The following is a 56,681-nucleotide window of genomic DNA, read 5'->3' on the forward strand; positions in this document are numbered from 1 at the left end:
GTGACCGGCACCGCGCTCGGTGAGCCCGCCGCTGTCGGCTCGCCCGCCCCCACGGCCTTCCTGGAAGTACGTGACCTCAAGGTCCACTTCCCGACCGACGACGGTCTGGTCAAGTCCGTCGACGGCCTCAGCTTCCAGCTGGAGAAGGGCAAGACCCTCGGTATCGTCGGCGAGTCCGGCTCCGGAAAGTCCGTCACCTCGCTCGGCATCATGGGCCTGCACACCGCGGGTCAGTACGGCCGCCGCAAGGCGCAGATCTCCGGCGAGGTCTGGCTCGACGGCCGGGAACTGCTCGGCGCCGACCCGGACGAGGTGCGCAAGCTGCGCGGCCGCCAGATGGCGATGATCTTCCAGGACCCGCTGTCCGCGCTGCACCCGTACTACACGATCGGCCGCCAGATCGTGGAGGCCTACCGCGTCCACAACGACGTCGACAAGAAGGTCGCTCGCAAGCGGGCGATCGAACTGCTCGACCGGGTCGGCATCCCGCAGCCCGACAAGCGCGTCGACAACTACCCGCACGAGTTCTCCGGCGGTATGCGCCAGCGCGCGATGATCGCCATGTCGCTCGTGAACAACCCCGAACTGCTGATCGCCGACGAGCCGACGACGGCGCTGGACGTGACCGTCCAGGCGCAGATCCTCGACCTCATCCGGGATCTGCAGAAGGAGTTCGGCTCGGCGGTCATCATCATCACCCACGACCTGGGCGTCGTCGCCGAGCTGGCGGACGACATCCTGGTGATGTACGGCGGCCGGTGCATCGAGCGCGGTCCGGCCGACAAGGTCTTCTACGAGCCGCAGCACCCCTACACCTGGGGCCTGCTGGGCTCGATGCCGCGGATCGACCGGGACCAGACCGAGCGCCTGATCCCGGTCAAGGGCTCCCCGCCCAGCCTGATCAACATCCCCGACGGCTGTGCCTTCAACCCGCGGTGCCCGTACGCGGATGTCCCCAAGGACAACCTGACGCGCACCGTCCGCCCCGAACTCCGCGAGGTCGGCAGCCGGCACTTCTCCGCCTGCCACATGTCGCAGGACGAGCGGACGCGGATCTGGACCGAAGAGATTGCGCCCAAGCTGTGAGCGAGAACGAAGTGAAGATCCCCGAGCAGTCGACCGGCGAGCCCGGGGCGCTGCTGAAGGTCGAGGGCCTGGTCAAGCACTTCCCCATCAGGAAGGGCCTGCTGCGGCGGCATGCCGGGGCCGTGCAGGCGGTCGACGGGCTGACCTTCGACGTCCGCCCGGGCGAGACGCTGGGCGTGGTGGGCGAGTCCGGCTGCGGCAAGTCGACGATGGGCCGGCTGATCACCCGGCTGCTCGAACCGACCGGCGGGAAGATCGAGTTCGAGGGCCACGACATCACGCACCTGGGCGTCGGCAAGATGCGCCCGCTGCGTCGTGACGTCCAGATGATCTTCCAGGATCCCTACTCCTCGCTGAACCCGCGGCACACGATCGGCACGATCGTCTCCGCGCCGTTCAAGCTGCAGGGAGTGCGGCCCGAGGGCGGCATCAAGAAGGAGGTCCAGCGCCTCCTCGAGCTGGTGGGCCTCAACCCCGAGCACTACAACCGCTATCCGCACGAGTTCTCCGGCGGCCAGCGCCAGCGCATCGGCATCGCGCGTGCGCTCGCGCTGAAGCCGAAGCTGGTCGTGGCGGACGAGCCGGTCTCCGCGCTGGACGTGTCGATCCAGGCGCAGGTGGTGAACCTGCTGGACGACCTCCAGGACGAGCTGGGCCTGACGTATGTGATCATCGCGCACGACCTTTCGGTGATCCGGCATGTGTCGGACCGGATCGCGGTGATGTACCTCGGCAAGATCGTGGAGCTTGCGGACCGCAAGTCGCTGTACGAGTCGCCGATGCACCCGTACACCAAGGCGCTGCTGTCGGCGGTACCGGTGCCTGACCCGCGCAGGCGGGGCGGCAAGAGCGACCGGATCCTGCTGAAGGGCGATGTGCCGTCGCCGATCTCGCCGCCGACGGGGTGCCGGTTCCATACCCGGTGCTGGAAGGCGACGGAGATCTGCAAGACGCAGGAACCGCCGCTGATCGCGCTGCGCCCGGGCCAGCAGGTGGCCTGCCACCACCCGGAGAACGCGGAGGACCGGGCGCCGGAGGATGTGGCGCTGCCGTCGGCGCGGGAGGCGATCGACATCGTGGCGGCGACACCGAAGTCCGAGGAATCGGCGTACGCCGCGTCCGATGTGGCCGCGGATGCGGCGAAGGCGGACCTTGCGAAGGTCGACGCCGACGCGGACGGGGACGATCGGGGCTAGGCCGTGTGGATCGGTGCGCGTTGTCTGGCACCACCTTTCCCGAAGCGCTACGGGGGAGGTAGTGCCAGACACGCGAGCCCCGACCCGGGGCGGGCCGAGGCAACGTGCTGGTGCCGGCTCCGCTCCGTAGAACCGGCACAATCGTCCGGTGCTCCTTGAACTGTTCACGCCCTCCGTCCAGCACGCGCTCGACCTCGCCGGGATCTTCGTATTCGCGATCTCCGGCGCACTGCTCGCCGTCCGCAAGAACTTCGACGTCTTCGGAATCGCCGTGCTCGCCGAGGTCACCGCGCTCGGCGGAGGGCTGCTGCGTGACCTGATCATCGGGGCCGTCCCCCCGGCCGCCTTCACCGATCTCGGGTACTTCCTCATGCCCCTTGTGGCGGCCGCCCTTGTCTTCTTCCTGCACCCGCAGGTCGAGCGCATCCAGAACGGCGTCAATGTCTTCGACGCCGCCGGCCTCGGGCTGTTCTGCGTCACCGGCACCACCAAGGCGTACGAGTACGGGCTCGGCCTCACGTCGTCCGCCGTCCTCGGCCTCGCCACCGCCGTCGGCGGTGGTGTGCTGCGGGACGTGCTCGCCAACGAGGTGCCCTCGCTGCTGCGCTGGGACCGCGACCTCTACGCCGTCCCCGCCATGGTCGGCGCCACCATGGTCGTCCTCAGCATCCGCTTCGACGCGCTGAACACGGCCACCAGCGGACTCGCCGTGGTGACCGCGTTCGTCCTGCGTCTGTTCGCCATGCGCTTCCACTGGCGCGCGCCCCGCGCCTGGAACCGCCGCTCCTCCGCCGCTGAGGAGGCGTAGGGAACGGGACCGGGCGCCCGCGCTGCCGAAGCCGCTCGTATGCCGATCCGCTTCCGCACCAACCCAAAAAGCTACCGCTCAGTAATTTTCTGTTGTACCGTGCCGCCATGGCACAGGCAGTACAGGCATCCATCGGGGACAGCGAGTTCGACCGCGACACCGCTGTCACCCTGCGCGCACCGGGCGTCTACGACGCGGAGCTCTCGGCGGGCTGGACGATCATCCACGCCGTCAACGGCGGCTATCTGCTGGCCCTGCTCGGCCGGGCGCTGGGCGACGCACTGCCGCACGCCGACCCGTTCACGGTCTCGGCGCACTATCTGACGGCGTCCCAGCCGGGCCCCGCGGTGATCCGCACCGAGGTCGTACGCACCGGCCGCACCCTGTCCACCGGACAGGCCTCGCTCATTCAGCACGCGGAAGACGGCACCGAGGTCGAGCGCATCCGCGTCCTCGCGACCTACGGAGACCTGGACGCGCTCCCCGGCGACGTGCGCACCACGGCGAAGCCGCCCGCGATGCCGGCCATCCAGGACTGCCTCGGGCCGAGCGACGGGCCCGCGCCGAAGATCCCCGGCAGCTCGGCGATCACGGACCGCCTGAACATCAAGCTCGACCCGGCCACCGTCGGCTGGGCGGTCGGCGCGCCCTCCGGCAAGGGGGAGATGCGCGGCTGGTTCTCCCTGGCGGACGGCCGGGACGCGGACCCCTTCTCGCTGCTGCTCACGGTCGACGCGCTGCCGCCGACCTCGTTCGAGCTGGGTCTGAAGGGCTGGACGCCGACGGTCGAACTCACCACCCACATCCGCTGCCGCCCGGCGCCGGGCCCGCTGCGGGTCTCGATCACGACGCGGAATCTGGCGGGCGGGTTTCTGGAGGAGGACGCGGAGGTCTGGGACAGCGAGGACCGGCTGGTGGCGCAGTCGCGACAGCTGGCGAAGGCGCCGCGCGACTGAGGTGCATGCCCTTGCGGGCCGCTTCGAACGCCAGCTGGTACGCCCCGTGGAGACGGTCTGGTCCGAACTGACCACGGGCACACGAGCACACAGTCGTTGGCCCCGGGCCGGCGGCGAGGTCCGCTGGCAACTCACGAAGGGCACGGGCCACGGCCCACGCCTGATCCTGACCCAGACGCTCCCGCGACCGTCGGACGCGGAGGCCACGCTGGTTGCGTGGCAAGCACGCATCGACGAACCGGCGGCGACGCTGCGGAAGAGACAGGTGGCGCGGGCGCGAAGCCGCCGGGCGAGCCCGGGGTCCGTGGGTCAGACCTCGCGGCCCAGCCACGCCGCCAGGCGCGCGTACGCATCCGCGCCCGGTCCCGCCTCCCGCACCGCCCCGAACGGCACATCCTCCCCCCGGCCGTCCGCCGGCAGGACCTGCCGGGCGATCGGCAGGATCACTTCCGCCAACTCCTCGTCCAGGGCCAGCGGATGCCCCAGCGCCTGAGACAGATCCCAGGTATGCGTCACCGTCTCCATCACATACCCCCCGACCGCCCCCGCCCCCGGCACCGTCCCCCACGGCACCGCCACCGGCCCGCCCAGCTTCGCGTCCTGCGCCCACGCCGCCGTGAAGCGGGCCCTCGCCTCCTCGTACGCCGCGCTCCAGTCGTCGTCGGCGACGCCGTCCATCCGGGCCGGGACCGACAGCCACTCGCCGCCCTCGCCGATGTGCGCGATCCGGTGCGTGGCGCCGACGACATGGGACACCAGCGCCCGTACGTCGTACTCCGTACACGGCGTCGGATCGCCCAGCCGCTCCGGCGTCACCGTCTTCAGCAGGCCCGCGAACTGGTCGGCCGCGCGCTCAAACAGGGGGCGGGGGTCCTTCATGGTGTCCGTGGCGTTCATGGTGTCCGTCTCCTCATGTCCCGGTCTCGCTGACGGCACGCACTCTGCACGGATAACCTGACACCCACCGTCAAGTTTTCCGGAGACCCTCACACCCGTGAAATCAGACCGGCTGCTCTCGATCCTGCTGCTGCTCCAGACCCGCGGTCTCGTCCCCGCCGCCGAGCTCGCCGAACGGCTCGAAGTCTCCGTGCGCACCATCTACCGGGACATCGAGTCGCTCTCCGCCTCCGGCGTGCCCGTCTACGCCGAACGCGGGCGGCACGGCGGTATCGCGCTGCTGCCCGGATTCCGTACCGACGTCACGGGACTGACCGCCGACGAGTCCCGCGCCCTGTTCGTGCTCGCGGCCTAGGGCGCGCACTCCGCGCTCGGCCTCGATCAGGCGCTCGGCTCGGCACTGCGCAAGGTCATGGCGGCGCTGCCCGAACCGCACCGGCCCGCCGCCGAGTTGACGAGCCGGCGGATCCTGGTGGATCCGGCCCGCTGGATGCGCGTACCGCAGCCTGCCGTGGATCTGGACGTGCTGAACTCCGCGGTCTTCACCGACCGGCGGCTGCGGCTGCGCTATCGCCACAGCGGGACGACCGAGCCGCGGACGTACACGCTCGATCCGTACGGACTCGTCGTCAAGGCGGGCGTCTGGTACCTGGTCGCCGACCACCGGGCCGCGCCCCGGCTGTTCCGGGCCGACCGGGTGCTCGCCGCGACCCTGACCGACGCCCCGGTGCGCCGACGGGCCGGGCAGGAGCTGGCGGATGTCTGGGAGGTGCTGCGCCGTCAGGTCGAGGACCGGCCCGCGGACGTACGGGTGACGGCGCGGGTGCGGGCGGACCGGCTCGACCTGTTCCTGCGCATCCAGGCGAGTCATCTCGCCGCGGAGCCGGTGCCGGCGGGGGAGTGGACGCACGTGGAGCTCGCCCTCCCGTCGGCGATGGCGGCTCGTGCGCTGCTGGCGTTCGGTGAGAGCGTGGAGGTGCTTTCGCCGCCCGAGGCCCGCGAGGAGCTGGCTCAGGCCGCGGCCGCGGTCGTCGAGTTGTACGGCGACCGGGCGCCCGATCCGGCCAATGTCGCCCGGGCGCCCAATCCGGCCAATGTCGGTGCCCGCGTGCCCGGTCCGGCCGGCGGAGGCGACGGCGGCCGCGCCGTCAGTCCAGCCAGTGGCGGCGGCCGAGGCTGATCAGCCGCAGTTGACGTCTCGCCAGCGAACCCACCGGCTCCTCGCCCTCCGGACCCGCCTCCAGGAACGTGTACGCGGTCACCACCATGTGGTCCACATACAGCCCCGCCAGCATCATCAGATCCGCCTCGCTCCACCCCGCCGCCTCCGGCTCCCGGGCGAACGCCGCCGCCACCTCCTCGGCGAACCGCCGCAGTTGGGCGCCGATGGCCTCCCGTACGGGCTGCACACCGCCGTACCGCTCGCGTGCGATGAAGCGGACGTGTGCGGGGGAGGTCCGTACCAGTTCGGCGATGAGCGCGACGGTCCGGTCGATGCGTACGTCGTCGCCGTTCTCGGCGAGCGCCTCGCCGATCGTGGCGTGCAGACTGCCGAGCGCCTCCTCGACGAGTGCGACGCCGAGGTCCGCCGTGTCCCGGAAGTGCCGGTAGAACGCCGTCGGGGCCACACCCACGGCCCGGGTCACCTCACGCAGTCCCAGGCTGCTCAGACTCTGCTCCTCGAGCAGCTGCAGCGCGGCGTCCAGGAGGGCCTGACGGGTCTTCTGTTTCTGGGCCTGACGTATCCCGAGGGTGTGACTCATAACATTCAGTAAACAACCGTTCTCTCAAAAAAGGAAGTGTAGACTCGGGAGTCAGTGAACAGTCGTACTCTCAAGTGTTCACCGAGAATTCGAAAGGAAGACGATGATCGCCCTCGTCGCAGCACTTCTCCTGCTGGGAATTCTGCTGGGCGCCGTGGCCCAACTCCCCGTCTCCGTAACCATCGTGGCGTGCTCCGTCATCGGTGCATGGCTGCTCGTCTTCGCCGTGCGCGAGCGTCGCGCACGCCACCACTGACCCGGAAGGAGCAGAACCACCATGCAACTCACCGCTATCGCACGCGCCACGCGCACCACACGCACGGAGAGCACCCTCGGGGACGCCGCCGTCCGGGGCGTCGACCGTGACACCGACCGTGACGCGGACCGGTCCAAGACCGAGCCCGAGACCCGGCGCGCGTTGCGCCGGGACGCCGACGGCATGGCCGTCGCCGCGTTCGTCCTCGGCCTCGTCGGTCTGCTGGTGATGAACATCCTGCTCGGCCCGATCGCCGTCGTGCTGGCGGGACTCGCCCTCTGGCGCGGCACCGCACGCCGCGGCCGTGCCCTGCTCGGCCTCACCCTGGGCCTCGCCGACCTGGTCGTCCTCGCCGTGCTGATCAGCGCGAACGGAACCGTCGTCTGGGGCCTCGGCGACTGACACCACAGCCGGGGGACGCCTCAGGGCGTCACGGAAGGCCGGGGAAAGCCGGGAAAAGCCCTGGGGAAAACGGCGCCCGCACGCCCGTGCCCCTCTGCGCCGAGTCCGCGCCCCCGCGAGGCCTCGTAGAATCGTGGCCACCATGGCATACCTCGACCACGCTGCGACCACTCCGATGCTGCCGGAGGCCGTCGAGGCGATGACCGCGCAGCTCACCGTCACCGGCAACGCCTCCGCGCTGCACGCGGCCGGGCGCCGGGCCCGCCGCGCCGTCGAGGAGGCCCGCGAGACCCTTGCGGACGCGCTCGGCGCGCGGCCCAGCGAGGTGGTCTTCACCTCCGGCGGCACCGAGGCCGACAACCTCGCCGTGAAGGGCCTGTACTGGCAGCGGCGCGACGCCGACCCGGCCAGGACCCGGGTCCTGGCCAGCCCCGTCGAGCATCACGCCGTCCTCGACGCCGTCCACTGGCTCGGCGAGCACGAGGGCGCGACGATCGAGTATCTGCCGGTCGACGCGTACGGACGGGTGCACCCCGAGGCCCTGCGCGAAGCCATCGGGCGCAACCCCGGCGATGTCGCGCTCGCCACCGTGATGTGGGCCAACAATGAGATCGGCACCGTCATGCCGGTGGCCGAACTGTCCGCCGTGGCAAAGGAGTTCGGCGTCCCGCTGCACGCCGACGCGGTCCAGGCCTTCGGCCAGCTCGACGTCGACTTCGCCGCGTCGGGACTGGCGGCGATGACCGTGTCCGGGCACAAGATCGGCGGCCCGTACGGCATCGGCGCGTTGCTGCTCGGACGCGAGTACACCCCGGTCCCCGTCCTGCACGGCGGCGGCCAGGAGCGCCACGTCCGCTCCGGCACCCTGGACGCCCCCGCGATCGCCTCCTTCGCCGTGGCCGGCCGCATAGCCGCGGAGCGCCGCGAGGAGTTCGCCCGCGAGATCGGCGCACTGCGAGACGAACTCGTCCAGGCAGTGCGTACGGCGGTCCCGGACGCGATCCTCGGCGGTGACCCGGACGACCGCCTCCCCGCCAACGCCCACTTCACCTTCCCCGGCTGCGAGGGCGACTCGCTGCTGCTCCTCCTGGACGCACAGGGCATCGAGTGCTCCACCGGCTCCGCGTGCACCGCCGGAGTCGCCCAGCCCAGCCATGTCCTCCTGGCCACCGGCACCGACCCTGACCTGGCGCGCGGCACGCTGCGCTTCAGCCTCGGGCACACCTCCACGAAGGCGGATGTGGAGGCGGTCGCCGAGGCCATCGGCCCGGTGGTGGAGCGGGCCCGTACGGCGGGACTCAGCTAGGGCGTGTTTTAGAAGTCCCTCCCCCAGAGCTTCGCCTGGGAGGTGCCCCCACCCCGCGATGCCTGGCACGCACACTCGCGATGTTGTCGAAGTCGCCCAAGTACGTCCAGTACGAGGGCGATCACCCCCAGACTTCGTCCGGGGGTGCCCCCACCGCCTTGCGATTGCACGCACCAGACGCCGCGGGGCCCGCCCTGCGGGCGGACGGCGCTACTTCTAAAACACGCCCTAGCCGGCGCGCGCCGGCTAGCGCGCCTTGCGCACCAGCGTCAGATACCGGTTCCAGTCCCAGTGCGGACCGGGATCCGTGTGGTCCGTCCCCGGCACCTCCACATGCCCGAGGATGTGCTCCCGATCCACCGGGATGTCGTACCGCGCACAGATCCGTGCCGTGAGCTGCGCCGACGAGCTGTACATCGCGTCCGTGAAGTCGGCAGGCCGGTCCACGAAGCCCTCGTGCTCTATGCCGATGCTGCGTTCGTTGAACGAGCGGTTCCCCGAGTGGAAGGCCACATCCAGCTCGCGGATCATCTGCGCCACATGCCCGTCCTTGCGTACGACATAGTGCGCCGCTGCCCCGTGCCCCGGGTCCTTGAAGACCTTCAGCGCCGAGAGATAGCTGCCCTGGACGACATGGATGATCACGCGGTCGATGAGATAGTCGGCGGGCCGGTCCGCGAGCCGCCAGTTCGCCCGGGAGGCCGCTGTCCACTCGGCGCCCGGGTAGTCGAGCTCACCCTCCTTGCGCGGCTTCGTCATCCCCGGCAGCCGCCACCAGGCACGTCTCAGCTCGTCCTGCAGCAGCGCACCGGTCCCGAGCACCACGGCCCCGCCGCCGATCAGCACGGCACGCCTGCTGACCCTCCGCCCGCCCCCACGCTTCGAATCGCTCCCCATGCGATCCACAACGCATACTCACGAGCTTTCGGTTCCCCGGGCCCCTTACCCTGGTAGAGCTATGACTCCTCAGACTCCTCAGACTCCCCAGCGCCCCCTCCGCGTACTCGCCGCCATGTCGGGCGGCGTGGACTCCGCCGTCGCCGCCGCCCGGGCCGCCGAGGCCGGCCACGATGTCACCGGTGTGCACCTCGCGCTCTCCGCGAACCCGCAGTCGTTCCGTACGGGCGCGCGCGGTTGCTGCACCATCGAGGACTCGCGCGACGCCCGTCGCGCGGCGGACGTCATCGGCATCCCGTTTTATGTGTGGGATCTCGCCGAGCGTTTCCGCGAGGACGTGGTCGAGGACTTCATTGCGGAGTACGAGGCGGGCCGCACGCCCAATCCCTGTCTGCGCTGCAACGAGAAGATCAAGTTCGCCGCGCTCCTGGACAAGGCGCTCGCGCTGGGCTTCGACGCCGTGTGCACCGGTCACTACGCGACGGTGATCGTCCGCGAGGACGGCTCGCGCGAGCTGCACCGGGCGTCCGACATGGCCAAGGACCAGTCGTATGTCCTCGGCGTGCTCGACGAGCGGCAGCTGGCGCACGCCATGTTCCCGCTCGGCGACACCCTCACCACCAAGGACGAGATCCGGGCGGAGGCCGAGCGCAGGGGCCTCGCGGTCGCGAAGAAGCCGGACAGCCACGACATCTGCTTCATCGCGGACGGCGACACCCAGGGCTTCCTGGCGAGCCGCCTGGGGACGGCGGAGGGCGACATCGTCGACGAGTCGGGCACGAAGCTGGGCACGCACGAAGGGGCCTTCGGCTTCACCATCGGACAGCGCAAGGGTCTGCGCATCGGCCATCCCGCCGCCGACGGCAAGCCGCGCTACGTCCTGGACATCTCGCCGGTGAACAACACGGTGACGGTCGGCCCGGTCGAGGCGCTGGACGTCACGGCCCTGACGGCGATCAAGCCCCGCTGGTGCGGGACGGCTCCGGCCGACCCGGGTACGTACACCGCACAGCTGCGCGCCCACGGCGGCGAGACGCCGGTGACCGCCGAGCTGGTCGACGGCACCCTCGAGGTCAGCTTCACGGAGCCGGTCCGCGGCGTCGCCCCCGGTCAGGCGATCGTCCTGTACGACGGCACGCGCGTGGTGGGTTCGGCGACGATCGCGACGACCGAGCGTGCGGCGATGTCTGCCGCCTAGGCCCTGTCCGGCCGATCTTGCCGGGCTCGCGGGCCCCGGCACGCACTCCCCCGTAGCCCTTCGGGCACGGGAGGTGCGCCCACCGCGTGGGCTCTCCCCTGCCGTCGGCGGGGGGACCCTCATCCTCCGCCTGCATCTGCACGCGCCAGAGCCCGCTCACTGATCCGGCCCTATCGACCGGACAGGACCTAGCACCCACCAGCCTCGCCGCTATGCGGTGAAGAACTCGGTCAGCAGCGGGGCCAGCACCTGCGGCGCCACCTCGTGCGTCTGGCCGGCGAGCGTCTGATGCCGGCCGCGCGGCAGGCACTCCGACACCGCGCGGGCCGTGTCCCGCAGCCAGTCAGGGCTCGCGCCGCCGTCCACGACCATCACGCGCTGGGCGATCGTACGCAGCTGCTCGACCGGCACCCGGCCGTTGCCCATCACCTCGTGGTCGTAGGGGAGGGTGTGGGACGCCGCTTCCAGCCCGGCCCACATCGGCGTCTGCCGCATCCCTTCGACCGCCTCCGGCGGCATCCCGGTCTCCGCCAGGAAGAGCGGCGAGCGCATCGCCGGGCCGCCCCTGCTCCACCAGCTCACGCAGCCGCGCGGTCCGGGCGGCGCGTTCCTCATGGGCCGCCGGGTCGGTCGTGAAGGGCGGCTCGTACGCCGAGACCTGGATGATCGGCAGCCCGGCGGCGGCCGCCTTCAGGGCCAGCGCCGCGCCCGACGACATACCGTGCACCGAGGCACTGCCGCCGGCCGCGGCGGTGACGGCGGCGAGGTCATCGATCTCGCGACCGCCGCTCGGCGCGGAACTCATCGCCCGGGCGCGAGAATCCTCCCGTCAGTCCTCGACGACCTCGGTGTCGTAGAAGCAGAAGTGCCCCTTGATCTCGGCAACATCGTCGATCGGCTCGAGGTAGGCCCAGACCAGATCGGGTACGTCCGGCAGGGACCAGTAGGAGGCGTCGCCCTTGAAGGGGCAGTGGGTGTGGTGCTCGGAAGGGGTGAGCAGTTCGGTGCGTACGTCCTCGGGCGGGAGGTAGTACCGGACCGGCAGGCCCGTTTCGCGCAGCAGCAGCGGTCGCCTGCTGTCCGCCAGCACCTGTCCGTCGCGCACGACGCGCACATGGGTCGTGCCCGGCTCCACCGTGATGCGATGTCCACCGCGTGTCTGTGTCATGGCAGTCACAGCGTCGGCGGGCGCGTGTGTTGTTCCCGGTCCGCCGCTCCGTACTCGCTGTGCCGTACGCGGACTGCACGGTGGCCTCATGAAACGCTTTCTGCCGCTGCCACTGACTGCCCTGGTGTTCTTCGGTCAGGAGGGTGTCCCGGCGCTCGCCCACCTGGAGGAGAGCGCAGGAGTGCGGTAGTGCGAGCATGTCCCGTATGGCCACACATCTGATCACCGGGGCAGGCTCCGGCATCGGCGCCGCCGTCGCGCGCCGCCTGCACGAGCGCGGCGACGAGCTGATCCTGCTGGCGCGCGACGCCGGCCGCGCGAAGGAACTCGCCGCCCAGTACGAGGGCGCCCGTACCCTCGTCGCCGACCTCTCCGACCCCGACCGCATCTCCAGGTCGCTCGGCATGCAGCCGATGCCCGACCACCTGGACTCCCTGCTGCACATCGCGGGCATCGTCGACCTCGGCCCGATCGCCGAGCTGCGGCCGAAGACCTGGCACCAGCAGCTCAACGCCAACCTGATTTCGCCCGCCGAACTGACCCGGCTCTTCCTGCCCCAACTGCGGGCCTCCCAGGGCCATGTGCTGTTCGTCAACTCGGGCGCGGGCCTCAAGGCCCATGCGGAATGGGGCGCTTACGCCGCCTCCAAGCACGGCCTCAAGGCGCTCGCCGACTCGCTGCGCGAGGAGGAGCACGCAGGCGGCGTGCGCGTGACCTCGGTGTACCCGGGCCGCACCGCCGGCCCGATGCAGGCCAAGGTGCACTCCCAGGAGGGCAAGGAGTACGACGCCTCCCGCTGGATCAGCCCGGAGTCGGTGGCCACGACGATCCTGACGGCGCTGGACCTGCCCCGGGATGCCGAGATCAACGACCTGACGGTGCGGCCGGGACGATGAACGCATTCCCCTGGGGCACCGCCACCGGCGTCGGGTCCATGCCCGGCGGTGACGCCCGCGAGGCCGCCAAGACCGTCGCCGGTTCCGTCGAGGACTTCCCCCACCTGCCCGAGCTCCCCGCCCGTGGGCCCGGTGCCGACATGATCGGGCGGAGCATCGGGCTGCTCGTCGAGATGTACGCGCATGTCGAGCCCAGCGCCTGGCGGGTCAGCGACCGGCCGGGGCGCGACACCCGGCGCGCCCACTCCTGGCTCGGCGAGGACCTCGACGCGCTGGAGGAGTTCACCCAGGGGTACGCGGGCGCGCTGAAGGTGCAGGCGGTGGGGCCCTGGACGCTCGCCGCCGCGCTGGAGCTGCGGGGCGGCGAGGCCGCGCTGGGCGACCCCGGCGCCGTACGGGATCTCGCGGGCTCGCTCGTGGAGGGGCTGCGGTCACATCTGGCGGACGTACGCCGCCGGGTGCCCGGAGCCCGCGTTGTGCTGCAGCTCGACGAGCCGTCGCTCACCGCCGTACTGCGCGGACAGATCAGGACCGCCAGCGGGTATCGCACGCACCGCGCGGTGGACCGCCAGATCGTCGAAGCAACGCTGCGGGACGTGATCGGGGTGAGCGACGATCCGGTGATCGTCCACTCCTGCGCGCCGGACGTGCCCTTCGCCCTCCTGCGCCGGGCAGGCGTCGCGGGCGTCTCGTTCGATGTCGGATTGCTCACCGAGCGTGATGACGAGGAGATCGGTGAGGCGGTGGAGGGCGGTACCAAGCTGTTCGCGGGCGTCGTGCCGTCCACCGACGCTCCATTGTCAGACCCTGCCGGTAGCGTCAGGGGTGTCAGGACGCTGTGGCGCAGGTTGGGGCTGAATCCGGGGACTCTCGCCGAGTCCGTCGTGATCACCCCGGCGTGCGGCCTCGCGGGTGCCTCGCCTGCGTACGCACGCGCGGCGCTCGCCCACTGCGTCCGGGCCGCGAGATCGCTCGCAGACAACCCTGAGTAACGGGAGGACGAGACGGTGGCTGTCGAACAGCAAGGGTCTGTGCCCGCCGAGGCACGGGAGAAGCATGCCCAGCTGGCCGAGCAGGTCGAAGAGCACCGCTTCCGGTACTACGTGAACGCCCAACCGGTCATCAGCGACGCCGAGTTCGACAAGCTGCTGCGCGAGCTGGAGGCGCTGGAGGACACGTATCCGGAGCTGCGTACGCCCGACTCGCCGACCCAGAAGGTCGCGGGGCAGTACGAGACGGAGTTCGGCGCGGTCGAGCACCGTGAGCGGATGCTCTCCCTCGACAACGCCTTCGACGAGGCGGAGCTCACCGCCTGGGCCGAGCGCATCGCGCGCGACCTCGGCTCGCAGGAATACCACTTCCTGTGCGAGCTCAAGGTCGACGGCCTCGCCGTGAACCTGACGTACGAGAAGGGCCGGCTGACCCGCGCGGCGACCCGGGGCGACGGCCGCGTGGGCGAGGACATCACCCCCAATGTCCGTACGATCTCCGACATTCCTGACAGATTGCAGGGCGACCGCATCCCGGATCTCGTGGAGATCCGCGGCGAGGTCTACTTCCCGATGGAGAAGTTCGAGGAGCTCAACGCCCGCCTGGTCGAGGCCGGTGACAAGCCCTTCGCCAACCCGCGCAACGCCGCGGCGGGTTCACTGCGCCAGAAGGACCCCAGGGTCACGGCGACCCGCCCGCTGCGCATGGTCGTGCACGGCATCGGCGCGCGCGAGGGATTCGACATCGAGCGCCTGTCGGGGGCCTACGACCTGCTGCGCGAGTGGGGCCTGCCCACCGCCCGGCACAACAAGGTCGTGGACTCGCTGGAGGATGTACGGGAGTTCATCGCCTACTTCGGCGAGCACCGCCACTCGGTGGAGCACGAGATCGACGGTGTGGTCGCCAAGCTCGACGAGATCCCGCTCCAGGGGCGGCTCGGCTCCACCTCGCGCGCGCCGCGCTGGGCGATCGCGTGGAAGTACGCCCCGGAGGAGGTCAACACCAAGCTGGTCAACATCCGCGTGGGCGTCGGCCGCACCGGGCGCGTCACGCCGTATGCGCAGGTCGAGCCGGTCACGGTCGCGGGCTCCGAGGTCGAGTTCGCCACCTTGCACAACCAGGACGTGGTCAAGGCCAAGGGCGTGTTGATCGGCGACACGGTGGTGCTGCGCAAGGCCGGCGACGTCATTCCGGAAATCCTCGGTCCGGTCGTGGATCTGCGGGACGGCAGCGAGCAGGAGTTCGTGATGCCGTCCGAGTGCCCCGAGTGCGGGACGGCACTGCGCCCGATGAAGGAGGCCGACGTCGATCTGCGCTGCCCCAACGCCCGCTCCTGCCCGGCCCAGTTGCGTGAACGTCTCTTCTATCTGGCCGGCCGCAAGTCGCTGGACATCGAGAACTTCGGCTACGTGGCGGCGGCCGCGCTCACCAAGCCGCTGGAGCCGCCGACTCCGCCGCTGACCGACGAGGGCGATCTGTTCGACCTCACCATCGAGCAGTTGTTGCCCATCAGGGCCTATGCCCTGGACCAGGACAGCGGACTGCCCAAGCGCGACCCGAAGACCGGGGAGGAGAAGAAGGCCAGGGTCTTCGCCAACCAGGAGGGCGAGCCGAGGAAGAACGCCCTGGCGATGCTGGAGAACATCGCGGCGGCCAAGGAGCGACCGCTGGCCCGGATCATCACGGGCCTGTCCATCCGTCATGTCGGCCCGGTCGCGGCCGAGGCGCTGGCCCGGGAGTTCCGGTCGATCGAGCGGATCGAGCAGGCCACCGAGGAGGAGCTGGCGGCGGTCGACGGCGTGGGCGACATCATCGCGGCCTCGGTCAAGCAGTGGTTCGCGGAGGACTGGCACCGCGAGATCCTGCGCAAGTGGCGGGCTGCGGGCGTCCGTATGGAGGAAGAGGGCGCGGGCGAGGACGAGGGGCCGCGGCCACTGGAAGGACTCACCGTCGTCGTCACCGGAACCCTGGAGAACTACACCAGGGATGGCGCAAAAGAAGCCCTCCAGAGCCTCGGAGCGAAAGTGGCCGGTTCCGTTTCGAAGAAAACGGCCTTCGTCGTGGTCGGGGACAACCCGGGTTCCAAGTACGACAAGGCGATGCAGTTGAAGGTGCCGGTCCTGGACGAGGAGGGCTTCGTCGTACTCCTCGAACAGGGCCCGGATGCGGCACGTGAGGCCGCTGTGCCTGCAGAGGCGTGACGGAGGGGGCGTGCGCGGGGCTTGGGAGGGGCTCGTACGGGGAGCCGGAGGGGGCGCACGGGACCGGAATCGGACGCCGGTTTCGGGCCTCGAACGACCGGTACAGGTCACCCGTTCAGCGCATACCAGATGGATAAGGGTGGCCGGGTCGCATTCGGGCAAGAGCTGTAGAGCGCTGCCCGTCCGAGCCCCCTGCGGCCTACTGTTGAGATGTGCGCCTGTCGTGCACGGCTGCGTGGTGGGATTTCAGTCGTGGTGGCATGACAACGGGAGCCATCGCGAGGCATCGGCACCGCCGGCTGTGAGAGGGACGGGAATGAAACCGACCGAGAGCACCGCCACGGTCTCACGGCCGCGTGGATTCGCGGCCCTTGCCGGTCTGACGCCGGGCCTGCCCGTCGCCGGCGTCGTATGTGCCGCCGTTCTGCTCACCCTTGGCGTCGTCAGCACCCTCAGGGAAGGCCGGGCGCTGTTTCCCGGCGCCACGGTGGGCTGGTCGCTCGCCGTCCTCACCGGGATCATCGTCGGGCATCTGGTCGCGCTCGGCCGGGACCGCTGGTGGGGCGGCACCGGCTCCGGCGCCGCCCTCACGCTCGCCGTCCTGCTGCTCTTCGGCTGGGTGCCGGCCGGACTGGTCAGCCTGGCCGTCGTGGCCCTGGTCGGCGCGGCCCGCAGACACCGCTGGCGCCAGGGCGTGTTGCACGGCTCCGTGGACATCATCGGCATCGGCGCCGCCGCCCTCGTCCTCGCCGTCTTCTCGGTGGAGCCGACCGTCGAAGAGCCATGGTCGCCACTCGAATGGAGTATCGCGACCGCGCCGGGCGTCGTCCTGGCGGCCACCGCCTATCTCGCGGTGACCCGGCTGCTCCTGTGGTATGTGCTGGCGCCGCAGGGCGGGGGCCTGCCCACCGTCGCCCGTACAGCCCTGCTCAGGCAAGGTCTCGTCGCCGTCGCTCTGCTCGGTATCGCCCCGCTGATCTGTGTGGTCGCGGTCGCCCTGCCGCTGATGCTGCCGCTGTTCGCCGTGCCGCTGATCGCCCTGGACTCCACGCTGTGGATCGCCCGGGCCAGAGCCGAGGAGCAGCTGCGCGACCCGCTGACCGGGCTGCCGAACCGGCAGTGGCTTCTTGAGCGGACCTGGTCGGCTCTGGAGGACGCGGAGGGCAGCGGTGCGCGTTCCGCTCTCGTACTGATCGACCTCGACCGCTTCCGTTCCGTCAATGACACGCTCGGCCATCTCGCGGGCGACCGGCTGCTGTTGCAGATAGCCGACCGGCTGCGACTCGCGCTGCCGCGCGGCGCGGAGGCGGCCAGGCTCGGTGGCGACGAGTTCGCCGTACTGCTCCCGACCGCGGACTCCACCACCAGCGCCCAGCGCGTCGCCCGGCATCTGGTGGCCGAGCTCTCCTCGCCGCTCGACCTCGACGGGCTCACGCTCGTCCTGGAAGCGAGTGCCGGCGTCGCCGTCTTCCCCGAGCACGCGCTGGACGCCGAGGGGCTGCTGCGGCGCGCGGACGTCGCGATGTACCAGGCGAAGCGGGACCGTACGGGCGTGGAGGTGTACGAGTCCAAGCGGGACAGCAACACCCCCGACCGGCTCGGCCTGCTGGGCGATCTGCGCCGGGCTCTGGACGCCGGCGACGTGGAGCTCCATTACCAGCCCAAGGTGCGCTTCGACGGTCATGTCGCGGGACTGGAGGCACTGGTCCGCTGGGTCCACCCGGAACGCGGCCGGGTCTCCCCGGACGAGTTCATCGCCATCGCCGAATCCTCCGGCCTGATGCCCCACCTGACGGAGTACGTGCTCGACACGGCCCTCGCCCAGGTGGCGAAGTGGCGCGCGCAGGGCCTGAACGTCCCGGTCGCCGTCAATGTCTCGCCGCGCGACGTCCACACCCCCGGCTTTGCCGGATCCGTCGCCGCCCGCCTCGCCCGGCACGGTGTCCCGGCGGGCTCCCTCCAGCTGGAGATAACGGAACACGTGCTGCTCGAGGACCCGCAGCGGGCCGCCGACACCCTCGCCGGGCTGACCGATCACGGCGTGAAGATGTCGCTGGACGACTTCGGCACCGGGTACTCCTCGCTGGTGCATCTGCGCCGTCTCCCCGTCAGCGAGCTCAAGATCGACCGCTCCTTCGTGGCCCGGCTCGCCGTCGACACCGAGGACGCGGAGATCGTCCGCTGCACCGTCGACCTGGCACACTCGCTCGGCCTGATGGTGGTCGCCGAGGGCGTCGAGGACGACGAGACCTGGGAGCGGCTGCGCGATCTGGGCTGCGACGCCGTACAGGGCTGGCTGGTCGCGGCCGCGATGCCGCCGCAGGAGACCACGGCATGGCTGCGGGCCAGGGGCGAGCGCGGCTGGCACCGCCCGGCGGAGCTGCCCGCCGAGTCGGATGCGGACGAGCCGTCCGGCCAGGTCGTTCCCTGACGCCGCGGGCCACGGCGGAAGCCGGGAGACGCCGAGGCCGCAGGGCAGGCGGGGCAATGGACGGGCGGTCCCCGGTCACCGTCCCCGCGGCCGGGAGAGGGCCCGGTCCGATGCCGGTGCAGGGCCGGGTTTGATGCCGGTGCAGGGCCCGGTCTCATAACCGTTTCGTGGGCAGGGGCCCGCGCCCCATAGGATTGGGGCCAAACACACCACTCACCCCTGAGGATCGCTGCATGCCTGGCATTACGCGCGAGGAGGTCGCCCACCTCGCCCGGCTGGCGCGTCTGGAGTTGTCCGGCGACGAGCTCGACCACTTCGCCGGACAGCTCGACGACATCATCGGCGCGGTCGCCCGCGTATCCGAGGTCGCCGACCAAGACGTACCCCCGACCTCGCACCCGCTGCCGCTGACCAATGTCATGCGCGCGGACGAGGTCCGTCCGTCGCTCACCCCCGAGCAGGCGCTCTCCTGCGCCCCGGCCCAGGAGCAGCAGCGTTTCAAGGTGCCGCAGATCCTGGGGGAGGACTAATCACCATGACGGACATCATCAAGCTCACCGCGGGCGAGATCGCGGCGAAGATCGCCGCCGGCGAGCTCACCGCCGTCGAGGTCACCGAGGCCCATCTGGCCCGGATCGAGGCCGTCGACGAGAAGGTGCACGCCTTCTTGCACATCGACCGTGCGGGCGCGCTCGCGCAGGCCCGCGCCGTCGACGCCAAGCGCGAGGCGGGCGAGAAGCTGGGCCCGCTGGCCGGCGTTCCGCTCGCGCTCAAGGACATCTTCACCACCGAGGGCATCCCGACCACGGTCGGTTCCAAGATCCTTGAGGGCTGGATCCCGCCGTACGACGCGACCCTGACGCGCAAGCTGAAGGAAGCCGACGTCGTCATCCTCGGCAAGACCAACATGGACGAGTTCGCCATGGGGTCCTCGACCGAGAACAGCGCGTACGGGCCGACCGGCAACCCCTGGGACCTGACCCGGATCCCCGGCGGCTCCGGTGGCGGATCCAGCGCCGCCCTCGCTTCGTACCAGGCCCCGCTCGCCATCGGCACGGACACCGGCGGCTCGATCCGCCAGCCCGCCGCCGTCACCGGCACGGTCGGCGTCAAGCCCACCTACGGCGGGGTGTCCCGGTACGGCATGGTCGCCTTCTCGTCCTCCCTCGACCAGGGCGGCCCCTGCGCCCGTACGGTCCTGGACGCGGCCCTGCTGCACGAGGTCATCGCCGGTCACGACCCGCTCGACTCGACGTCCATCGATGCCCCGGTCCCGCCGGTCGTCGAGGCCGCGAAGAACGGTTCCGTCGCCGGCATGCGCGTCGGTGTCGTCAAGCAGTTCCGCGGCGAGGGCTACCAGGCCGGTGTCGTGCAGCGCTTCGACGAGTCCGTCGCGTTGCTGCGCGGGCTGGGCGCCGAGATCGTCGAGCTGGACTGTCCGTCCTTCGACCTGGCGCTCTCCGCGTACTACCTGATCGCGCCGTCCGAGTGCTCCTCCAACCTGGCCCGCTTCGACGCCATGCGCTACGGCCTGCGGGTCGGCGACGACGGCACGAAGTCCGCCGAGGAGGTCACCGCGCTGACCCGTGAGGCGGGTTTCGGCGACGAGGTCAAGCGCCGCATCATGCTCGGCACATACGCGCTCAGCTCCGGTTACTACGACGCGTACTACGGCTCCGCGCAGAAGGTGCGCACGCTCATCACCAGGGACTTCGAGAAGGCCTTCGAGCAGGTCGACGTGATCGTCTCGCCGACCACGCCGACCACCGCCTTCCCGATCGGCGAGCGCGCCGACGACCCGATGGCGATGTACCTCGCGGACCTGTGCACCATCCCGACCAACCTGGCCGGCAACGCCGCGATGTCGCTGCCCTGCGGCCTCGCGCCGGAGGACGGACTGCCGGTCGGACTGCAGATCATCGCCCCCGCCATGAAGGACGACCGGCTGTACAAGGTCGGCGCGGCCGTCGAGGCTGCCTTCGTGGAAAAGTGGGGCCACCCGCTGCTCGAGGAGGCTCCGTCGCTGTGAGTAAGGCACTGACCAAGGCCAAGGGCTTCAAGAAGTCCAAGACCGGCACGTATCTGTCGATCGGCACCACCGCCTTCGGCGCGATCAACGTCGCCAAGCAGGCCAAGAAGGCCCGCAACGAGGGCGACACGCTCCGGCTGATCGACGCCGCCGTATCCGCTGCCGCCATCGTCACCGGCCTGGCCCTGCTCTACCGCGAGCTGAAGCGCCTGGGCGACGACGACGTCCTGCTGGGCTGAGAGGGAAAGTTTCACCGTGACCGTCACTGAACTGGTGTCGTACGAGGACGCCCTCGCTGCCTACGACCCCGTCATGGGCCTCGAGGTCCATGTCGAACTCGGCACCAAGACCAAGATGTTCTGCGGCTGCTCGACCGAGCTGGGCGCCGAGCCCAACTCGCAGACCTGCCCGACCTGCCTCGGCATGCCCGGCTCGCTCCCGGTCGTCAACGCGATCGGCGTCGAGTCGGCCGTCAAGATCGGCCTCGCGCTCAACTGCGAGATCGCCGAGTGGTGCCGCTTCGCCCGGAAGAACTACTTCTATCCGGACATGCCGAAGAACTTCCAGACCTCGCAGTACGACGAGCCGATCGCCTTCAACGGCTATCTGGACGTCCAGCTGGAGGACGGCGAGGTCTTCCGCGTGCAGATCGAGCGCGCGCACATGGAGGAGGACACCGGCAAGTCGACCCACGTCGGTGGTGCCACCGGCCGAATCCACGGCGCGTCCCACTCGCTGCTGGACTACAACCGCGCAGGCATCCCGCTGATCGAGATCGTCACCAAGCCGATCGAGGGCGCGGGAGAGCGTGCGCCGGAGGTCGCCAAGGCGTACGTGGCCGAGCTGCGCGAGCTCATCAAGGCGCTCGGTGTCTCCGAGGCGCGCATGGAGCAGGGCCAGATGCGGTGCGACGTGAACCTGTCGCTGCGCCCGCACGGCGTCGAGAAGTTCGGCACGCGCTCCGAGACGAAGAACGTCAACTCGCTTCGCAGCGTGGAGCGTGCGGCCCGGTTCGAGATCCAGCGGCACGCCGCGGTGCTCTCGTCCGGCGGCACGATCATTCAGGAGACCCGTCACTTCCACGAGGAGGACGGCTCCACGACGTCCGGCCGGGTGAAGGAAGAGGCCGAGGACTACCGGTACTTCCCGGAGCCCGACCTGGTGCCGATCGCGCCGCCGCGCGAGTGGGTCGAGGAGCTGCGGGCGACCCTGCCCGAGCTGCCGCGGGTCCGCCGGAACCGGCTGCGCGAGGAGTGGGGCGTCTCCGAGCACGACATGCAGTCGATCCTCAACGCGGGCGCGGTCGACCTGATCGTCGCCACGATCGAGGCGGGCGCGGACGCGGCGTCCGCGCGCAAGTGGTGGATGGGTGAGCTGGCCCGCCGCTCCAACGAGGACGGCGTCGAGCTCGCCTCGCTCCCGATCACGCCGGCGCAAGTGGCCCGGGTGGCCGCGCTGGTCGCTGCCGGCGACCTCAACGACAAGCTGGCCCGCCAGGTCATCGAGGGCGTCCTCGCGGGCGAGGGCGACCCGGACACCGTGGTCGAGAAGCGCGGCCTGAAGGTCGTCTCGGACGAGGGCGCGCTCGGCGCGGCCGTCGACGAGGCGATCGCGGGCAACGCGGCCATCGCCGACAAGATCCGCGGCGGCAAGGTCGCGGCGGTCGGCGCGCTGGTGGGCGCGGTCATGAAGACGACCCGCGGCCAGGCGGACGCGGCGCGGGTGAAGGAACTGATCCTGCAGAAGCTGGGCGTCGAGGGCTGACGCGAGGCGCTTGAGAGCAGACGGAGGCGGCTTTCACCGGAAGGTGCGGGCCGCCTCTGCTGTGGGCGGCGGGGCAAGGGTTCTGGGGGTGGCCGGTCCCGGCTCCGTCGAGCGCCGCGCCCACCAGTACGCCCGGCGCTCTGCTCGCGCTGCGTACGGCACCCGCCAGCCGGGCCCCGGGGTCCGCGGTCCGGCTCCGCCGGGGGCACGCGGTCGGCGGCGCGCGTTCGCACAATGCCGCGCTTACGCATCCGGACTGCGGGGCGACCGGTCCGTGCGCACATCGGCACCGCGGCCCGCTCAGTGGCGTATGCCCAAGCCCGGGAGCCACAGCTCGCCGCGGTCCTTGCAGCTCGCGTCCCTCGCGCGCAGTTCGTCCGGCTCCTTCGTGCCGCGGGCCCGCAGTTCCGTGATGGCCAGGTGGGCCACCGCGGAGGCCTCCTGGCGGTCCGGCTCCGGGAAGTCCGTCTGCCACCAGCCGCGGTCGCGGGACTGCCAGCCGCGTGAGTGCATCAGCTGAGCGCGCTCCGGGCTGTCCTCGCCGTCGCGGTCGTCGACCGAGATGTGCAGCCCGTCCTCCAGGGCGTACGAGATGAGCAGCTGCCGGCCACGGTCCGCCGAGCTGTACACGCTGAAGCTCGCCCAGTCGTCGCCGACCTGCACCGCCAGTTGCTCCACCCACGCCGCCAGGAGCAACTCCAGCGCGCTCTGGAAGTGCTCGAGACTGGACGCCAGCCGGCCGCCGGGCAGCTCGATGGGGCGCTCGCCCGGACCGCTGCGGTCCAACTGCCACGTGTACGGCAGCAGGTCGAAGTCGTGCGGCTCGCTCGCCGACCACGCCCCGCCCCACTCGAACGACCGCCGCTCATCGCCTTCCAGGGCGTCCGTGTGGTGGACCGACAGCTGGGTCCGGTGATAGGAGCTCGCGAGCAGGACCACTCTTCTGCCGTCCCGCCAGCGGACGTTGGGGCCCTCCGCCGAGCCGCCGTACAGCGTCGGCTCCCCGATCCGCGCCACTATCGCGCCGTACACCTGACGAAACGCCTCCCGCCGCTCGCGCAGCGAGGCCCCCGGCTCGTACGCGAGCACCTGAACAGGCTCGCTGCCGAAGTAGAGATCGGGCGCGTCATGGAACGCCTGGGCGAACTCCGCGGCGTCGCCAAGCGAAAGGATCGGTTGGTTGGTCCCCGTGTTTTCCATGTCACTCATCGTGCCAGCCGACAACGACAACGCCTGCCGCTCTCTTGGGGATTTACGCCTCCGGAACCTGTAGGGGCGAGTTCAGGACAGATTGAGGACGGATTCCGGACAGCGGCGCACCGCGTCGCGGACATCGTTGTCGCCCAACGGCCGCCGTACCAAGGTCCGCACCGGTTGGACTCCTTGTACGGGCTCTTGGACGTTCACCAGCGCGCCGTCCACGGGCCTTCCCGAGGCCATCCGGCCTGACTACATCCCGGGCAGCAACAGCGGAATCAGGAGGTTCACTTGGCCACGGACATGTCACGGCGGCGTCTGTTCGCACTCGGTACAGGCGCGATCGGCGCGGCGGCGGCCGGGTCGCTGATGCCGCCGTCCCTGCGGGCCGCGCTCGCCGCCGAGCCCGCATCGGGCGAGCGGGCACGCTGCCCGAGGTGTCGTATCTGGTGCCGTCCGCGGTCGACTCCGAGCACCCGAGCGTGTCCTCGCCGATCCACAGCAGGACGATTGCGTACAAGGTGCTCGACGCGATCGGCTCGCATCCCGACGTGTGGCGGCACACCGTCGTCCTGATCAACTACGACGAGAACGACGGCTTCTTCGACCACGTCCCGCCGCCCGTGCCGCCCGCCCACAACAAGGACGAGCGCTGGCAGGCGCTGCCGGCCGGGCTCGGCATCAGGGTGCCGATGCTGGTCCTCTCGCCCTGGTCGGTCGGCGGCCATGTCTGCTCCGAGGTCTTCGACCACTCCTCGGTGATCCGGCTGCTGGAGAAGTGGACGGGCGTCGAGGAACCGAACATCACCCCCTGGCGGCGCGCCGTCACCGGCGATCTCACCTCGGCCTTCGACTTCCGTCGCGGCAGGCCGCAGCCCGAGGTGGACCAGCCGGGCGCGATACCGCCGTTCACCGGCGCTGGCGGCCTGTGCCGCCGAAGGTGCGGCACATGCCCGTACAGGGGCAGGGGGTCCGTCCCGCGCGGCCGCTGCCGTACCAGCCCGACGCGCACGGCAGGGTCACGGGCGACGTCCTCACCGTCGAGCTCAGCAACAGCGGGCGCGCGAGCGCGCACTTCGCGCTGTATCCGTACGCCGGTGAGTTCCCCGTTCCGCAGCACAAGGACGTAAGGGGCAGGGCGCAGTGGTCGGTGCCTCTTACCGGGGCCACCGGGCCCGCCGGAGCCGCCAGGGACGGCTACCGCTTCACGATCACCGGACCCAACGGCTTCCGCCGCGAGTTCGCGGGCAGCGCGAGTGGTCCGGCGGAGGTCGCCACCTCCGTCGACCACCATCACCGCGATCTGCACCTCAGGCTTCGCAACGAGGGCAGCAACCCGGTCACGTTCACCATCCGCCCGCTGGCCTACGTCGACGAGGCCGACCTCCACGACTGGACCCGCACCATCACGGTCAAGGCGGGCCGCAGCCGCACCGTCGTGCACTCGGCGGCCGACGCGCACGGCTGGTACGACATCGAGGTGACCGCCGACCGGGACGAGCGCTTCCGGCGCCGTCTAATGGGTCACATCGAGAACGGGCGAGCGTGTCGGGCTGAGCCCCGGACGGAAAGAAGCGCAGCTGGCGAACGGTGTGCCGGGGTCCCCAGTCCATGTCCCGGGCTCTGGCGCATCGCTGTGAGTAAACCCACGAAACGGGCAAAGGATCACTATTGCCGGCCAGAGTGTCTCTTTCCAGGTCATGAGTTCTTTGCGGGCTGTTCCCGATCAAAGATCCACGAACCACCCAGGGAGCACGCACGTTGGCAGCCATCGCCCGGTGGTGCATCAAGCACCGCCTTGTCGTCGTCGTGCTCTGGCTCTTCGCTCTCGGCGGCGTGGCGACCGCGGCGGGCGTCGCGGGTTCGGCCTACTCCAACGACTACGGGGTCCCGGGCACCGAATCCGGCCGCGCCGCGGCCCTCCTGGAGGAGGGCTTCCACGGCCAGGGCGGCGACAGCGACACCATCGTGTGGCACACGGACACCGGCAGCGTCCGCGCCGGCGGCATCCACCAGCGGATGTCCGCGATGCTCCACGAGGTCGCCAGGCTCGACGGGGTCGCCTCCGTCGTCAGCCCGTACGGCAACGAGGGCGCCGGCCGGACCAGCCCCGACGGGCACACCGCCTACGCCACCGTCATCTTCGACCAGCAGGCCGACAACATTCCCAAGGCGCAGGCCGAGGCGGTCGTCGCCACCGCGAAAGCGGCCGAGACCGACGGGCTCCAGGTCGAGCTGGGCGGCAGCGCCATCGCGCTGACCGAGGGGTCGAGCGCACATGTGGCCGAGATCGTCGGCGTGGTCGTCGCCGCCGTCGTCCTCTTCCTCGCCTTCGGCTCGCTCGCCGCCAGCCTGCTCCCCATCGCCACCGCCCTCGTGTCGGTCGGCACAGCCTTCGCGGGCATCGTGCTCCTCGGGCATGTGATGACCGTCGCCGACTTCGCCCCCATGCTCGGCATGCTGGTCGGGCTCGGCGTCGGCATCGACTACGCGCTGTTCATCGTGACCAGACACCGCAAGGGCCTGCGGCGCGGACTGCCGGTGGCCCAAGCGGCCAGGGACGCCGTCGCCACCACCGGCCGCGCCGTCGTCTTCGCCGGCGCCACCGTCTGCATCGCGCTGCTCGGCATGCTCATCCTGCGGCTCAGCTTCCTCAACGGGGTCGCGATCGCGGCCTCTCTGACCGTCGTCCTCACCGTGGCTGCCTCGGTGACCCTGCTGCCCGCGCTGCTGTCCTTCATCGGCATGCGGGCGCTCAGCAAGCGTGAACGGCGTCGGCTCATCGAGCGCGGTCCGCAGCCCGAGCTGCCGACCGGCTTCGCCGCCCGCTGGTCCGCCTTCGTCGAACGCCATCCGAAGCTGCTCGGGGCCGTCGCCGCGGTGGTCATGCTGGTGCTTGCCCTGCCGACGTTCTCGCTCCACCTCGGCACCTCGGACCAGGGCAACGGCCCCTCCGCGGCGACCACCCGTCAGGCGTACGACCTGCTTGCGGACGGCTTCGGCCCGGGCGTCAACGGCCCGCTCACCCTCGTCGCCCATCTCGACGGCGCCGACGACCGGCTGGCCATGGACAAGGTGCCCGACGCCCTTCGGGGCGCCGGCGGCATCACATCCGTCGGCCCGGTCACGTACAACGGCAGCGGCGATACGGCGTTGCTCACCGCCGTACCGGACTCGGCACCCCAGTCGAACGCGACCAGTGAGCTCGTCGACCATCTGCGCGACGACGTCCTGCCCGCGGCGTCGGACGGCACCTCCCTCCAGGTGCACGTCGGCGGGGTGACGGCGAGCTACGACGACTTCGCCGGGATCATCGTCGGCAAGCTGCCGCTCTTCGTCGGCGTCGTCATCGCGCTCGGCTGTCTGCTTCTGCTGCTGGCCTTCCGCTCCATAGGCATCCCGCTGAAGGCCGCATTGATGAATGTGGCCGCCGTCGCCTCCTCCTTCGGGATCGTCGTCGCCGTCTTCCAGTGGGGGTGGGGCAGCGAGCTTCTCGGTCTCGGGCGGGCGGGCCCGATCGAGCCCTTCCTCCCGGTGATCATGGTCTCGGTGCTCTTCGGGCTCTCCATGGACTACCAGGTCTTCCTGGTCAGCCGGATGTACGAGGAGTGGCTGGAGACGGGCGACAACCGGCGGGCGGTACGGGTCGGCCTCGCCGAGACCAGCCGTGTGATCAACTCCGCGGCCGTGATCATGATTTCGGTCTTCCTCGCCTTCGTCCTCAGCGGCGATCGGGTCATCGCGATGTTCGGCATCGCACTGGCGGCGGCGGTCGCCCTGGACGCCTTTGTCCTGCGTACGCTCCTGGTGCCCGCCCTGATGCACATGCTGGGCGGCGCGAACTGGTGGCTGCCGCGCTGGCTGGACCGGCGGCTGCCGCGGATCAGCATCGAACCGCCCGAGTGCCGGGTGCATGCGAAGATCCCTGGGCAGCGCGCGAGCGAGGAGGGACAGCTCGTGCCGTAAACGGGCCGAAGGAGAACGATGTTCGCGATATCCCTGGGCGACGACGGAGCGGAACTGCGCCCTCTTGAGCCGTGGCAGGCCGAGGAGTTCCTCGCCCATGTGGACCGCGGGCGGGAGTTCATCGGCGAGTACATCGCCTTTGCGGCGGCTGCCGCGGATCTCGAATCGGCGCGTGCCCTCCTCCAGTCGTACGCGGACAAGCAGGCCGCGGACGGCGGTCGGATCTACGGGATCTGGCTGGACGGGACCCTCGTCGGCGGTGTGCTCTTCCGGATCTTCGAAGCCGCTCCGGGCAACTGCGAGGCGGGCTGCTGGCTGGAGCCGTCCGCTGCCGGGCGCGGGCTGGTCACACGGGCGGTACGGGTGCTGATCGACTGGGCCGTGGAGCAGCGCGGGATGTACCGGGTCGAGTGGGTGGCCGCCTCGGCGAACACGGCGAGCGTCAACGTCGCCAAGCGGCTGGGGATGACGCGGGAGGGCGTGCTGCGGGAGAACTATCCGTACCGGGGCGTGCGGCACGACATGGAGGTGTGGTCGGTGCTGGCGCCCGAGTGGCGGGAGCTGCGGTCGCAGGCCGGTCGTTAAGAGGACTCTCAGACAGGCCACCTAGCGTGCGGCGCATGAATCCCACCGACACCAAAGACACCACCGACACGACCGCACCCACCGAGGCGGCGGAGGCGACCGACACGACTGCCGGGCCGACGACTGCCGAGCCCACAGCCGACGGGCACGACGGGGAAGCCACCGGCACCGAGGAGACGCCACGCGCCTCATCGGGCCTCGGATCCGCCGCCGCGGGCGTCGTCGCGGCCGGTCTGGGCGTCGTGGCGCTCAGCGGCAGCTGGGTCGGGAGGGTCGCCGCCGAGCGGCAGACGCTGATCGGCCAGATCAAGACCTCGCAGGGCGGCACCCCGGCCCAGCAGATCTCGGCGGTCTACGGCGACGCCTGGCACACCACCGCCCTGGTCAACGGCGTCTTCGCGCTCCTCGCCCTGATCGTCGGCGCCACCGTGCTCGCCCTGCCGCAGAAGGCCGGCTGGGTGAGGGCATGCGCCGTGGCCGGCGTCGTGCTCGGCGCCCTGGGGATGATCGTCTCCGCCGGGATGTACTTCGACTTCTTCCTGGCACTGCCCAGTACCGGCTCCTGAGCCGCACGACTTCGGCGCACGGGTGCGGGCAGCCGGCCGCGGGCTTCACGGACACCATGAACACCGCACGCGCCACAGGCACCGCAGACCGGCGGCCAGGCAGTAGCCTTCCTCGGCCTCGCCACCTGCCTCATCACCCACCGACACGTCCAACACCTTGATCAGGACCTCTAAGGTCCCTCGGCAGGGGCCTTAGGCCGTAGGCGCAGGGACGCCCGGGCGTCTAAGGACCCCGCGCCCGCGAAGATGCGGAAGGCTCCCGATGTGGCAGACCCCCCTGGGGGACGAAAGTTGAGGCATCGCAAGACGCCAAGACGATCCACCACCAGGGAGTACGAGATGTTCCAGCACGAGATCCACAAGTTCCGCCAGGCCGAGCTCATCCGTCAGGCCGAGGCGGAGCGGCTCGCGCGGCAGGTGCGCAGGGCCCGCCGTGCTGCCAGACGAGCGGCCAAGGAATCAGGAGGGGGCCGGGTGAGTCCCGACAACTCCGGCTACGCACGCGCCGCATAAGCCGGCGGGACCTCGCGTGATGACTGTCATCCCGATCACCGGTGCCGCGTTGTCAGAGGGCTGTGCGATGCTCGGCGACGTGGAGACCACGTCAGTAAGCCCGGTGTTCGTCGGCCGCGCAGGCGAACTGGCCGCGCTCACCGGTGCGCTCGGCCGCGCCGCAGCGGGCGAGCCGCAGCCGTTGCTCGTCGGCGGTGAGGCCGGAGTCGGCAAGACCCGGCTCGTCGAGGAGCTGCTCGCCGAGGCGTGCCGCCGCGAGGCCGTCGTCGCGATCGGCAGCTGTGTCGAGATCGGCGCGGACGGGCTGCCGTTCGCACCCATCTCGACCGCGCTGCGCGCGCTCCACCGTCAACTGCCCCGGGAGCTCGCCGCGGCCGCCGCCGGTCAGGAGGACGAACTGGCGCGGCTGCTGCCCGAGCTGGGGGAGACCCCGCGCGGGGATCGCGGCCGGCATGACGAGGAGGGCACGGCCCGCCTCTTCGAGCTGACCGCGCGGCTCCTTGAGCGCGTCGCCGCGGACCGCACGGTCGTCCTGGTCCTCGAGGACATGCACTGGTCCGACGCGTCCACGCGCCACCTGCTCGCGTATCTCTTCCGCACGCTGCGCCGCGGCCGGCTGGTCGTGATCGCGACGTACCGCTCGGACGATGTCCACCGGCGCCATCCGCTGCGGCCGTTCCTGGCCGAGCTCGACCGGATGCGCACCGTCCAGCGCATCGAGCTGACCCGCTTCAACCGCGCCGAGGTCCACCGTCAGATGGCCGGCATCCTGGCCGTCGAGCCCGAACAGGCCATGGTGGACCGGGTCTTCCAGCGCTCGGACGGCAATGCCTTCTTCGTCGAGGAGCTGGCCTGCAGCATCACCGAGGACGGCTGCTCCAAGGGCCTGCCGGACACGCTGCGCGACATCCTTCTCGTCCGCGTCGAGGCGCTGCCGGAGGACGCCCAGCGGGTGGCTCGCATAGTCGCGGAGGGCGGCTCGACCGTGGAGTACGGTCTGCTGTTCGCCGTCGCCCGGCTCGGTGAGGACGACCTCATCGAGGCTCTGCGGGCCGCGGTCGGGGCGAACATCCTGTTGGCCACGCCCGACGGAGGCGGCTACCGCTTCCGGCACTCCCTCGCACGCGAGGCCGTCAGCGACGATCTGCTGCCCGGTGAGCGCTCCCGGCTCAACCGGCGGTATGCGCAGTCGCTGGAGGCCGACCCGTCGCTCGTCCGGTACGAAGAGCGGGCGATGCGGCTTGCGACGTACTGGTACCACGCGCATGACGCCGCAAAGGCGCTGCCCGCCGTGCTGAGCGCCTCCGTCGAGGCGCGCCGACGCCACGCGTACTCCGAGCAACTGCGGCTGCTGGAGCGGGCGATGGAACTGTGGGACGACGCGCCCGATGACGTGCGGGGCGAGCTGCGGCCCGTCGACTACGCGGAGGCGTACCCCCCGTGCGCCTGCGGCAGCTGCGATCCCGCCACCACGCCGCTGAGCTTCCTCGACCTGATGGCGGAGGCGGCAGTCGCGGGCCGACTCAGCGGTGAGCGGGAACGCGCACTGAAGATCACCAAGCGCGGGCAGCGGCTGGCGGAGGCGGACGACGACGCGCTGCGCGCCGCCTGGTTCTCCGTCCAGCGCTCCAGGCTGGTCTCGTCGCTGGGCCGCGGCGACGGCTGGGCGGAGCTCGCGGCCGCACAGGAGCTGGTGCGCGGACTGCCGCCGTCCGCCGTCCATGCGGACGTGCTCGCGGAGGCGGCGAGCTGGGGGATGGTGCACGATCCCGGACCGGGGAGCCTGGCGACCGCCGAGCTCGCCGTCGAGTACGCGCGCATGGTCGGCAAGGAGGACAACGAACTGCGTGCGCGCCTCACCCTCGGCAGCCTGATGGTCGACGCGGGCCATGTCGAGGAGGGGCTCGCGGAGATGTACGCGGTCAAGGAGCGGGTGGTCTCCCTCTCCCTCGAGCTGCCCTCACTCGTGGGGCGCACCCATGTGAATCTGCCGTCCGTGCTGGAGGGGGTCGGCCGCTCGCTGGAGTCCGTGGAGGTCCTCACCGAGGGGCTCGAACTCTCCCGCCACTACGGCCTGTTGGACACCGAGGCGTGGGTCCTGAACAACCTGTCCGAGTCGTACCACTCGCTCGGGCGCTGGGACGAGTCGGCCGAGGCGGCGGCCCGGGCGGGGCGGATAGCGCTGAGCCCCAAGCCCCGCGGGTACGCCGCGATCCGGTGCGCCGGACATGCCCTGGACCGGGGCGATGTGGCCAAGGCGTCGGAGCATCTGAACGCGGCGCGCGAGCACTTCGGCCCCCATGACCCGATGCCGCAGAGCAACCTCCCGCTGAACACGCTCGCGCTGAGCATCGCGGCGGCACAGGGGCGTGTGCTGGACGCGCGGGCGGAGTTCGAGCGGGCGGCGACCGGGGGCTTCCCGGCGGGCACCCAGCGGTACGCGTGGCCGCTGCTGCGGGCCGCGGCCACGCTGGAGGCGGACACACGCGGCCTGCCCGCAGCGGAGACGGGCCGCGCCGAGGCGCTCGAACGCATCCGCAAGGCGGCGAGAGGGCTTGTCACCGCGGTGCCGGTGTGGGTGGCCCACGAACGCTGGGTCCGCGCCGAACTGCTGCGCGCGGACGGCAAGGACACGGCCGCCGACTGGGCGGAGGCGGGCGCTGCCTTCGAGGCGGTGGACCGCCCCTACGACCTGGCGAGGGTCCGCCACCGCTGGGCGGAGGCGCTTCTCCAGTCGGACCGCGCGCTGGCGGGGGATTTGCTGCGCCAAGCGGCCGCGACGGCCCAGCAGTTGGGTGCGCGTCCCCTGTCCGAGGACATCGCCCTGCTGGCCCAGCGCGCCCGCATCTCCCTGATGGACGCCCCCACCCCGCCGACCGCCGCCCCGGCACCGGGCCCGGTGCTCGGCCTGACCCGCCGCGAGGAGGATGTGCTGCGCCTGGTGGCGGCGGGTCGCAGCAACCGCCAGATCGCGGAGGAGTTGTTCATCTCCCCGAAGACCGCGAGCGTCCACGTCTCCAACATCCTGTCCAAACTGGGCGTCTCGGGCCGGGGCGAGGCGGCAGCGATGGCCCACCGGCTGCGCCTGTTCCCGCCCTCGGGAGACCCGACCCCCCACCCCGCGGCCTCGGCCTGACGACGCGCCGGGACCGCGTCCGCGCCAGACCGCGGCGCCGGTCGTCAGGACGTGTCCTCGTCCTTCGGAGGGCGAATCGTGACCTTGCCGGAGGCCAGGTCTATCGGGCCGCGGCTCGGGTCGTTGTCGCCAATGTCGACCCTCGTCAGGGCCAGGCGGTTGTGCTCATCGTCGGTGTGTTTGCGGCCCGGTGCGAACAATTCCTCGAAGGCGTTGAACACAAGCCGTTCACCCCCTACTTCACCTCCAGCTGGAGGATCTTGTCGTCCCCCGGCTCGGGTGTACCCCGGGTGTCGGTCTCACTCGTGACGAGCCAGACCTTGGCGCCGCCCGCCGACAGGACCGTGCGCAGGCGGCCGTACGTCCCCTTCAGAAACGCCTGGGGCGGCGCCGAAGGTTCCGTGCCCGCCAGCGGGATGCGCCAGAGCCGCTCACCCTTCAGCGACGCCATCCAGATCGAGCCCTCGGCGTATGCGATGCCGCTCGGCGACGCGTCCGCCGTCTTCCACTGGGCAACGGGGTCGACGAAGCCCGGCTTGCCGCCCTTGCCCTCCACCTCTGGCCAGCCGTAGTTCTTGCCCGGTTCGATCAGATTGAGCTCGTCCCAGGTGTCCTGGCCGAACTCGGCGGCCCACAGGCGTTTGTCGGAGTCCCAGGCCAGCCCCTGCACATTGCGGTGGCCCCATGAGTAGACGACCGAGTCCGCCTCCGGATTGCCGTGCACCGGCCGGCCGTCGGGGGTCATCCGCAGGATCTTGCCGCCGAGCGACTTCTTGTCCTGCGCGAGCTCCCTGTCACCAGTCTCACCCGTGCCCGCGTAGAGCATCTTGTCCGGGCCGAAGGCGATCCGCCCGCCGTTGTGGACGGCCCCCTTGGGGATGCCCCTCAGGATCGTGTCCGGTGCGCCCAGTTGCTGGCCGGCCGGCTTCTGCTCGTCGTAGAGCATGCGGGCGATGCGGTTGTCCGACTCCGTCGTGAAGTACGCGTACACCTGGTGGTCGGAGGCGAAGGACGGGGAGACGGCCAGGCCGAGGAGTCCGCCCTCGCCGCCCGGGGAGACGCCGGGCACGGAGCCGATCTGGGTCTGCTTGCCGGTCTCCGTGTCGACCCGGGTGATCGTCCCCTCGTCACGCGAGGCGACCAGCAGATCACCGTCGGGCAGCGCGGCGACGCCCCACGGCGACTTCAGGTCCTCGGTCAGCGTGGACGCGACCTTCACCGACCCCTTCGCGGGAGGGCCCGTGGGACTCGGTGAGCCGCCCGGGCCGGATGCGGAAGGGCTCCGGGTGGCCGATGCAGCTCCCTGACCGACCGGTGCCTTGTCGCCGCCGGACGAGCACCCGGCCGCGAGCAGAAGCACGGCGGCGGCCAACACGGCTGTCACAGCAGGACGTTGCACAGTTCTGATCCCTTCGACGGCTTCATGATCTGCCCGACTACTGTTCTTACACCGCTCACGGCTCCGGGGTTCCCGATCTCAGGTTCCCGATCCCGCCCGCGATCTCAGTCCCAGGATCCCCGCGCCCGCGGCAGCCCCGCCACTTCAGCCACGTCCCGCGCCGTCAGCCCGAGCCCCGCCGCGGCCGCGTTCTCCGCCGCCCACTCCTCGTGCTTCGTCCCCGGCACGGCCACCACATGCCGCCCCTGCGCCAGCACCCACGCCAGCGCCACCTGCCCCGGCGTCACACTCGGGCCGTGCTGCCCGGCGATCCTCCGGAGCCCCGCCACCACCGGCTGGTTCGCGGCCATCATCTCCGCCGTGAACCGCGGGTGGCGCGCCCGCACATCGTCCGGCTCGAAGCCCTGCCCGGGCGTCAGCTTCCCCGTGAGAAAGCCGTTCCCGAGCGGCATCGCCGCCAGATACCCCACGCCACGCGCCTCGCACCACGGCACCAGTCGCTCCAGCGCCTCCGGCGACCACACCGACAGCTCCGCCTGCACCGCGCTCACCGGAAAGACCTGTTGCACCCGCTCCAGCTGCCGGATCGTTCCGTCGTGCAGATGCGCCCCCGCGCGAGCCCCCGAACCCCCCGAAGCCCCGGCGCGAGCCCCCCACGCCCCCGGAGCCCCCGCACGAGCTCCCGCAACCCTCAAAGCCTCCGCACGAGCTCCCGACGCCCCCGAAGTCCCGGCACGTGCTCCCGACGCCCCCGCCGTACCCGCACGTGCCCCCGAGCGCGCCCCCGGGCGCCGGGACGCACGCGCCTCCACCGCGCAGAACCCCAGCGCTCGCACCTTCCCGGCCGTCACCAGCTCCGCCATCGCGCCCCAGGTCTCCTCGACCGGTACCTCAGGGTCCGCGCGGTGCAGCTGATAGAGGTCGATCACATCGGTCCCCAGCCGCCGCAGCGAGGCGTCACAGGCCCGCTTCACATACCCCGGCCGCCCATTGGCGACCACATGCTGATCGCCGACGAGCAGCCCGACCTTCGTCGATACGAAGGCATCCCGGCGCCGCTCCTTCAGCACCCGCCCGATCAGCAGCTCATTGGTGAAAGGCCCGTACATATCGGCCGTGTCCAGCAGGCTGGAGCCGGCATCCAGCGCGGCGTGCACCGTACGCAGCGACCGGTCGCTGCGCTGCTGGGAGCTGCTGTACGCCCAGCTCATCGGCATACAGCCGAGCCCGATCGCGCCCACTTCGAGGGCCGCCGCACCGATTGTCCTGCGCTCCAACTGCCCGTACTCCTCCCTTGGCCGCTGACCAAACTAACCAATGCGGACCGCCGGGATGCGCCCAGCCTCGTGAGGATTAGCCTCCTGACCATGACTGCAGACGTGTGGCTCCCGATTCCGGCCGACGAGATCGAGGGGCTTCCCACCCCCTCCGACACGGGCCTCACCTACCTCTTCTGGGACGGTGATCCGGACTTTCCCGGTGACCCCGCCGACTGTGTCTTCTACGCCGTCCCCTACATGAAGGGCATGGAGACCGCGGTCCGCCCGCTGGCCGCCATGACGTCCGTACGCGTCGTCCAGACGCTCTCCGCCGGAATCGACCACGTCGAACCCGGGCTCGGCTCGCTTCCCGCCGGCGTACGCCTGTGCAACGCCAAGGGAGTCCACGAAGCCTCCACCGCGGAGCTCACGCTCGCCCTGATCCTCGCCTCGCTGCGCGGCTTTCCCGGCTTCGTACACGGCCAGGACAAGGAGGAATGGCGCGCCGGCTTCTATCCGGCGCTCGCCGACAAGTCGGTGCTCATCGTCGGATACGGATCGATCGGCGCCGCGATCGAGGACCGGCTCGCACCGTTTGAATGCGCGCGGGTGGCGCGCGTCGCGCGCTCTGCCCGCGCCACGGAGCGCGGCGAAGTGCGCGCACTCACCGATCTGCCCGCCCTGCTTCCGGATGCGGATGTGGTGATCCTTTCGACCCCGCTCACCGAGCAGACGAAGGGCCTGGCGAACGCCGGATTCCTGGCCCGGATGAAGGACGGCGCACTTCTGGTGAACGTCGCGCGCGGTCCCGTCGTGGACACCAAGGCCCTGCTCGCCGAGGTGGAGAGCGGACGTCTGACCGCCGCGCTCGATGTCACCGACCCCGAGCCACTGCCGGCGGGACACCCGCTCTGGCACGCCCCGGGCGTCCTCATCAGCCCCCATGTGGGCGGCTCCACCTCCGCGTTCATGCCGCGCGCCAAGCGGCTGCTGGCCGGACAAATCACCCGGTTCGCCGCAGGAGAGCCGGTGCGCAACGTGGTGTTCACGACGGAATAGCCACGCGACCCACCCCTCTTCCGGCACTCTGTGAAGTCACCCGGATGCACCGCGTGCCGACATTGGTATTCATCGTCACGGAGAGTAGAGGAGCTATGTCCCTGAGTGACCGTTCTGGTGTATCGTCCCGAACTGGGGGCTGCCCCTGGCAAGGGGCGGTGCAGTAGCGAGACCTGACTGCCGATCAGACTTCGAGGGGGGCGACGGGCGATGTACGGCCTATGGACGAACCATCCGACGCGGCGGGGCCACCGACGGCGACCCTCGTACGCTCCGAAGCGCAGACCTCATCCGATGTCTCACCCATCGGTGGCGGTGCTCCCCGGGGCGGCCCGGTGAGCGCCCAGGGGGCGATCATGGCCCGGCAGCCCGTGCCCCGTGGCAGCACGGGCCCGTTCTCCCAGCTCCTCCTGGTCGGAGTCTGCGGCGGTTACGGCATCGGCTCCGCCTTCGGCTGGGGCTCTCACGAAGTCGCACTGATCATGGGCGACTTCGGCCTCAGCGCTGCCGCCCTGATCGCGGCCGTGTCCTGCTTGCTCTACGCCCGCGCGAGTCAGAGCCGCTTTCGGCTCGCATGGCTGCTGTTCGCGGTCTCCTCCGGGATGGCCGCGGCGGGCAACGCGGTATGGGGCTGGTACGAGGTGGTGCTGGACCTCGAGGTCCCGAGCCCCTGCATCGCCGACCTGTTCTTCCTCTGCTTCGCGCCGCCCGCCATCGTGGGCCTTCTCGTTCTCGCCAAGCGCCCGGTCACCAGGGCGGGTTGGGTCTGCCTCGCGCTGGACGCCTGGCTGATCGGCGGCTCGCTGCTCACGCTCTCCTGGAGCCTCGCGCTCGCCCACAGCGCGCAGGTGCAGGGCGAGAGCGTGGCTCCCGCGGCACTCTCCCTCGCCTATCCGCTGCTCGACATCGTGCTGGTCAGCATGCTGCTCGCGCTGCACTTCCGCCGCTCCGCCACCAACCGCTCCGCCGTCAACACGGCCATCGCGGCCCTCGCCCTGACCGTCCTGTGCGACGCGCTGTTCACCTCGCCGCTGCTGCGCGAGAACTACCGATCCGGCCAGCTCCTCGACGCCGGCTGGTTCGCCGGTTCGCTGCTGCTCGCGTACGCCCCCTGGGGTGCACGCCGCACGGCCGAGCCGGCGCGGCCCCCGCGTGGACCTCGCCACCTCAGCCGACCCGTCGCGGGCTCGCTGGCCGCCCTCACGCCGTATCTCGCCGCCGCCGTCTGCACCCTCGGCATCCTGCACAACGTCATCGAGGGCCGCCGGGTGGACCGGGTCGTCGTCCTCACGGGCTGCACGGTCGTCCTCGCCCTGGTCGTCCGGCAGGGCATCATGCTCCTCGACAACATCGCCCTGACTCATGAACTGGCGCAGAAGGAGAACCACTTCCGCTCCCTGGTGCAGGGGTCGAGCGACGTCATCATGATCGCCGCCCCGAGCGGGATACTGCGCTATGTCAGCCCCGCCGCCGCCGGTGTGTACGGCCGTGAGGCAGAGGAGCTGGTCGGCTCCGAGCTGGCCTCGATCATCCACCCCGAGGACCTGGGCCGGGTGGTCCACGAGGTGCGCCGGTTTCTGGCCGCTCCTCCCGCGGAGGAGCCCACCACCCGGATCGAGTGCCGCTTCAAGTCGGGCAGCGGTGAATGGCTCAATGTGGAGTCCACGGTCAACCGCCACCAGGGCGGCCTGATCTTCAACAGCCGCGATGTCACCGAACGGGTCCGGCTCCAGGCCCAGCTGCAGCACAACGCCGAGCACGACCCGCTCACCGACCTGCCAAACCGCGCCCTGTTCACCGAGCGCGTCCGCCAGGCACTCACCGGCCGCCGCGCGGGCGACTCCGGCACCGCGGTCCTCTTCATCGACCTCGACGGCTTCAAGGGGGTCAACGACCGCCTGGGCCACCAGGCCGGCGACGAGCTGCTGATCCAGGCGGCCCGCCGCCTCCAGGATTCGGTACGGACCGGGGACACCGCCGCCCGTCTCGGCGGGGACGAGTTCGCGGCCCTGATCGTCGGCGACGGCGGCCGGGACCGGGCCGCCCGCGAGTACCAGGTCCAGGAGATCGCCGACCGGCTGCGTCTCACTCTCTCCCAGCCGTACCGCATCGACGGCAACGAAGTGCGGGTGGCGGCCTCCATCGGGGTGGCTTTCGCCGAGCCGGCCATTACCCCCACCGATCTGATGCGCAACGCCGACCTCGCCATGTACCGCGCCAAGGCGGCGGGCAAGGACCGTGTCGAGCTGTACGCGCCACAGATGCAGGACGAGGTGGTCCGCCGCTCCGAACTGCCCGCGCGCCTGCGCAGCGCCCTGCACGAGGGCGAATTCGCGCTGCTCCACCAGCCCGTGGTGAACCTCGCCACCGGTCGTATCGCCGCAGTCGCCGCCCAGGCCCGCTGGCGCTCCGCCCAGGGCATCCTGTTCACCCCGGCCGAATTCCTGCGGGTCGCCGACGACGGCGACCGCAGCGCCGAGATCGGCCACTTGCTGCTCGAGGAGGCCGTGGAGCAGGCCGCCGAGCGCGGCAGACTGGGCCATCTGGTGCCTGTCTCGGTCCGGATGTCGGCCCGCAGGCTGCTGGACAAGTCCCTGCCGCTCGGCTCGGTCGAGGTCCTCCTCACCCGGCACGGACTGCCGTCCGGGGCGCTGATCATCGAGCTCGCCGACAGCGATCCGCGGATTTCCTTCGACGATCTGGAGCAGCGTCTCGCCTCGCTGCGCAGACTCGGCGTACGGATCGCCCTGGACGGCTTCGGCAGCGGATACGCCGCGATCAACGCACTGCGCAGGCTCCCCGTGGACGTACTGAAACTGGACAGAGGTCTGGTCGAGGGCGTTGTCGAGTCCGCCCGGCTGCACAAGATCACAAGTGGTCTGCTCCGCATCGCCTGCGACCTCGGCATGCAGTCCGTGGCGGACGGGGTCGATGTGCCCGAGCAGGTGATCGCCCTGCGCGCCATGGGGTGCACGCACGGCCAGGGCATGGCCTTCTCGGGGCCGCTGGACGAGTACCGGCTGCGCCGCTCGCTGGTTCGCGAGGACTTCCCCGTGCCCGGCGGGATCGCCTTGCCCGTTCTGACGGGTGGCGCGTTCAACACCCGCAACGGCTCAAATAATGAGACTCGCGTCCCACCCACTTGACAGTCATGGCGCGCCGGGGGGAGGGTCAGTGCCATGCGCACCCGAATTCTCGTACTTGGAAAGCGCGTCGGCTGAGCAGGGTCCCCGAAGACCCTGCGGACCCATCCCGACGCGCTCCCCTCGCTTGCCTCACGGCACGAGGGGTTTTTTGTTGCACTGGAACACCCCAAACCCTCGCAAAAACCCTCAGCTTCGAGAAGAGAATGCCGATGACCGAGCAGGCCACCGGGGCCCACCATCCGCAGCCGCGGGCCCGTAACGGCGGACACCACACCGCTGCAGTTGAGCACGTCACGGGCGCGCAGTCCCTCATCCGTTCTCTCGAGGAAGTAGGGGCCGACACGGTCTTCGGGATCCCTGGCGGTGCCATCCTCCCCGCGTACGACCCGATGATGGACTCCACCAAGGTCCGTCACGTCCTGGTCCGCCACGAGCAGGGCGCCGGCCACGCGGCCACCGGCTACGCGCAGGCCACCGGCAAGGTCGGCGTCTGCATGGCCACCTCGGGCCCCGGCGCCACCAACCTGGTCACCCCGATCGCCGACGCGCACATGGACTCGGTGCCGCTGGTCGCGATCACCGGCCAGGTGGCCTCCAAGGCCATCGGCACCGACGCCTTCCAGGAGGCGGACATCTGCGGCATCACGATGCCGATCACCAAGCACAACTTCCTGGTCACCAAGGCCGACGACATCCCGCGCACCATCGCCGAGGCCTTCCACATCGCCTCGACCGGCCGCCCGGGACCGGTCCTGGTCGACATCGCCAAGGACGCACTCCAGGCGCAGACCACCTTCAGCTGGCCGCCGCAGCAGGACCTGCCCGGATACCGCCCGGTGACCAAGCCGCACGCCAAGCAGATCCGCGAGGCCGCCAAGCTGATCGTCCAGGCCCGGCGCCCCGTCCTGTACGTCGGCGGCGGCGTCCTCAAGGCCGGTGCCACCGCCGAGCTGAAGGTCCTCGCAGAACTCACCGGAGCGCCCGTCACCACCACCCTGATGGCGCTCGGCGCATTCCCCGACAGCCACCCGCTGCACGTGGGAATGCCGGGCATGCACGGTTCGGTCACCGCCGTCACCGCGCTGCAGAAGGCCGACCTGATCGTCGCCCTCGGAGCCCGCTTCGACGACCGTGTCACCGGCAAGCTGGACAGCTTCGCGCCGTTCGCCAAGATCGTCCACGCCGACATCGACCCGGCCGAGATCGGCAAGAACCGCACCGCGGACGTCCCGATCGTCGGTGACGCCCGCGAAGTCATCGCCGACCTGGTGCAGGCCGTCCAGGCCGAGCACAGCGACGGACACGCCGGCGACTACAGCACCTGGTGGAAGGACCTCAACCGCTGGCGCGAGACCTACCCGCTCGGCTACGACCAGCCGAACGACGGCAGTCTCTCGCCGCAGCAGGTCATCCAGCGCATCGGCGAGCTCGCCCCCGAGGGCACCATCTACACCGCGGGCGTCGGCCAGCACCAGATGTGGGCCGCGCACTTCATCCAGTACGAGAAGCCCGCGACCTGGCTGAACTCCGGCGGCGCCGGAACGATGGGATACGCGATCCCGGCCGCGATGGGTGCCAAGGCCGGCAAGCCGGACCACACGGTCTGGGCGATCGACGGCGACGGCTGTTTCCAGATGACAAATCAGGAGCTCACCACCTGCGCCCTGAACAACATCCCGATCAAGGTCGCGATCATCAACAACGGCGCGCTGGGGATGGTCCGCCAGTGGCAGACCCTCTTCTACAACCAGCGCTACTCCAGCACCGTCCTGCACGCCGACGACACGGGTCACCACGTGGCGGGCTCCCAGGTCGGCGCGAGCACCTCGGCGCGCCAGGGCACCCGGGTCCCGGACTTCGTCAAGCTGTCGGAGGCCATGGGCTGCCACGCGATCCGCTGTGAGTCCCCGGACGACCTCGACAAGGTCATCGCCGAGGCCAACGCGATCAACGACCGCCCGGTCGTGATCGACTTCATCGTCCACGAGGACGCCCAGGTCTGGCCGATGGTCGCCGCAGGAACCTCCAACGACGAGGTCATGGCGGCGCGCGGCGTCCGCCCCGACTTCGGCGACAACGAAGACGACTGAGAGCAGTAGGAAGAGGTACGACGCACCATGTCCAAGCACACGCTCTCCGTCCTGGTCGAGAACACGCCGGGCATCCTCGCCAGGATCGCCGCACTGTTTTCCCGTCGCGGCTTCAACATCGACTCGCTCGCCGTCGGTGTGACCGAGCACCCCGACATCTCCCGCATCACGATCGTGGTCAATGTCGAGGACCTGCCGCTGGAGCAGGTGACCAAGCAGCTCAACAAGCTGGTCAACGTTCTGAAGATCGTCGAGCTCGAGCCCGGCGGCGCGATCCAGCGCGAACTGGTGCTGGTGAAGGTCCGCGCGGACAACGAGACCCGCTCCCAGATCGTCGAGATCGTTCAGCTGTTCCGCGCCAAGACCGTGGACGTCTCGCCCGAGGCGGTCACCATCGAGGCCACCGGTTCGAGTGACAAGCTGGAGGCGATGCTCAAGATGCTGGAGCAGTTCGGCATCAAGGAGCTCGTCCAGTCCGGCACGATCGCCATAGGGCGCGGCGCCCGGTCCATCACGGACCGGTCCCTGCGGGCCCTGGACCGTTCCGCATAGCCGGAGCGTTTCGCCTGGCGAGACCCCGAAACGTCCCCGTCCCTCCCCGCCGTACGGTGGGACGTAACACCAGCACTCCAAGGAGATATCCCAGTGGCCGAGCTGTTCTACGACGACGACGCCGACCTGTCCATCATCCAGAACCGCAAGGTCGCGGTCATCGGCTACGGCAGCCAGGGCCACGCCCACGCGCTGTCGCTCCGTGACTCGGGTGTCGACGTCCGCGTCGGTCTGCACGAGGGCTCCAAGTCCAAGGCCAAGGCCGAGGAGCAGGGCCTGCGCGTGGTGACCCCCGCCGAGGCCGCGGCCGAGGCCGACGTCATCATGATCCTCATCCCGGACCCGATCCAGGCCCAGGTCTACGAGGAGTCCATCAAGGGCAATCTGAAGGACGGCGACGCGCTGTTCTTCGCCCATGGCTTCAACGTCCGCTTCGGCTTCATCAAGGCGCCGGCCGGTGTCGACGTGGCCCTGGTCGCCCCGAAGGGCCCCGGCCACCTGGTCCGCCGCCAGTACGAGGAGGGCCGCGGCGTCCCCGCGATCGCCGCCGTCGAGCAGGACGCGACCGGCAGTGCCTTCGCGCTGGCGCTCTCGTACGCCAAGGCCATCGGCGGCACCCGGGCGGGCGTCATCAAGACGACCTTCACCGAGGAGACCGAGACCGACCTCTTCGGCGAGCAGGCCGTCCTCTGTGGTGGTACGTCCGCGCTGGTCAAGGCGGGCTTCGAGACGCTGGTCGAGGCCGGCTACCAGCCGGAGATCGCGTACTTCGAGTGCCTCCACGAGCTGAAGCTGATCGTGGACCTCATGTACGAGGGCGGCCTGGAGAAGATGCGCTGGTCGGTCTCCGAGACCGCCGAGTGGGGCGACTACGTCACCGGCCCCCGCATCATCACGGACCAGACCAAGGCCGAGATGAAGAAGGTCCTCGCCGAGATCCAGGACGGCACGTTCGCCAAGAACTGGATGGACGAGTACCACGGCGGTCTGAAGAAGTACAACGAGTACAAGACGCAGGACGAGAACCACCTGCTCGAGACCACCGGCAAGGAGCTCCGCAAGCTCATGAGCTGGGTGGACAACGAGGAGGCGTAAGCCCGCAGGGGGCCGGGACAACAGCGTCCCGGCCCCCCGCCAGCTGTTCTCGCCGCGCTCCAGCGCTTCTCCACTCTGTCCAGCCACGGACGGGTGATCCTGCCTCGGAGGCGCAAGACGCATCCCACGGCACCACTACACTGCTCAACACATACGCGTCAGGCCCACAGTGTCGTGCGTCTTCCACGCGGCTAGCCCCCTCCACCGCCTGCGGCCGTCGGGACGGCCGTCCGCACTGGACTAGTGAGGACTCACGTGAGCTCGAAACCTGTCGTACTCATCGCTGAAGAGCTGTCGCCCGCCACCGTCGACGCGCTGGGCCCGGACTTCGAGATCCGGCACTGCAACGGCGCCGACCGCGCGGAGCTGCTCCCCGCCATCGCCGATGTCGACGCGATCCTCGTACGCTCCGCCACCAAGGTCGACGCCGAGGCCATCGCCGCGGCGAAGAAGCTGCGTGTCGTCGCCCGCGCGGGAGTCGGTCTGGACAACGTCGACGTCTCCGCCGCCACCAAGGCCGGCGTGATGGTCGTCAACGCCCCCACGTCGAACATCGTCACCGCCGCCGAGCTCGCGTGCGGTCTGCTCGTTGCCACCGCGCGCAACATCCCGCAGGCCAACACCGCCCTGAAGAACGGCGAGTGGAAGCGCTCCAAGTACACCGGCGTCGAGCTGAGCGAGAAGACCCTCGGCGTCGTCGGCCTCGGCCGGATCGGTGTCCTGGTCGCCCAGCGGATGTCCGCCTTCGGGATGAAGATCGTCGCGTACGACCCCTACGTCCAGCCCGCGCGCGCCGCGCAGATGGGCGTCAAGCTGCTCTCGCTCGACGAGCTGCTCGAGGTCTCCGACTTCATCACCGTCCATCTGCCGAAGACCCCCGAGACGCTCGGCCTCATCGGCGACGAGGCGCTGCACAAGGTCAAGCCGACCGTCCGCATCGTCAACGCCGCGCGCGGCGGGATCGTCGACGAGGAGGCGCTGTTCTCGGCGCTCAAGGAGGGCCGGGTCGCGGGCGCGGGCCTCGATGTGTACGCGAAGGAGCCGTGCACGGACTCCGCATTGTTCGAGCTTGACCAGGTCGTCTGCACCCCGCACCTCGGCGCGTCCACGGACGAGGCGCAGGAGAAGGCGGGCATCGCCGTCGCGCGTTCCGTGCGTCTCGCGCTCGCCGGTGAGCTGGTGCCGGACGCGGTCAATGTCCAGGGCGGCGTCATCGCCGAGGACGTACGACCCGGTCTGCCGCTCGCCGAGAAGCTCGGCCGGATCTTCACCGCGCTGGCGGGCGAGGTCGCGGTCAGGCTCGATGTCGAGGTGTACGGCGAGATCACCCAGCACGACGTCAAGGTGCTCGAACTGTCCGCGCTCAAGGGCGTGTTCGAGGATGTCGTCGACGAGACCGTGTCGTACGTCAACGCCCCGCTGTTCGCGCAGGAGCGCGGTGTCGAGGTGCGGCTGACGACGAGCTCGGAGTCGCCGGACCACCGCAATGTCGTCACGGTCCGCGGCACGCTCTCGGGCGGCGAGGAGGTCGCGGTCTCCGGCACGCTGGCCGGCCCCAAGCACCTCCAGAAGATCGTCGCGATCGGCGACTACGACATCGACCTGGCGCTCGCCGACCACATGGTCGTGCTGCGCTACGAGGACCGCCCCGGCGTCGTCGGCACGGTCGGCCGGATCCTCGGCGAGGCCGGACTGAACATCGCGGGCATGCAGGTCTCGCGTTCGGAGGAGGGCGGCGAGGCGGTTGTCGTGCTGACCGTGGACGACACGGTGCCGCCGCAGGTGCTGTCGGAGATCGCGGACGAGATCGGCGCCGCGTCGGCCCGTACGGTGAACCTGACGGACTGATCCGTACATCTCGAAGGGCCCGGCTCACTGTGGGTGAGCCGGGCCCTTTCGCGTTGCCGGGGTCCGTGGCGCGATTCTCGAGAGCCAGGCCTGACGCGTCGGCCTGACAAGTCCGGCCTGACCGCGGGTTGATCGGACGCGGCGGCTACAGCCGCGCCGCCTTCAGCGCCATGTGCAGCAGCAGCCTGTCCTCGCCCTCCGCGAGATCGAGGCCGGTGAGCTGCTCCACCCGCGAGAGGCGGTAGTAGAGCGTCTGCCGGTGGATGCCGAGCGCCGCAGCCGTGCGGCTCGCCTGGCCCGCGCAGTCGAGGAACACCTCTGCGGTACGGGCCAGTTCGGCATGCGAGAGGTCCAGCAGCTCGCGAACGACAGGGTCGTGCGCGGTGTCCTCGGGCAGCGCGGTCAGCATGCGGTACGGACCGATGTCCGCCCACTGGGCGACCGGGCCGAGCTTGGGCTGGGCCTGGGCGGCCCGCGCGGCTGAAGTCGCCTCCAGCCAGGCGGTGTTGAGCTCGGCGAGACCGCGGCGGGGGACGGCGACCCCGGCTGCCGCCCGGCCCGCGGCCGCGGAGTCGCGGAGCCGGTCCGCGGCGGTGAGGACGGGGGAGAGGGCATCGGCCGACCGGAGCCGGACGAGTACGGCAAGCGCGTAGGTGTCCGGTGCGCCGTCCGCGGCGGGGGTGATGCTCGCCGCGCCCCTCGGACCGCCGCCAGGCTGTCCGGCCCGAGTGCCGTCGCCTGCCGGGCCGTTCGCCCGGGTGCCCGAAGCGGTCCCGGCGCCTTCGGACTCGCCAGCCCGGGCTGCATCGGCGGCCGTACCGGCGACGGGGTGCATGCCCGCTCCCAGCCGCACCGTGCACAGCGCCGCCGTACCCGGCAGGGAGCGGGACGACGGTGCGTCCGCCTCCGTCCACGGTGTCACGCACACCACCGCGTGCAGGCCGTCCGCCTCCCCGCCCCCCAGTGCGGCCCGCAGCGCCGACACCGCCATGTCGTACTGCCAGCCGCCCTCCGCCGTCAGCACCGCGCGGAACTCACGGGACAGGTCCGCCCCCGCCCGTTCCTCGTCCGCCAGCAGCGTGCCGATCCTCGCCGTCACCTCCATCGCCGCCGCGAGCTGTTCCTCCGTGGGACCCGGCGTCGCGTCGAGCAGCCATACGTAACCGAGCACGATGCCCCGGTGGCGTACGGGAAGACAGATCCGGTCCCGGAAGACCCCCGCGTCCGGGGCCGCCGGGATGCGGACCGGGCCGGTCGCGCGCGCGATGCCGAAGCCCTCGAACCAGGCGCGGACCGCGGGCGTGGACTTCCGGGTCAGGATCGATCGCGTCCTGACCGGGTCCAGGGTGGTTTCGTCGAATTCGCTGCCGCTGTCGTGCGCGAAGGCGATCAGGCCGAAGTCGCGGTTCTCCAGCGTCGCGGGGACGGCAAGCAGCGCGGAGATTTCGTCGACCAGTTCCTGGTAATCGCCCTTCATCCGGACATTCTCGCACCCTCTTCAGACATATGTCTGAGATCCGGACCACGGATGCGTGACAGCTGTCGATGGCCCAGGATCAAAGCGATCCTTAGGTTTCACGGTGGTTCTTCGCGCCGTTCCCGATTCGTTCGGGTGCGGCCTCCCTCAACCCCTGTTTCCGTGGAGGTGCCCGTGCTGGGTCCCGTGATCCTCGCCGCGTCGCGCAGCGACAAGATGCGCCGCTTTGTCTCGGCAGCCCCGGGGACCAAGCAGGTCGTCGCCCGGTTCATCGCCGGTGAGACGGTCGAGCAGGTCATCCCGATCGTCGAGGAGACCGTGGGCAAGGGCCTCGAGGTCACCCTGGACGTGGTGGGCGAGGACATCACGACGCCCGAGCAGGCCGGCGCCGCGCGCGACGCCTACCTTCAGCTGATCGACCACCTCAAGGATCTGGGCCTCGGCACCAAGGCCGAGATGTCCGTCAAGCTGTCGATGTTCGGCCAGTCCCTGGACGGCGGCCACGAACTGGCGCTCGCCAACGTCCGTCCCGTCGTCGAGGCGGCCGCCGCGATCGGCACCACCGTCACGCTGGACGCGGAGGACCACACCACCCTCGACTCGATGTTCGCCATCCACGAGGAGCTGCGGCAGGACTTCCCACAGACAGGCTGTGTGATCCAGGCGTATCTCTTCCGCACCCAGGACGACGCACGCCGCCTCGCCGCGGCCGGCAGCCGCGTACGCATCGTGAAGGGCGCGTACAAGGAGCCCGCCACCGTCGCGTACCAGGACAAGGCGGAGATCGACAAGGCCTACGTCCGCATCCTGAAGATCCTGATGGAGGGCGACGGCTACCCGATGATCGGGTCCCACGACCCGCGCCTCATCTCCATCACTCAGGAGCTCGCCCGCCGCGCCGGGCGCAAACTGGATGAGTACGAGTTCCAGATGCTGTACGGGATCCGCGGCGACGAGCATGTCCGGCTCGCGGCCGAGGGTCACCGGATGCGCGTCTACACCGCTTATGGCACCGACTGGTACGGCTACTTCATGCGCCGTCTCGCCGAGAAGCCCGCGAACCTGCTGTTCTTCGTCCGGTCGATGATCACCAAGGGCTGAGCCCCACCCCTCACAAAGGAGTTACGGAACTCATGGACGCTGTGACCCAGGTCCCCGCCCCGGTCAACGAGCCGGTGCACGGCTACGCCCCCGGTTCGCCCGAGCGCGCCCGCCTGGAGGCCAAGCTCAAGGAGCTGGCCGACAACCCGATCGAGCTGCCGATGACGATCGGCGGTGTGAAGCGGATGGGCGGCGGCGAGCGCGTCGCCGTCGTACAGCCGCACAACCACAAGGCCGTGATCGGCACCTTCGCCGGAGCGACCCAGCAGGACGCGCAGGACGCGATCGACGCCGCGCTGGCCGCCGCGCCCGCATGGCGCGCGATGTCCTTCGACGACCGCGCCGCGATCATCCTGCGCGCGGCCGAACTGCTGGCCGGCCCGTGGCGCGAGACGCTCGCCGCCTCCACCATGCTCGGTCAGTCGAAGACCGTGCAGCAGGCCGAGATCGACACCCCCTGCGAGCTTGTCGACTTCTGGCGCTTCAACGTCAAGTACGCCCGCGACCTGCTCGCCGAGCAGCCGGTCGCCAACTCGCCGGGTGTGTGGAACCGTCTGGACCACCGCCCGCTCGAGGGCTTCGTCTACGCGATCACGCCGTTCAACTTCACCGCGATCGCCGGCAACCTGCCGACGGCTCCCGCCCTGATGGGCAATGTCGTCGTGTGGAAGCCGTCCCCGACGCAGACGCACGCCGCCGTGCTGCTGATGCAGCTCCTGGAGGAGGCGGGCCTGCCCAAGGGCGTCATCAACCTGGTGACGGGCGACGGCATCGCCGTCTCCGAGGTGGCGCTGAACCACCCCGACCTGGCCGGCATCCACTTCACCGGCTCGACCAAGACCTTCCAGCACCTGTGGAAGACGGTCGGCAACAACATCGAGAAGTACCGGTCCTACCCGCGCATCGTCGGTGAGACGGGCGGCAAGGACTTCGTCGTCGCCCACCCGAGCGCCGACCGCGCCGTGCTGAAGACCGCGCTGACCCGTGGCTCCTTCGAGTACCAGGGCCAGAAGTGTTCGGCCTCCTCGCGTGCGTACATCCCCGCCTCGATCTGGAACTCCGGCTTCAAGGAGGAGTTCGCGGCCGAGGTCGACGGGATCAAGATGGGCGACGTCACGGACCTGTCGAACTTCATCGGCGCCGTGATCGACGAGCGTGCCTTCGCCAAGAACAAGGCCGCGATCGACCGTGCGAAGCAGGACCCGACCTGCACGATCGTCGCGGGCGGAAGCTACGACGACTCGGTCGGCTACTTCGTCCGCCCGACCGTCGTCGAGTGCGCGGACCCGGCCAACGAGGTCTTCACGACCGAGTACTTCGGCCCGTTCCTCGCGATCCACGTTTACGAGGACGACCAGTACGACGCCATGCTGGAGCAGATGGAGTCGGCGTCGGCGTACGCCCTGACCGGCGCGGTCATCGCGAACGACCGTGCGGCGGCGGCGTACACGATGGAGAAGCTGCGGTACGCCGCGGGCAACTTCTACATCAACGACAAGTCGACCGGCGCGGTGGTCGGCCAGCAGCCGTTCGGCGGCGGCCGCGCCTCCGGTACGAACGACAAGGCGGGCGCCCCGCAGAACCTGATGCGCTGGACGCTGACCCGCGCGATCAAGGAGACGCTGGTTCCGCCGACGGACTACGGCTACCCGCACATGGGCTGACGCTTCGGCCCCCACAGACTCCGCCCCCGTCCGGCCCCCAAGCCGGACGGGGGCGGACTCCATTCGGCGGGTCTACGCTGCAAAGAGGGATGCCGAAAGGAGATCGTGATGCCTGGTTCCACGACGATCGGCGGCGGGCACGGGGTCGACGCGATCGAGCACACCGACGCCGTCCGACTGGCGGGTGTCTTGCAGGAGATGAGCGGACTGCTGACGGTGGACGGGCCGAATCGGCTCACCGATGCGCAGGTCAGCGCCTTGTGCGGGGGGCAGGTGCATCATCGGCAGGAGTTCGGCGAGTGGATTGCGCGGGTGGCGCGAGAGCTGCAACAGAGGGTGTCGGCGTAACCCTGCCTGCAGATCCGGCCCCCTGCCTAGCCGTCGGTGTCGCTGTCGTCCGGCTCGGCCTCGGCGAGGCTCTTGATCGCCGCGAGCCTGGTGTCCCACTCCGACGCGACCCGTTCCATCCACCGCGCGGTGACGCCGAGGCGCGCGGGCAGCACCCTGTAGCGCGCCTCGCGGCCCTCCCTGTGACCGGCCACAAGGCCTGCCCGGGTGAGGACCGCGAGGTGCTTGACGATTGCCTGCCGGCTGACCGGCAGCTCTGTGGCCAGGACCGTCGCTGTTGCCTCGCCGTGCGCGGCGAGGGCGTCGAGCAGCCGGCGGCGGGTCGGGTCCGCGAGCGCGGACAGGACCTCCGTCACGGCCTCCTGGTCTGCGTCCGCCGTCATGCCGCCAGCTGCTCCGCGTACTTCCGGAAGTTGCCGACCACCTCGGTCCAGCCGGCCGAGTGGCTGTCGTACCCGGCGGTGTCGATCCTGTCCTCGGGGATGGCGAGTGCGGCGAAGCCGGTCTCCACCACGCGCAGGTGCGTGCCGTCGCCGTCCGGGGTGAGGGTGAATTCCACCAGGGTGGAATTGCCCTCGACCGCCTGCTCCCCGGGGAAGGCGCTTGCCCAGCGGTACGAGAAGTGGTGCGGCGGGTCGACCTTCACGATCGTGGTGGGGAACTGGCCGTACTGGCCGTGATCCAGCTCCATGGTCCCGCCCGGGCGCAGGTCGACCGGCGTCGGCCTGCCCTGTCCGAACCAGGAGCCGACGTGCTCCGGCTCGGTGAGCACCGCCCAGACGCGCTCCACTGGCGCGGCGATGGTGATTTCCCGTTCGATGCGGTCCTTGCTCATGAGGGTGAGCCTCCTGTTCGACGAGGAAGTGCAACGTGCTACTCAATGGTTGCACGTCCCGGCCGAAATGTGCAACCACTCGGTTGCGCCAGCGGCCGCGGGTCGTCCGGCGGGAGTGCCGTGCCGGTACGGCGGCACGGCACCCCGGTTCGGTCAGCAGCAGCGACTGCTCGGGTTGGCCTCGCGGTGCCGGGTGCGCATGTGCTCGTACTCCCGGCGGGTCGGGACAGGGGCGTGCGGATGGTGGCGGCGGTGCCGTTCGCAGTAGCGGTCGTACGCCGCCTCGCCGGTGAACTCCCGTACGTACAGGCGCAGTCCGGTCAGCAGGTGACGGAGCGTCATTCGCTGGCCCCAGCCAGCGCCTTACGGGGTTCTGGCACCAGTACGTCGATCTGCGAGGCGACGTACGGCGCTTCCGTCGTCGGCAGCGGGGCCGGCGAGCGCAGAGCGCGGGAGCACACCACGGCCGCGTTGGCGATCACGGTCACGACCAGCAGGAGGAAGACGACGATGAGAACGCCGTCGACGGTGGAGTTGGTGACCACGGTATGCATGTCGTCCATGGTCTTGGCGGGCGGAAGGACGGTGCCTGCGTCGATGCCGTCGGCGTAGCGGGCCCGCTGGGCGAAGAAGCCGACGCGAGGGTCGGCGGAGAAGATCTTCTGCCAGCCCGCGGTGAACGTGACCGCGACCACCCAGGCCAGCGGGACGGCCGTGACCCAGGCCCGGCGCAGCCGTCCGGACTTGACCAGTACGGTGGTGCAGACGGTGAGGGCGACGGCGGCAAGCAGCTGGTTGGCGATGCCGAAGAGCGGGAAAAGCTGGTTGATCCCGCCGAGCGGGTCGGTGGCGCCGGTGTAGAGGAAGTAGCCCCAGGCGGCCACGACCAGCGCGCTGGTGATCCAGATACCCGGCTTCCAGTTGACCCGGCCGATCGGCTTCCAGACGTTGCCGAGCATGTCCTGGAGCATGAAGCGGCCCACCCGGGTGCCCGCGTCGACCGTGGTGAGGATGAACAGCGCCTCGAACATGATCGCGAAGTGGTACCAGAAGGCCTTCATCGCGTGACCGCCGAAGACCCCGGAGAAGATCTCCGACATGCCGACCGCCAGGGTGGGCGCCCCGCCGGAGCGGGCGATCAGCGTCTGTTCCTCCACCGCCTTGGCGGCGGCGGTCAGTTGGTCGGGGGAGATCGTGAAGCCGAGGCCGGCCACCGCCTGGGAGGCGGAATCGACGGTGGTGCCGAGCAGCCCCGCGGGGGCGTTCATCGCGTAGTACAGCCCCGGGTCGAGGACGGCAGCGGCGATCAGGGCCATGACGGCGACGAAGGACTCCATGAGCATCGCGCCGTAGCCGATCATCCGGACCTGGGACTCCTTCTGGATCAGCTTCGGGGTGGTTCCGGAGGCGACCAGGGAGTGGAAGCCGGACAGTGCGCCGCAGGCGATGGTGATGAACAGGAACGGGAAGAGGGAGCCTGCGAAGACCGGCCCGGTGCCGGAGCCGGCGAAGTCGCTCACCGCATCGGCCCGCAGCTTGGGCGCGGCCACCAGTACGCCGGCCGCGAGCAGCGTGATGGTGCCGATCTTCATAAAGGTGGAGAGGTAGTCGCGCGGCGCCAGCAGCATCCACACCGGCAGGACGGAGGCCACGAATCCATAGCCGGCCAAGCAGAAGACGAGGGTCGTGGGGCTCCAGGTGAAGGCGTCCGCGAGCGAGGAGTTCTCGACCCAGCCGCCGCCGACGATGGCGAGGAGCAGCAGTGCGACGCCGATCAGGCTGGTCTCGGTCACCCGTCCCGGGCGCAGAATGTGCAGGTAGAAGCCCATGAAGAGGGCGATGGGGATGGTCATGGCGACCGAGAAGGTGCCCCACGGGGAGTGGGCGAGGGCGTTGACCACGACCAGCGCCAGTACGCCCAGCAGGATGATCATGATGACGAAGACAGCGATCAGGGCGGCTGCCCCGCCCACCTTGCCGATCTCCTCGCGGGCCATCTGACCCAGGCTCTTGCCGTCCCGGCGCATGGACAGGAACAGCACCACCATGTCCTGCACGGCTCCGGCGAAGATCACCCCGACGACGATCCAGATGGTCCCGGGCAGATATCCCATCTGGGCCGCCAGCACCGGACCGACCAGCGGGCCGGCCCCGGCGATCGCCGCGAAGTGATGGCCCAGCAGGACCCGGCGGTCGGTCGGCTGGAAGTCGACCCCGTCCTCGAGCCGCTCGGCGGGGGTGGCCCGGCTGTCGTCGAGCTTCAGCACGCGCCGGGCGATGAAGCGTGAGTAGAAGCGGTAGGCGATGGCATACGAACCCAGGGCCGCGACCACCAGCCATACGGCGGAGATCTCCTCGCCCCGGGCCAGGGCCACCACGCCCCAGGCGCCGGCGCCGAGGAGGGCGATACAGGTCCACAGAACAATCGATTTCGGACGTACGTGGGTGTTTTTGGGCATGGCGGATCCTCGGCTCGGCGGATCAGGAGTGAAGGGTCAGGAGTGAAGGGTCAGGAGTGAAAGGTCAGAGGTGAAGGGTCAGGAGTGAAAGGTCAGAGGTGAAGGGTCAGGGGTGCCGGGTGAAGGGGTGGGAGCTCAGGGTTTGGGCGGACGCCGGGTCAGCAGATACGCCGCGAGGAGGGCGAGACTGCAGCCCGGCACCCAGGCCAGCTGGTACCAGTAGAAGAACGGCACCCCGGCCAGCTGCGGCCGGTCCTGCGCGTACCAGGGCACCCAGAACAGCGCGACGACGGGAGCGACGAGGCAGACACCGGCCGCGACCCGGCGCCGGACGTGGTGAGGGAGCGCGATCCATACCACAGTGCCCTCCTCGTTCCTGTCGGTCTGTGCAAGAGTTGCTCGCGTCCGCGATTGGGTTGACAGCAAATTTCGATGAGATTTCCCTGATTTCCTGTCATCGCAGCCGGCCCTCCGCGCAACTCGTATGCGACAGGGCTCGCGCACTCCCAGGACACCAAGGACGGTGACCGATGACTGAAGGCCCCATGGCCGCGGCGTTCCTCGCCGTCATCGGTGGTGCGTCCCTGCTCGCCGTCACCGCCCGCCGCCTGCACGCCAACGACGACCTGCCCTCCCTGGAAGGCTGGGCGCTGGCCGACCGGAGCCTCGGCACCGTCTGGACCTGGTTGCTGCTGGGCGGCACCATCTTCACCGCGTACACCTTCGCCGCCGTACCCGGCCTGGTGTACGGCAACGGGGCACCCGCCTTCTTCGCCCTCCCCTACACCGTGATCGTCTGCCCGCTCGCCTTCGTACTGCTGCCCCGGATGTGGAGCGTGGCGCGGGACCACGGCTATGTCACCGCCGCCGACTTCGTGCGCGGACGCTACGGTTCGGCGCCGCTGGCCCTGGTGGTCGCGCTCACCGGCATCCTCGCCACCATGCCGTACCTCGCCCTGCAGCTCCTGGGCATCCGCGCCGTGCTCACCGCGGGCGGCCTCTACCCGAGTGCCGCCACCGGTGATCTGGCGATGGCCGCGATCTTCGCCGGTCTCGCGGTCGCGACCTACCGGCACGGTCTGCGTGCGCCCACCGTCATCTCGGCGCTCAAGGGCGTGGCGGTCTTCGGGTCGGTACTCGCCGTCAGCTGGCTCGTCCTGGCCAGGCTGGGCGGACCCGGGGCGGTCTTCGATGAGGCCGCCCGCAGGCTCTCCGGTCCGGACGCGGGCAGCGCCTCCCTCGTCCTCGCCCCTGACCAGCAGCCGGCCTTCGCCACGCTTGCCCTGGGCTCGGCGCTGGCTCTGCTGATGTACCCGCACGTCCTCACGGCCGCCTTCGCCGCCTCCGGTCCGCGCGTCCTGCGCCGGGTCGCCGTCGCCCTGCCGGCCTGGACCGCCGTGCTCGCCCTCTTCGGGCTGCTCGGCATCGCGGCGCTCGCCTCGGGCGTACGGGCACCCGAGGGCGGTGCCGAGGCCGCGGTCCCCATCCTGGTGGACCGCGTCATGCCGGCGCCGCTGGCAGGTCTGGTCTTCGGCGCGATCACCGTGGGGGCGCTGGTACCGGCCGCCGTCATGTCGATCGCGGCGGCGACCTCGTTCGTACGCAATGTGTACGCCGAGTACTTCCACCCCACCGCAACCCCCAAGCGTCAGGTGCGGACAGCCAAGGCGGTCTCCCTCACCGCGAAGGCGGGAGCGGTCGCGTTCGTCTTCGGACTGAGGGACCAGGACGCCATCAATCTCCAGCTCCTCGGCGGCGTCTGGATCCTCCAGATCTTCCCCGCGGTGGCCATCGGGCTGTTCACCCGCCGGTTGCACCATCGGGCGCTGCTCGCCGGATGGGCCGCCGGGATGGTGTTCGGCACGGTCATGGTCGTACGAGAGGGCTTCTCGCCCGTCGTTCCGCTCGGCCTGCCCGGTCATTCCCCGGAGATCTACGCGGGGCTGGCCGCCCTGATCCTCAACCTGGCGGTCGCGCTGGCCGGTACCGCGGTACTGGACCGAATCGGCACACCCCGAGGTACGGACTCCACCACACTGGCCCCTGGCCCGACAGCCAGGAACCGGCCCGGCACGGGAGCGAGCAGCGCATGAGACGCACCATCAGACCCACTGCTGTCCCGCCGCCCCCGGGAGCACCGGTGGTGAACGGCCGCGCGGCCGAAGACGCGGCCTCGTCCCGCCGGACAGCCGCTCCGGCTCCTGTGTCGGCACCGGCTGCTGCGCCGGTTTCGGCCGATCCGGTCGAACGGGAGCGGGAGGCGGCCGTCGCCCAACTCTTCGACCAGCACTATGCCTCGATGCTCCGCCTCGCCGCGCTGCTGGGCGCCGACGATCCCGAGAACATCGTGGCCGAGGCCTACTACCAGATCTACCGGAAGTGGCGGAAGCTCCGCGATGCCGAGTCCGCGGAGGCGTATCTGCGCTCCACCGTCTGCAATCTGACCCGAATGCGGATACGCCATCTCCAGGTCGCCCGCCGGCACGCCGAGGCCCCGCCGGCCGACCTGGTCGCCTCGGCGGAGAACTCGGCCCTGCTCCGTGACGACCAGCGGGTGCTGGTGGGCGCCCTCCAGCAATTGCCCGCCCGGCAGCGCGAAGCCCTTGTGCTGCGCCACTGGCTCGGTCTCAAGGAAAGCGAGATAGCCGCGGCAATGGGCATTTCGGCAGGATCGGTCAAGACCCACACCGCGCGCGGCCTGGCCGCTCTCACCCAGGCGATGGAGGCACGGCGATGAGCAGCACCCCAGGCACCCCCGGTGCCGAGAAGCAGCTTCGTGAGGCCCTCGAAGCCCTCGCCGGCCAGGTGGAACCCGCCCCCGACGCCTATCGCACCGCTCGCGGCGGCTGGCTCCGCCGGGAACGCAGGCGCCGTCTGGTCCTCGCGGTCCTCATCACGGTCGTCTTCGCTCTCGCCGTACTGATCGGCCTCTGGGTCCTCAACCAAACGCCCTCCGGCACCGGCGCGATCTTCAGCGGCGCCCACAGCCCGATCGCCTCATCGGACGGACTTGCCGGGCAGCCATGAGTGCGTGATACGGACGGACCAGCAGGGACGGGCCTGGGAGGATGCCGAGCATGACCGAGTCGGCCCGCACCGCCCACACCTTCGAGCTCAGCCCCGCCGAACTCCTCCAGATCCGCACGCTGCTGACGGACGCGTTCGACGGCGACTTCAGCGACGAGGACTTCGACCACGGGCTCGGCGGCGTCCATGCGCTGGTGTACGAGGACGGGGAGCTCGTCGCACACGGCAGCGTGATCCAGCGCCGGGTGATCCACCGGGGCCGCTCGCTGCGGATCGGCTACGTCGAGGCCGTGGCCGTACGTGCCGACCGGCGGCGGCGCGGACTGGCCGGCCGGGTGCTGGACGCCCTGGAGCAAGTGATCGACGGGGCGTACGAGTTCGGCGCGCTCTCCGCGTCCGACGACGGGGCCGAGTTGTACCGGGCGCGCGGCTGGCGGCTGTGGCGGGGCCGGATCGAGGGGCTCGGACCGGACGGGGTCGTGCATCTTCCGGACGAGGAGGGCTCCACCTATCTGCGGCCTGCCGCTGCCCGCCCGCTCCCGAGGCCGCCTGCCGCGCTGCTCTTCGACTGGCGCGACGGCGACGTGCTCTAGGTCAATACACCTAGCCCGGCGGTCCACAGCCGTGCCGGGAGAGATCCGTGAATTGCTGTTGAACTGCGAGGGATGCAGCCGTACGCCGTGTGGCCGAGCCGCCGTGGCTGACGCGAAAGCCGTGACTGAACGGATGAAAACCCGAGCGGCGGTGCTGTCCGGGCACCCGGGGCTGGAAGTGATCACGCGCCCGTGCTCACGACCAGACCCATGGAGCAGCAATGCAGCACAAGCACCTTCGACCGAGACCTGGCCACCGGGCCCTCCTGATCTGTTGCGCCAACGTCCTCGCGGCCGCCGCCCTCGTCGGAGTGGGAGCGGGCGAGGCCGACGCTCAGACGCCGCTGTGTTTCGGCGCCCCGGCCACGACCACGACCGGGACGCCGGGACCTGATGTGATCATCGGTACTCCGGGCGATGACGTCATCGACGGCCTCGGCGGCATCGACCTGATCTGCGGTCTGGGCGGCGACGACCGTCTGATCGGCGGGCCGGGCGATGACTCGATCGACGGCGGCGACG

At 70.4% G+C, this 56,681-nt stretch carries 50 protein-coding genes and 3 pseudogenes (2 of these 53 only partly in view); 37 read left to right on the forward strand and 16 right to left on the reverse strand.

Translation table 11 applies throughout. The features are described 5' to 3' along the window. The 4 genes from ACQEVG_RS27165 to ACQEVG_RS27180 form a co-directional block, all read left to right on the forward strand. Positions 1-1,086 carry the 3' portion of an ABC transporter ATP-binding protein gene (locus tag ACQEVG_RS27165; RefSeq protein WP_432988486.1) on the forward strand. The gene continues 36 nt to the left of window position 1, outside the view, so the window shows 1,086 of its 1,122 coding nt (coding positions 37-1,122); the start codon falls outside the window, past its left edge; the stop codon is at positions 1,084-1,086. Beyond that, positions 1,083-2,282: an ABC transporter ATP-binding protein gene (locus tag ACQEVG_RS27170; protein WP_432988488.1), complete on the forward strand. Its 1,200-nt coding sequence runs from the start codon at positions 1,083-1,085 to the stop codon at positions 2,280-2,282. Before ACQEVG_RS27165 ends, ACQEVG_RS27170 begins: the two co-directional genes overlap by 4 nt. A 148-nt stretch (positions 2,283-2,430) precedes the next feature. Next, a complete protein-coding gene (locus tag ACQEVG_RS27175) occupies positions 2,431-3,090 on the forward strand; it encodes a trimeric intracellular cation channel family protein (RefSeq protein ID WP_432988490.1) in 660 nt (219 codons plus the stop codon). A gap of 107 nt (positions 3,091-3,197) precedes the next feature. Further along, complete coding sequence (locus tag ACQEVG_RS27180) at positions 3,198-4,046, forward strand: thioesterase family protein (protein WP_432988492.1); 849 nt, start codon at positions 3,198-3,200, stop codon at positions 4,044-4,046. A 309-nt stretch (positions 4,047-4,355) separates the two neighbouring features. Here ACQEVG_RS27180 and ACQEVG_RS27185 read toward each other — a convergent pair whose 3' ends face one another. Beyond that, a complete protein-coding gene (locus ACQEVG_RS27185; protein WP_432988494.1) occupies positions 4,356-4,943 on the reverse strand; it encodes a TIGR03086 family metal-binding protein in 588 nt (195 codons plus the stop codon). A 97-nt stretch (positions 4,944-5,040) separates the two neighbouring features. Here ACQEVG_RS27185 and ACQEVG_RS27190 point away from each other — a divergent pair. Next, positions 5,041-6,123 (forward strand): annotated as a pseudogene (locus tag ACQEVG_RS27190) (helix-turn-helix transcriptional regulator). Here the strand turns inward: ACQEVG_RS27190 and ACQEVG_RS27195 are convergent. Further along, on the reverse strand, positions 6,092-6,706 hold the full coding sequence (locus tag ACQEVG_RS27195) for a TetR family transcriptional regulator (RefSeq protein WP_432988496.1): 615 nt from the start codon (positions 6,704-6,706) through the stop codon (positions 6,092-6,094). The pseudogene ACQEVG_RS27190 and the gene ACQEVG_RS27195 overlap by 32 nt on opposite strands. A 103-nt stretch (positions 6,707-6,809) precedes the next feature. Between ACQEVG_RS27195 and ACQEVG_RS27200 the strand changes: the two genes are divergently transcribed. From ACQEVG_RS27200 to ACQEVG_RS27210, 3 genes are all read left to right on the forward strand, one after another. Next, the gene (locus tag ACQEVG_RS27200) at positions 6,810-6,962 is read left to right on the forward strand and encodes a hypothetical protein (RefSeq protein ID WP_360881202.1); all 153 of its coding nucleotides are present in this window, start codon (positions 6,810-6,812) and stop codon (positions 6,960-6,962) included. 21 nt (positions 6,963-6,983) lie between these two features. Continuing rightward, positions 6,984-7,364 (forward strand): hypothetical protein, encoded by a 381-nt coding sequence (locus ACQEVG_RS27205; RefSeq protein ID WP_432988498.1) that lies wholly within the window; start codon positions 6,984-6,986, stop codon positions 7,362-7,364. Between the two features lie 142 nt (positions 7,365-7,506). Next, positions 7,507-8,670 (forward strand): cysteine desulfurase family protein, encoded by a 1,164-nt coding sequence (locus ACQEVG_RS27210; RefSeq protein ID WP_432988500.1) that lies wholly within the window; start codon positions 7,507-7,509, stop codon positions 8,668-8,670. Positions 8,671-8,916: 246 nt separating this feature from the next. On the opposite strand, the gene ACQEVG_RS27215 is transcribed toward ACQEVG_RS27210, so the two are convergent. After that, positions 8,917-9,567 (reverse strand): N-acetylmuramoyl-L-alanine amidase, encoded by a 651-nt coding sequence (locus tag ACQEVG_RS27215; RefSeq protein ID WP_432988502.1) that lies wholly within the window; start codon positions 9,565-9,567, stop codon positions 8,917-8,919. A 61-nt stretch (positions 9,568-9,628) separates the two neighbouring features. Here ACQEVG_RS27215 and mnmA point away from each other — a divergent pair, with 61 nt between their 5' ends. Continuing rightward, a complete protein-coding gene (gene mnmA, locus ACQEVG_RS27220; protein ID WP_432988504.1) occupies positions 9,629-10,765 on the forward strand; it encodes a tRNA 2-thiouridine(34) synthase MnmA in 1,137 nt (378 codons plus the stop codon). A 210-nt stretch (positions 10,766-10,975) separates the two neighbouring features. On the opposite strand, the gene ACQEVG_RS27225 is transcribed toward mnmA, so the two are convergent. Further along, the gene (locus tag ACQEVG_RS27225; RefSeq protein ID WP_432988506.1) at positions 10,976-11,380 is read right to left on the reverse strand and encodes a hypothetical protein; all 405 of its coding nucleotides are present in this window, start codon (positions 11,378-11,380) and stop codon (positions 10,976-10,978) included. 214 nt (positions 11,381-11,594) lie between these two features. Then, positions 11,595-11,933, reverse strand: coding sequence for a DUF427 domain-containing protein (locus ACQEVG_RS27230; RefSeq protein ID WP_432988508.1), 339 nt, complete (start codon positions 11,931-11,933; stop codon positions 11,595-11,597). A gap of 206 nt (positions 11,934-12,139) precedes the next feature. Here ACQEVG_RS27230 and ACQEVG_RS27235 point away from each other — a divergent pair, with 206 nt between their 5' ends. The 8 genes from ACQEVG_RS27235 (at position 12,140) to gatB (ending at position 22,244) form a co-directional block, all read left to right on the forward strand. Then, positions 12,140-12,829 (forward strand): SDR family oxidoreductase, encoded by a 690-nt coding sequence (locus tag ACQEVG_RS27235; protein WP_432988510.1) that lies wholly within the window; start codon positions 12,140-12,142, stop codon positions 12,827-12,829. Further along, complete coding sequence (locus ACQEVG_RS27240; protein WP_432988512.1) at positions 12,826-13,821, forward strand: methionine synthase; 996 nt, start codon at positions 12,826-12,828, stop codon at positions 13,819-13,821. The genes ACQEVG_RS27235 and ACQEVG_RS27240 overlap by 4 nt, the downstream gene beginning before the upstream one ends. Positions 13,822-13,836: 15 nt before the next feature. After that, positions 13,837-16,020 (forward strand): NAD-dependent DNA ligase LigA, encoded by a 2,184-nt coding sequence (gene ligA / locus ACQEVG_RS27245; RefSeq protein ID WP_432988514.1) that lies wholly within the window; start codon positions 13,837-13,839, stop codon positions 16,018-16,020. Positions 16,021-16,336: 316 nt separating this feature from the next. Next, complete coding sequence (locus tag ACQEVG_RS27250; protein WP_432988516.1) at positions 16,337-18,451, forward strand: putative bifunctional diguanylate cyclase/phosphodiesterase; 2,115 nt, start codon at positions 16,337-16,339, stop codon at positions 18,449-18,451. Positions 18,452-18,684: 233 nt separating this feature from the next. Then, positions 18,685-18,981: an Asp-tRNA(Asn)/Glu-tRNA(Gln) amidotransferase subunit GatC gene (gene gatC, locus ACQEVG_RS27255; protein WP_360881180.1), complete on the forward strand. Its 297-nt coding sequence runs from the start codon at positions 18,685-18,687 to the stop codon at positions 18,979-18,981. A gap of 5 nt (positions 18,982-18,986) precedes the next feature. After that, complete coding sequence (gene gatA / locus ACQEVG_RS27260; RefSeq protein ID WP_432988518.1) at positions 18,987-20,480, forward strand: Asp-tRNA(Asn)/Glu-tRNA(Gln) amidotransferase subunit GatA; 1,494 nt, start codon at positions 18,987-18,989, stop codon at positions 20,478-20,480. Continuing rightward, on the forward strand, positions 20,477-20,719 hold the full coding sequence (locus ACQEVG_RS27265; RefSeq protein WP_432988520.1) for a hypothetical protein: 243 nt from the start codon (positions 20,477-20,479) through the stop codon (positions 20,717-20,719). The genes gatA and ACQEVG_RS27265 overlap by 4 nt, the downstream gene beginning before the upstream one ends. A 16-nt stretch (positions 20,720-20,735) precedes the next feature. After that, positions 20,736-22,244: an Asp-tRNA(Asn)/Glu-tRNA(Gln) amidotransferase subunit GatB gene (gene gatB / locus ACQEVG_RS27270; protein WP_432988522.1), complete on the forward strand. Its 1,509-nt coding sequence runs from the start codon at positions 20,736-20,738 to the stop codon at positions 22,242-22,244. A 300-nt stretch (positions 22,245-22,544) separates the two neighbouring features. Here gatB and ACQEVG_RS27275 read toward each other — a convergent pair whose 3' ends face one another. After that, complete coding sequence (locus ACQEVG_RS27275; protein ID WP_432988524.1) at positions 22,545-23,444, reverse strand: hypothetical protein; 900 nt, start codon at positions 23,442-23,444, stop codon at positions 22,545-22,547. A gap of 284 nt (positions 23,445-23,728) precedes the next feature. Beyond that, complete coding sequence (locus tag ACQEVG_RS27280; protein ID WP_432988526.1) at positions 23,729-23,917, reverse strand: hypothetical protein; 189 nt, start codon at positions 23,915-23,917, stop codon at positions 23,729-23,731. On the opposite strand from ACQEVG_RS27280, the pseudogene ACQEVG_RS27285 reads away from it, so the two are divergent. From ACQEVG_RS27285 to ACQEVG_RS27310, 6 genes and pseudogenes are all read left to right on the forward strand, one after another. After that, a pseudogene (locus ACQEVG_RS27285) lies at positions 23,861-24,987 on the forward strand (alkaline phosphatase family protein); the annotation flags it as partial. The gene ACQEVG_RS27280 and the pseudogene ACQEVG_RS27285 sit on opposite strands and share 57 nt — an antisense overlap. A gap of 215 nt (positions 24,988-25,202) precedes the next feature. Continuing rightward, a pseudogene (locus ACQEVG_RS27290) lies at positions 25,203-27,475 on the forward strand (MMPL family transporter). Continuing rightward, on the forward strand, positions 27,426-27,992 hold the full coding sequence (locus tag ACQEVG_RS27295; RefSeq protein WP_432988528.1) for a GNAT family N-acetyltransferase: 567 nt from the start codon (positions 27,426-27,428) through the stop codon (positions 27,990-27,992). Before ACQEVG_RS27290 ends, ACQEVG_RS27295 begins: the two are co-directional and overlap by 50 nt. Positions 27,993-28,027: 35 nt before the next feature. Beyond that, on the forward strand, positions 28,028-28,558 hold the full coding sequence (locus ACQEVG_RS27300; RefSeq protein ID WP_432988530.1) for a hypothetical protein: 531 nt from the start codon (positions 28,028-28,030) through the stop codon (positions 28,556-28,558). A gap of 339 nt (positions 28,559-28,897) precedes the next feature. Next, a complete protein-coding gene (locus ACQEVG_RS27305; protein WP_432988532.1) occupies positions 28,898-29,071 on the forward strand; it encodes a hypothetical protein in 174 nt (57 codons plus the stop codon). Positions 29,072-29,090: 19 nt separating this feature from the next. Continuing rightward, the gene (locus ACQEVG_RS27310) at positions 29,091-32,207 is read left to right on the forward strand and encodes a helix-turn-helix transcriptional regulator (RefSeq protein WP_432988534.1); all 3,117 of its coding nucleotides are present in this window, start codon (positions 29,091-29,093) and stop codon (positions 32,205-32,207) included. A gap of 44 nt (positions 32,208-32,251) precedes the next feature. On the opposite strand, the gene ACQEVG_RS27315 is transcribed toward ACQEVG_RS27310, so the two are convergent. The 3 genes from ACQEVG_RS27315 to ACQEVG_RS27325 form a co-directional block, all read right to left on the reverse strand. After that, on the reverse strand, positions 32,252-32,428 hold the full coding sequence (locus ACQEVG_RS27315) for a DUF6191 domain-containing protein (RefSeq protein ID WP_432988536.1): 177 nt from the start codon (positions 32,426-32,428) through the stop codon (positions 32,252-32,254). A 14-nt stretch (positions 32,429-32,442) separates the two neighbouring features. Continuing rightward, positions 32,443-33,591, reverse strand: coding sequence for a PQQ-dependent sugar dehydrogenase (locus ACQEVG_RS27320; RefSeq protein WP_432988538.1), 1,149 nt, complete (start codon positions 33,589-33,591; stop codon positions 32,443-32,445). A gap of 119 nt (positions 33,592-33,710) precedes the next feature. Continuing rightward, entirely contained in the window at positions 33,711-34,883 is a 1,173-nt protein-coding gene (locus tag ACQEVG_RS27325; protein ID WP_432988540.1) for an aldo/keto reductase, read from the reverse strand. 102 nt (positions 34,884-34,985) lie between these two features. Here ACQEVG_RS27325 and ACQEVG_RS27330 point away from each other — a divergent pair, with 102 nt between their 5' ends. The 6 genes from ACQEVG_RS27330 to serA all read left to right on the forward strand — a co-directional run bounded on the left by ACQEVG_RS27330 (position 34,986) and on the right by serA (position 44,655). After that, entirely contained in the window at positions 34,986-35,924 is a 939-nt protein-coding gene (locus ACQEVG_RS27330) for a 2-hydroxyacid dehydrogenase (protein WP_432992932.1), read from the forward strand. 335 nt (positions 35,925-36,259) lie between these two features. Next, positions 36,260-39,070, forward strand: a complete 2,811-nt coding sequence (locus tag ACQEVG_RS27335) for a putative bifunctional diguanylate cyclase/phosphodiesterase (RefSeq protein WP_432992935.1) — start codon at positions 36,260-36,262, stop codon at positions 39,068-39,070. Positions 39,071-39,273: 203 nt separating this feature from the next. Beyond that, positions 39,274-41,160 carry an acetolactate synthase large subunit gene (locus ACQEVG_RS27340; protein WP_432988542.1) on the forward strand — a complete coding sequence of 629 codons (1,887 nt, stop codon included), beginning with the start codon at positions 39,274-39,276 and terminating at the stop codon, positions 41,158-41,160. Between the two features lie 27 nt (positions 41,161-41,187). After that, positions 41,188-41,712 carry an acetolactate synthase small subunit gene (gene ilvN, locus ACQEVG_RS27345; RefSeq protein ID WP_005311534.1) on the forward strand — a complete coding sequence of 175 codons (525 nt, stop codon included), beginning with the start codon at positions 41,188-41,190 and terminating at the stop codon, positions 41,710-41,712. 93 nt (positions 41,713-41,805) lie between these two features. Then, positions 41,806-42,807: a ketol-acid reductoisomerase gene (gene ilvC, locus ACQEVG_RS27350; protein ID WP_432988545.1), complete on the forward strand. Its 1,002-nt coding sequence runs from the start codon at positions 41,806-41,808 to the stop codon at positions 42,805-42,807. A 255-nt stretch (positions 42,808-43,062) separates the two neighbouring features. Continuing rightward, the gene (gene serA / locus ACQEVG_RS27355) at positions 43,063-44,655 is read left to right on the forward strand and encodes a phosphoglycerate dehydrogenase (protein ID WP_432988547.1); all 1,593 of its coding nucleotides are present in this window, start codon (positions 43,063-43,065) and stop codon (positions 44,653-44,655) included. A 145-nt stretch (positions 44,656-44,800) separates the two neighbouring features. On the opposite strand, the gene ACQEVG_RS27360 is transcribed toward serA, so the two are convergent. Next, positions 44,801-46,132 (reverse strand): PucR family transcriptional regulator, encoded by a 1,332-nt coding sequence (locus tag ACQEVG_RS27360; protein ID WP_432988549.1) that lies wholly within the window; start codon positions 46,130-46,132, stop codon positions 44,801-44,803. Between the two features lie 174 nt (positions 46,133-46,306). Here ACQEVG_RS27360 and ACQEVG_RS27365 point away from each other — a divergent pair, with 174 nt between their 5' ends. The 3 genes from ACQEVG_RS27365 to ACQEVG_RS27375 all read left to right on the forward strand — a co-directional run bounded on the left by ACQEVG_RS27365 (position 46,307) and on the right by ACQEVG_RS27375 (position 49,245). After that, entirely contained in the window at positions 46,307-47,233 is a 927-nt protein-coding gene (locus tag ACQEVG_RS27365) for a proline dehydrogenase family protein (protein WP_432988551.1), read from the forward strand. Positions 47,234-47,265: 32 nt separating this feature from the next. Then, on the forward strand, positions 47,266-48,897 hold the full coding sequence (pruA, locus tag ACQEVG_RS27370) for an L-glutamate gamma-semialdehyde dehydrogenase (protein WP_432988553.1): 1,632 nt from the start codon (positions 47,266-47,268) through the stop codon (positions 48,895-48,897). Between the two features lie 108 nt (positions 48,898-49,005). Beyond that, on the forward strand, positions 49,006-49,245 hold the full coding sequence (locus ACQEVG_RS27375) for a hypothetical protein (RefSeq protein WP_432988555.1): 240 nt from the start codon (positions 49,006-49,008) through the stop codon (positions 49,243-49,245). Positions 49,246-49,271: 26 nt separating this feature from the next. Here the strand turns inward: ACQEVG_RS27375 and ACQEVG_RS27380 are convergent, their stop codons facing one another. The 5 genes from ACQEVG_RS27380 to ACQEVG_RS27400 form a co-directional block, all read right to left on the reverse strand. Then, positions 49,272-49,628, reverse strand: coding sequence for an ArsR/SmtB family transcription factor (locus ACQEVG_RS27380; protein ID WP_432988557.1), 357 nt, complete (start codon positions 49,626-49,628; stop codon positions 49,272-49,274). After that, positions 49,625-50,080, reverse strand: a complete 456-nt coding sequence (locus ACQEVG_RS27385; RefSeq protein WP_432988559.1) for an SRPBCC family protein — start codon at positions 50,078-50,080, stop codon at positions 49,625-49,627. The genes ACQEVG_RS27380 and ACQEVG_RS27385 overlap by 4 nt, the downstream gene beginning before the upstream one ends. A gap of 153 nt (positions 50,081-50,233) precedes the next feature. Further along, a complete protein-coding gene (locus ACQEVG_RS27390; protein ID WP_432988561.1) occupies positions 50,234-50,422 on the reverse strand; it encodes a YbdD/YjiX family protein in 189 nt (62 codons plus the stop codon). Then, a complete protein-coding gene (locus ACQEVG_RS27395; protein WP_432988563.1) occupies positions 50,419-52,539 on the reverse strand; it encodes a carbon starvation CstA family protein in 2,121 nt (706 codons plus the stop codon). The genes ACQEVG_RS27390 and ACQEVG_RS27395 overlap by 4 nt, the downstream gene beginning before the upstream one ends. Before the next feature lie 135 nt (positions 52,540-52,674). After that, positions 52,675-52,899 carry a DUF3311 domain-containing protein gene (locus ACQEVG_RS27400; RefSeq protein WP_432988565.1) on the reverse strand — a complete coding sequence of 75 codons (225 nt, stop codon included), beginning with the start codon at positions 52,897-52,899 and terminating at the stop codon, positions 52,675-52,677. Positions 52,900-53,069: 170 nt separating this feature from the next. On the opposite strand from ACQEVG_RS27400, the gene ACQEVG_RS27405 reads away from it, so the two are divergent. The 5 genes from ACQEVG_RS27405 to ACQEVG_RS27425 all read left to right on the forward strand — a co-directional run. Then, positions 53,070-54,632 carry a sodium:solute symporter family protein gene (locus ACQEVG_RS27405; protein ID WP_432988567.1) on the forward strand — a complete coding sequence of 521 codons (1,563 nt, stop codon included), beginning with the start codon at positions 53,070-53,072 and terminating at the stop codon, positions 54,630-54,632. Further along, positions 54,629-55,276, forward strand: coding sequence for an RNA polymerase sigma factor (locus ACQEVG_RS27410; RefSeq protein WP_432988569.1), 648 nt, complete (start codon positions 54,629-54,631; stop codon positions 55,274-55,276). The genes ACQEVG_RS27405 and ACQEVG_RS27410 overlap by 4 nt, the downstream gene beginning before the upstream one ends. Further along, positions 55,273-55,566: a hypothetical protein gene (locus ACQEVG_RS27415; protein WP_432988571.1), complete on the forward strand. Its 294-nt coding sequence runs from the start codon at positions 55,273-55,275 to the stop codon at positions 55,564-55,566. Before ACQEVG_RS27410 ends, ACQEVG_RS27415 begins: the two co-directional genes overlap by 4 nt. Before the next feature lie 50 nt (positions 55,567-55,616). Further along, positions 55,617-56,159, forward strand: a complete 543-nt coding sequence (locus ACQEVG_RS27420) for a GNAT family N-acetyltransferase (protein WP_432988573.1) — start codon at positions 55,617-55,619, stop codon at positions 56,157-56,159. 221 nt (positions 56,160-56,380) lie between these two features. Beyond that, positions 56,381-56,681, forward strand: partial view of a calcium-binding protein gene (locus ACQEVG_RS27425; RefSeq protein WP_432988575.1) — the 5' portion only. 797 nt of this gene lie beyond the right edge of the window; only the first 301 of its 1,098 coding nucleotides appear in the window; its start codon is at positions 56,381-56,383; its stop codon lies beyond the right edge, outside the window.

The organism is Streptomyces sp. CA-135486 (genome assembly GCF_050936555.1).
In the GTDB taxonomy this organism is placed as follows: Bacteria; Actinomycetota; Actinomycetes; order Streptomycetales; family Streptomycetaceae; genus Streptomyces.

What these genes read in the sequence shown, in the direction of transcription:
- ACQEVG_RS27180 (WP_432988492.1), top strand. Translation starts at nt 3,198, where the DNA reads ATGGCACAGGCAGTACAGGCATCCATCGGGGACAGCGAGTTCGACCGC.
- ACQEVG_RS27185 (WP_432988494.1), bottom strand. Translation starts at nt 4,943, where the DNA reads ATGAACGCCACGGACACCATGAAGGACCCCCGCCCCCTGTTTGAGCGC.
- ACQEVG_RS27195 (WP_432988496.1), bottom strand. Translation starts at nt 6,706, where the DNA reads ATGAGTCACACCCTCGGGATACGTCAGGCCCAGAAACAGAAGACCCGT.
- ACQEVG_RS27200 (WP_360881202.1), top strand. Translation starts at nt 6,810, where the DNA reads ATGATCGCCCTCGTCGCAGCACTTCTCCTGCTGGGAATTCTGCTGGGC.
- ACQEVG_RS27205 (WP_432988498.1), top strand. Translation starts at nt 6,984, where the DNA reads ATGCAACTCACCGCTATCGCACGCGCCACGCGCACCACACGCACGGAG.
- ACQEVG_RS27210 (WP_432988500.1), top strand. Translation starts at nt 7,507, where the DNA reads ATGGCATACCTCGACCACGCTGCGACCACTCCGATGCTGCCGGAGGCC.
- ACQEVG_RS27215 (WP_432988502.1), bottom strand. Translation starts at nt 9,567, where the DNA reads ATGGGGAGCGATTCGAAGCGTGGGGGCGGGCGGAGGGTCAGCAGGCGT.
- mnmA (WP_432988504.1), top strand. Translation starts at nt 9,629, where the DNA reads ATGACTCCTCAGACTCCTCAGACTCCCCAGCGCCCCCTCCGCGTACTC.
- ACQEVG_RS27225 (WP_432988506.1), bottom strand. Translation starts at nt 11,380, where the DNA reads ATGAGGAACGCGCCGCCCGGACCGCGCGGCTGCGTGAGCTGGTGGAGC.
- ACQEVG_RS27230 (WP_432988508.1), bottom strand. Translation starts at nt 11,933, where the DNA reads ATGACACAGACACGCGGTGGACATCGCATCACGGTGGAGCCGGGCACG.
- ACQEVG_RS27235 (WP_432988510.1), top strand. Translation starts at nt 12,140, where the DNA reads ATGGCCACACATCTGATCACCGGGGCAGGCTCCGGCATCGGCGCCGCC.
- ACQEVG_RS27240 (WP_432988512.1), top strand. Translation starts at nt 12,826, where the DNA reads ATGAACGCATTCCCCTGGGGCACCGCCACCGGCGTCGGGTCCATGCCC.
- ACQEVG_RS27250 (WP_432988516.1), top strand. Translation starts at nt 16,337, where the DNA reads ATGAAACCGACCGAGAGCACCGCCACGGTCTCACGGCCGCGTGGATTC.
- gatC (WP_360881180.1), top strand. Translation starts at nt 18,685, where the DNA reads ATGCCTGGCATTACGCGCGAGGAGGTCGCCCACCTCGCCCGGCTGGCG.
- gatA (WP_432988518.1), top strand. Translation starts at nt 18,987, where the DNA reads ATGACGGACATCATCAAGCTCACCGCGGGCGAGATCGCGGCGAAGATC.
- ACQEVG_RS27275 (WP_432988524.1), bottom strand. Translation starts at nt 23,444, where the DNA reads ATGGAAAACACGGGGACCAACCAACCGATCCTTTCGCTTGGCGACGCC.
- ACQEVG_RS27295 (WP_432988528.1), top strand. Translation starts at nt 27,426, where the DNA reads ATGTTCGCGATATCCCTGGGCGACGACGGAGCGGAACTGCGCCCTCTT.
- ACQEVG_RS27300 (WP_432988530.1), top strand. Translation starts at nt 28,028, where the DNA reads ATGAATCCCACCGACACCAAAGACACCACCGACACGACCGCACCCACC.
- ACQEVG_RS27305 (WP_432988532.1), top strand. Translation starts at nt 28,898, where the DNA reads ATGTTCCAGCACGAGATCCACAAGTTCCGCCAGGCCGAGCTCATCCGT.
- ACQEVG_RS27310 (WP_432988534.1), top strand. Translation starts at nt 29,091, where the DNA reads ATGACTGTCATCCCGATCACCGGTGCCGCGTTGTCAGAGGGCTGTGCG.
- ACQEVG_RS27340 (WP_432988542.1), top strand. Translation starts at nt 39,274, where the DNA reads ATGCCGATGACCGAGCAGGCCACCGGGGCCCACCATCCGCAGCCGCGG.
- ilvN (WP_005311534.1), top strand. Translation starts at nt 41,188, where the DNA reads ATGTCCAAGCACACGCTCTCCGTCCTGGTCGAGAACACGCCGGGCATC.
- ACQEVG_RS27360 (WP_432988549.1), bottom strand. Translation starts at nt 46,132, where the DNA reads ATGAAGGGCGATTACCAGGAACTGGTCGACGAAATCTCCGCGCTGCTT.
- pruA (WP_432988553.1), top strand. Translation starts at nt 47,266, where the DNA reads ATGGACGCTGTGACCCAGGTCCCCGCCCCGGTCAACGAGCCGGTGCAC.
- ACQEVG_RS27375 (WP_432988555.1), top strand. Translation starts at nt 49,006, where the DNA reads ATGCCTGGTTCCACGACGATCGGCGGCGGGCACGGGGTCGACGCGATC.
- ACQEVG_RS27380 (WP_432988557.1), bottom strand. Translation starts at nt 49,628, where the DNA reads ATGACGGCGGACGCAGACCAGGAGGCCGTGACGGAGGTCCTGTCCGCG.
- ACQEVG_RS27385 (WP_432988559.1), bottom strand. Translation starts at nt 50,080, where the DNA reads ATGAGCAAGGACCGCATCGAACGGGAAATCACCATCGCCGCGCCAGTG.
- ACQEVG_RS27390 (WP_432988561.1), bottom strand. Translation starts at nt 50,422, where the DNA reads ATGACGCTCCGTCACCTGCTGACCGGACTGCGCCTGTACGTACGGGAG.
- ACQEVG_RS27395 (WP_432988563.1), bottom strand. Translation starts at nt 52,539, where the DNA reads ATGCCCAAAAACACCCACGTACGTCCGAAATCGATTGTTCTGTGGACC.
- ACQEVG_RS27405 (WP_432988567.1), top strand. Translation starts at nt 53,070, where the DNA reads ATGACTGAAGGCCCCATGGCCGCGGCGTTCCTCGCCGTCATCGGTGGT.
- ACQEVG_RS27410 (WP_432988569.1), top strand. Translation starts at nt 54,629, where the DNA reads ATGAGACGCACCATCAGACCCACTGCTGTCCCGCCGCCCCCGGGAGCA.
- ACQEVG_RS27415 (WP_432988571.1), top strand. Translation starts at nt 55,273, where the DNA reads ATGAGCAGCACCCCAGGCACCCCCGGTGCCGAGAAGCAGCTTCGTGAG.
- ACQEVG_RS27420 (WP_432988573.1), top strand. Translation starts at nt 55,617, where the DNA reads ATGACCGAGTCGGCCCGCACCGCCCACACCTTCGAGCTCAGCCCCGCC.